We start from the raw sequence: 57,671 nt of genomic DNA, 5'->3' as shown, positions 1-57,671 counted from the left end.
ACTTCGCCATCCTCTCATCCGGAACAAGCTCCACTACAGTAAAAGGATTCTCCTCTGTAGAGCTTTTTATAAGATTCTCAATACCATTAAAAGACGCATTTTTTGCGTCTGCTTCATGATTATGTATAAACATCATAGAAACGGCTGCAACCGTTAAAGATGTAGCCGTTAATATACCTATTAAAGCTTTAGTCCTTTTCTTCATAAAGCTCCTTTCTTAAAACAATACCTTTACTATATATGTCGGACAAATCCCCGTCCTATTTAACTACATTTTCATTTCTTGGAGTTATTGTCTCTTCCTTTACGTAGGACTGGGAGTTATTTTTCAGCTTCATCTTTACCCTTATCTTATTCTTGCCCTCGGCTTTTATGACATCCGCACTAAATGCAGTTACATTTTCAGCCATAAGGACATTTTCCTTTAGCTCAAAGCTCCTGCTCATCGTATCAATTACGCTTTTCTTATAATAGATTTTTTTCTCAGCAGGCACATAGCTTATCTCATATTTTTCATTTTCATTGATTACTTCAAGGGTACTGTCTGTGTATCTCACTTCCTTTTCTGCCGATATCACTATATCAGATATCTGATTCATCACAAGCTGTGCTTCCTTTTGCAAGTCAGTAGTAGTTATAACAGATGAATAAGACCTGCTGCCAGCTAAGAGAAAAGATATGATAGAGCCGCTCACCACCATGATGATGGCAAGAGCAATGATAACCTCTATCAGAGAAAATCCTTTGTTACTTATGCGCTTTCTCATATCTACATCTCCTTCCTAAATGCAAGCCCTGATTCATTTAGTATCAGGCTTTCTTTATTCAACAATGATTTTTCCGGTTGCAGCATATATCTTGATTTTTTTCTCTGCATTTCCTTTTCTAAGTATTATGCACTGGATACCGTTAGGGCTGGTATCCTTGATGGCACCTGTGTTTCTGTTAAAATTAAAAACCATGCCAGCAGCCCCCGCAGGGTTCTCAGCACTTCCTGAGATATCGGTAGAATAAGACATTTCTACATTGTCATCACTTACATCTTCAATAAATGTCTTCTCAGTAATCTTCTCAGTAATCGAGTCATTTCTTGACACTATCTTGGTCACTATCTTTGCCTTTATCGCCTGGTCAGTATCCTTGTATATGGTGAGTGTAACCTCGTCTTTGCCAAGGTTTGCAAGCCTCACCTTGTCTAATAAGGAGGACACGCTGTCTGCACAGGCCTTTACTCTTCTGCCATCAAACAAGCCTGACGAAGTAGCCATAAATCCTGTAAGAACTCCAAGTATGGCAATAATCACTATAGCTTCCAGTAAAGAATATCCCTTGTTATTCAATATCGTCTCCTCCTTAACTATTTTTTCTTCCAATTACTGTAGGACACAAGCTTACTTAAATCAACACTTCCGTCAGCAAAAAGGTCATTGCCGCTCACAGTGCTTCCTGAAGCTGCAAACGCTTCTCCGTCCTTAAATACCTTGTAAAAATAATCACTTCCGCCTGCGGTAAGCGGTTCACTAATAAGGTTTTTAATTATACCGCTGTCATCTGACTTTATTTCTCCCGCAGAATTTACTTTGACCTTGCCGTTTGCTATGATGGTTCCTGTAAAATTTCGTTTTACGGTTACATCACCATTTGCCACTATGAGCCTTACATCACCTGAGGAAGAGTTGTAATCATAATTACCTGACGTAATCACTGCCTTCACGCCGTTTACCGATACTTCTTTTTTTACAACTCCTGCCAAGTAGCCTCTAAGCACAGCTTCATTGATTATGTTCTTAAATACTTCATTTTCCTTTTGTCCTGCCTTTACCTTTGTAGTAAGGTTGGTGCACAGAGCCCTGAAGGTCTTGATAAATTTGCCTGTGCCATCTATTGTACTTGTTTTACCCGGCAAGACTACGAGGTCATTGTCATACAAGGTGTAGTTACCCACTGTCTTGATATTCGCTTCGGCGGCACTCTTTATAGTGCCTGTATAGAAGTCTGTATGCTTCTTAAGCTCCTCTGCCCTGTTTTTGTCTGCCGCATAGAAGTCACTAAAGTACCTGGCTGCCTTATCCTGTGGAAGATTCACATAGAAGTATACAAGGCCGTCACTTGATATGCCTGTGATAGGCTGTACAAATATCTTGATGTAATTAGCGTCAAGGTCTGACTTTGTTACACCATAGTCTTCAAATGTCTTACCTGTCTTGTATGCTCTTGCCTTGGTATCTACAAGAACATAGTTCTTGCCACTTGAATCCCTCTCATTTAGGAGCCTCTTGTATTCATCATAGCTAAGTGGATTGTGGCCAAACTTTGACTCTTTATTTGAGTCTGTCCCTATCCACTCGCCAGGCATAAGGTAGGCTATCTGATTGCCCTTTACCGCAATGGACTCACCCATCTTGATATCCACATTGTTGTTTGCATTCCCCTGTGAGTAACGATCACGAAGCTTTTCATTTCCTGTAGCTATATAAGAGTAGCCCGCAAGAGCAACTTCCTTTGCACCGCTCATGTCTATAGAGCTGTCTTTGCCGTTTATGATAATGGCCGACGAGCTGCCTGCCACATTTTTATCATTGCCATAGCCCTTGTATGTGCCGGATATCTTCGCACTGGACCTCACTCCGCTTAGAGTAAGGTCATCAGCTACATATGAGGCACCCGTAAGTTCTGCCCTGCCGCCGTCTAGCAGAATACCACCTGCCCATATCTTCTGATTAGGAGAAGCTTTAAGACTTGCATTATTAGCTACATAAACCGTTCCATTGGCTATAAGGGTCTTGTCATAAAGTCCCACATTGGTAGAAGACTTGGCTACAAAAGCCTGTTTGTTAAGAGCATCACTAAAGCCTGCATATACACTGCCTTTTATATCTACATGTCCTGCTATAACCTCTACTCCCTTATCGCCTATGATAGCGTATTCAAACAAATCCAGGTCCGAAGTGCCGTAGGCCACATCAGGCTTTGGTACAGCTACCGTGATGTCCGTAACTATCTCAGATACCTGTTCGTCTTCACTTACATATCTTACTTTAATACCCTTAAGTACAAGCTTATCATCTTCATCCTTTACTATACCTTCATTCCTGCTGAAGCCTCCATTCATAGCGGATACAACAGCATAAGGATATGTAGGGCTGTTTAAGAGGCTCTGATCTACGAGGTTACTAATAGACTTAATATTATACTCGCCTGCCGTACCTCTATCAATACTTCTCTTAAAAGTATCCTTAAAGTTCCTCTTGAAGTCTTCTGCCCTGCGGGCCTTCTCAGATACAGTGGATGATACCGCACCCACAGGCGTCTGACTGCTGTTATTGTACTTGGCAAAGTTCTCCAGGTCCTTGGTCACTGCTTCCTTGTATGCAGCCTCCGCCTTTTCTTTTACTCCCGCCTTTACCTGCTCGAGCACTCCCTCTGCGGAGTAGAAGCTTTCCTTTATCTCGGCATCAGTGGTCTTCATCTGGACATTGCGCAGTGATACCCAGAGCGCAATGGCAGCCATCACGCCTATCCCTGCTACCACCAGGATAACCATAAGTATAGAAGAACCTCTATTGTCGTTTCTCTTCATCAATTGGACATACCTCCTGTCAATGTCATTAGTGGCTCTGCACCTGCAATGCCATTTTCATCCACATTGGAGTTAAATACCTTAACCTCTATATCATATAACCTTGCGAAGCTGTTTACCTCATCAGCAGACTTGCTTTCAACAAGAGACATATTCACATCAATTTTATCAGTAGTATAAGGCTGGGAACCACGATAATACCTGCATCTAAAGTTAGTGTCTGCAACATTGGTAAATACCTTAACAGGGCTCTTTTCTGCAAAGTTAATATTTCCATCCCTTACATCTAAGATTATCATCTTATTTCCTAAGTTTCCTGTATCCTGCTTTACAATGTAGAGCTTGAACTTTTTATTTAATGGATTGTCTATAACTATCTTCTCATCTCCTGTCGAGTTATTCCAAGGCGCTAAGAATAAATATATGCTTCTTAGCTCATCCTTAGGGGAGTCACTTTCTTCAGTTCTTAAGTCACTAAGTCCTGTGACAGGGGAAGCACTCCCGTTTACATAATAATTAAATTCAGTCTTAACTGTGACAATTTCCGTACCTGTAACAGTTATATGTATTTCCCTTCTTAGGGTGCTTGCACTCACATTATGCTTGACACTAGAGCTTAGTAAGGGATCGTTTAACATCTTTGTGGCAGCATCTCCCGCACTAAGTGTAGCATCAATCAGTATATCCTTGTCTGTACTTACAGGTGTGATTTTGTCTATATTATCTGCGGTAATGGAAGGCTTTGATACTGTTATAAGAGCATTAGTAGTAAAGCCTTCTCCCTCAATGTTCTTTAAGTAAAAATAATACTTACCGCCTGCCTTAGGGTAAAAATCATAATCCCTGCCTGTGTGGCTTTGTCTTAGGCTTTTATGCGCCGCCACTACGTACTTGTGTGTAGAAGGGTTATAGTCAAGCTCTTCAAAGCCTGTATTGCCAAATATGGTAGGAGAGGTGATATTAGGCGAGCCTAACTTAATAATATCCGCCAAATTGTAGCCCTTTAGCTCCTCCATTATATTCTTGCCTGTCTCTATAGCTAAGAGCTTGTTCCTGGAGAGGGCATTCATCTTGGAAGAAGTTACGAATGCATTTAATAAAGGGAGAGTAATAATTGCAAGTATAGCGATTGCAATTATAATCTCTATAAGAGAAAAACCTTTGTCAGAGCATATTTTTTTATGATTTTTCATATTCTGCAGCCTCACTTCCTCTCCTTTTATGTATGTTATATCCAATCAGAGTTTGCGTATGTTAATAGCCATACCGCAAACTCTGACAATTTCGTTTTAGTGCTTTATTCGTCTGCTCCATCGCTATTTGCCTTAGATGTGTCTACAGTTCCGAATATGTTCTTAGTGCCGTGCCTGATAGTCTTGGTGATAATCTCTTCATAAGGTCTGTCGCTTCCTGCAAGGAAATATGAATCGTATACTATATTGCCGTCCAGATTCCCTGTCTTGTTATCAAAGGTAAGCGATACCGAGTTGATGCTCTTTTTGTCGGTAGACTTAGCTATCTTGTCAAGGAATTTCTTTAGGCTGTCGTATCCGCCCTTGTAGTTGATGTTGGTAGACATATCATAGAGCTTATACTTATTTGCCGCAGCAGGTGCCACCCCAGTCTCATCAGCCGCAGGAGCTTCTGTAGCAGAGGCTTCCTCAGGGGCTGCCTCAGGGGCTTCCTCTGTAGCCACTTCCTGTGGTGGAGCTTGCGTGGTCTCTGCTTCAGGCGTATCGGAGCCCTTCATCTCTACAGGGGTATTGACAGTAATGAGCGGAACCTCTACCTTAAGCTCTTTCTCAAGTCCTACTATATCCATTATCTCATTCTCAACCTGTAAGAAGGATGGGAACTTTGCTACCAAAGCCAAGGTATCTGCTTCATAGTTGGTAGTCTCAGCCTTTATCTCAGACTCCCTTGCGACCTTTGCCTCAAGCTCTGCAAGCTTTGCGGTAAGGCCTACATTCTCAGTATTTAGCTTCTCTGCGTCTTCCGTATAACTTCTTATAGGAAAATAATACACGAGGGCAAATATAAGAATGCCAACAAATACTATTAATATCTTCTTATCTCTTTCTGATATCGACATCTCTTATTCCCCCTTTCCACTTTCTGTAGCTGATGAAGTGCCACCGGAAGCCTCTGTGTCTGAAGTCTTCTTGTCTGTGGCAGTGTTATCCATACCTTCTGCTTCTGTTACAGCGCCTTCACTCGCAGTAGTATCACTACCTTCTGTACCTGTTACAGCACCTTCGCTTGCAGCATTATCTGTGCTTTCTACTCCGGTAACTTCGCCATCTTCTGCTTTAACTGCGTCTTCAGCAGCCTTTCCTGCGTCTGTATTTATATATATGACATCCAGCGAGAAGTTAACCTCTACCCTGTCATCCTTGCCCTTTGTCTCTGAAATCGTAGATACATTGGTTACAATTACATTGTTTATCTCTCTCATACGCTTGATGATATCTGCTACAGCTTCTTTGTTGCTGACGGTTATATTAAGAGATATCCTGTCAGGCAAAGCATTGAAGGAGAGCACACGTATCTCTGAAGGCATCCTTCTCTCAAGCTCCTCTATAAGGGACTTTAAGCCGTTGTTATTAGACTCTGTAAGCTTAACCGCAGAGCTCATCCAGTCGTAGTCAGCCTTGGCGATGAGGTTAGCCTTTTCAACCTCTTCTATGTAAGAGTAGGCTGTTATCTGTGTATTAAGCGAAGCATTCTTCTCCTTTGCTGAATTGTAATCAAAGTATGCCAGTATAAACCAGGCCGCAGCTCCAATTACAAAGACAGCACTGATAACTGAAGGGATAACCAATGCACCTATGCTTGTAGTGGCTTCACCCCCACCTGACTTAGAGGAGGCCTCAAGTCTTCTTTTATTGATAGCAGGAAGGAGTCCTCCCTTAAGGGTCACACCGATACAGGAGTAATATGCTGCAAGGTGCTTTTCTACCTCCTCTTCATTTTTCACTATGTGGAAGGTCCTAAGCGGAGGCATCTTCTCAGTATGAATGCCAAACTCAGAAGTAAGGAACTCCATAAAGCCCTTTATCTCGGCACCAATACCGATTACATCTATCTTCTCTATCTTGATTCCCTGAATCCTTGAGAGATAATAGTCGAGGATTCTGGCTACACTGCCTGATAGCATCCTAAGGCTTTCGGTGACATCCTCCTTTAGCTTATACTCAGCATTTGAAGCAATTACCTCGTAGTCTTCATATACGCCGTCTCCGTTTGCATCCACTGCCTCATCAAAGAGGAGGTTGTTATCATATAGCACCTCAAGTCCACTGGCAAAGTCAGGACGGCCATACATTCCATTCTCACACACTATGGATACAGCCTCAGATACACCGTAGCTTATATGACGCTGGAGTTCAATTCTATCACCATCCATTATGGTAAGTATAGAGGAACGTCCGTCTATTTTAAGTAATGCCCTGATTCCTTCTGCACTTTCACCTTGCATAAGAAGCTTGGAGGCATTGCCGGTATAGCCCATACCGTATAGGCTAAGTCCTATGTCCCTTGCCAGGCACTCATAGAACTCTATGATGTCGCGGGGAATAGCCAGGACGTTTAGCCTGTACTTCTTTGTCTCCCCCTCTGTGAATTTCTCTATAATCTCATGTACGAGTACATATTGGGAGAGGTCTACCGGAAAGTATTCTGAGGCATTAGCTGAAATAAGGTCATCTATCCTGCTCTCCTTTACTGCAGGAATGATAACCTCTCTGGTAGCCATACGGCTTGAATTGATGACAAAGACAACCTTCTTGGTGGTTATCTTCCTTCTCTTCAATTCTGCCTGCAATACGCTTGCAAACTCTTCTGAGTCATTCTGCTCGAACATATTGTTAGGCGTAGAAAACAAAAATGAGTTGTATATCTTTGTTTCCCTTCCTCCGCAGGATACCTCAAGAACCCTAACAAGGCTTCGTCCGCATTCAATACTTAGTACTCTGTTTTCCATGTTATTCTCCAAATTAAAGTTTATTGTTTATATCAAAAACTGCTTAAATACCATTCTATAAAACCATTGCCCCAAAGCATAGCTATAAATAATCCCGCCGAGAGGTAGGGACCCATCGCAAGCATCCTCTCTGCACCTTGCACCTTCATACGTATGAGGTGAAGCATAGAGCCTAGTATACAGCCTATAAAAAATGCCAGTACAATCAACTGCCAGCCAAGCAAGAGCCCTGCTGCAGCCATAAGCTTAATGTCTCCTCCTCCTATAGCTCTGCCCTTTGTTATCATATACAGAATAAGAAGAAAACCACTTACTATAAAAAAGCCTATAAGGTAGTCAGGGAAGTTGTTAAAATCCAAGACCACCTTAAGACATCCAAGTACCAATATGAAGATATTAATACTGATTGGAATCTCATAAGTCCTCCAATCTATTACCGTAAGCACTATAAGTGCTGACGTAAATAATGCATAAATAATGGATATTACGTTCAATCCGTTTACTGCAAATACAAGTACGTATAAGAAGCCATTTAGCCCCTCAATTATAGGGTATTGAGGTGAAATATGACTTTTACAACTCCTACACCTTCCGCCCAGGAAGATGTAGGAAAACAAAGGAAGCAACTCGAACCAACTTAGCTTATGACCACAGGTCATACAATGCGAAGGTGTAGTCACCACTGTCTCACCCCTTGGTATACGATAGATGCAGACATTTAAGAAGCTGCCTATGGTGATACCGAAGAGGAAGATAAGTGCATAGATGAGGTAGGTCATAGTTTCGTAGCTCATAATGTTCCTTTCAGTAGTTAATGTATAGTTCTGATTACTCAGTCATCTTGTCCTTGTACTCACCGGTAAGCTCAGGATAAAGCTGTGAAACGGCAGAACCGCTAGCTGCCTCACCAATTTTAACAACAACTTTACCGCTCTTGACGTCATAAGTAGCATAGAACTGATTTTTGTCAGATACCTTACTAACTGGAACTTCACTTAATAAGTTGCTCTTTTTTGCCTCGTCCATTATAGCACTACCACTAACTGGAATATCTGATTTGTTCTCTTTTAATTTGTTATCAGCTATAAGAGTCTGAATTACAGTTGCAATTTCCTGTCCGTTCTTAACATCTGTTGAGTACTTTGATCTCTGTACATACTTAATGAACTGTGGTGCAAGAAGTCCGATAAGTACTGCCATAATAGCAATAACGATGATAAGCTCTACAAGGGAGAATCCCTTATTGTTTAATTTTCTCTGGTTCATGTTTTCTTTCTCCTTTTTGATTAAATTATTATATCTTAAAAACACTCCCTATAAGTGCTTTTAATTCAAAGTAAGCGAAGGCTGTCGCCCTATGGCTGTATTATAACATATCAACTTTGCTAATTCAATACTTGATTCCATATTTTACAAAGTTTAGTTATTATTTTGCTTTTTATGATATCTTATATCACGTATCAGCAACTTATTTGTTATAACGTGGGTTCTATCCTTCTTATAATAAAGATATCGGATAAATCCACAAACTTCTTAACAGTAAAAGAGGTAAAATATAAAATAATTCTTTTGCCACAGCTTAGGTACAAAGTACAAAATATAGTCAAGAGCATAAGCAAATAGCCTATATATCGTTATTTTCTATACTGTAGCAGTTCCTCATATTTCATATCTACCCTATCGTAAAAAGCGATATATATTCACACTTACGCATATCTCTTAGGTTTGTACACAAATACGAATTATAGATTGTCAAGTGCTCCGTACATGGATATCATAGGCCCCATGATAACAGATATGAGGAGGATAACGATGCCCGCAAGCACCATCATTATCATAGGCTCAAGTGCCGCCATCAGTGTCTGTGTAGCCATCTCTACCTCTTCATCATAGTAGTCGGCTAGCTTACTTAGCATACCCTCTATGTCTCCTGTTTCCTCTCCTATCCTTGTCATATAGCCTACCATAGGAGGGAAAAGCCCGCTCTTTTGTATAGGCTCTGACATAGGCACACCCTTTACTACCTCTTCCTTTGCCTTCTTAAGACATTCCTTATATAGGTAGTTTTCCATGGTGTTGGAGGTAATCTCAAGTGCCTCCACCATAGGAAGTCCTGCATATACCAGGGTTGACAGTGTTCTTGCAAAGTTTGCCGAGGCATTCTTTACATTGATGATACCAAATACAGGGAGCTTCCTGGCTATGGTACCGAAGGTTATCTGACCGGGTATCGTCTTCTTGTATACATTCACAGCCACAATGAAGGCAATGAGAAGGCCTACAAGCACGTACCACCTGGCTATGATGAAGTCACTAAGCTTCACTGCAAGCACTGTCTGTATAGGAAGGTCTGCTCCCAGCTGGTCAAACATCGACTTGTAGGTAGGTATAATCTGTACCAGCATCACTATGATGACTATAACAGATACTATCATAACTATGGTAGGATATACAGATGCCTTCTTAAGCATGGCATCTAACTTAGCCTTCTTCTCGAATCTCTCCGCCATACGCTCAAAGGCTACCTCAAGCTTACCTGAAGCCTCTCCTGCCGCCACCATGGATATCATGATGGAAGGGAATATCTTAGGGTACTTTGCCATAGACTCCGAGAGGGTCTCACCCTTTTGGATATTGGCTCTTACCTTTACTATGGTCTTTGCCATGGTCTTATTCTCTGTAGCCACAGACAACATCTCTAAAGCATCTATGATGGTTACACCTGCATTTATCATACTGATGAACTGCCTACAGAACACACTGAGGTCTCTTATCTTAATACCGCTTCCAAAGCTAAACTCTATGTCCTTGGTAAGGATATTCGCCTCTTCAATGCGGATAAGCGTCATCTCGTTTTTCTTTATCTGAGTGACCGCATCACCCTTGTTTTCAGCCTGTATGGTACCCTTCTTTTCTTTTCCTTTGTTGTCTATCGCAAGATATGTAAAATCTGCCACTTCTTACCCTCCTAAAATCTTCCGATTCTCTGCTTCATCCTCTCAAAGCTGAAAGCATGTCTAAGTGCAGTCTCTTCGTCTATTCTTCCTTTCACATACAGCTCGTATATGGCATCATCCATGGACTGCATACCGTCTTTCTTTCCAGTCTGGATGAGGGAAGGTATCTGGTAGGTCTTTCCTTCTCTGATAAGGTTCCTTATGGCGTGGGTGGCTATCATGACCTCGTAGGCAGCAAGCCTTCCCTTGCCTTCTATCCTTGGAAGAAGCTGCTGTGTGACTACTCCTTCAAGGACTCCCGCAAGCTGAACCCTTATCTGCTGCTGCTGGTGTGGAGGAAATACGTCTATCATACGCTCTATGGAGTCAGCCGCAGAGTTGGTATGAAGGGTCGAGAATACAAGGTGTCCGGTCTCAGCCGCTGTGATAGCGATGGCGATGGTCTCCAGGTCTCTCATCTCTCCTACCAGGATGACATCAGGGTCTTCTCTAAGGGCAGCCTTCAGTGCTGCTGCGTACGAGGTGGTATCTGAGCCTATCTCTCTCTGGCTTACTATACATCTCTTATGTGGGTGTAGGTACTCGATAGGGTCTTCAAGTGTGATGATGTTCTTGGCATCCCTTCCCGATATCTCTCCTATAAGGCTTGCAAGTGTGGTGGACTTACCACTTCCTGTAGCTCCTGTAACCAATACTAGCCCCCTCTTCTTGTGGGTAAGCTTCACTACCGAGTGTGGTATGGCAAGCTTTTCAGGAGTAGGTGTCTCAAAGCTAAGTATTCTAAGCGCCGCCGCATAGGTGCCTCTCTGGCTGAATACATTTACACGTACTCTAAAAAGGCCCGGAAGGGAGAAGGCAAAGTCAAGCTCTCCTGCCTCCTTTAGGTTACGTATGTCATCTTCGCTCATTACGTAGGAGATTGCTCCCCAGGTCTCTTCAGGGGTGAGGTGGTAGTCAGTCTGTGGAACCATCTCACCGTCTATTCTAAACATAAGCGGACTTCCCGGAGAGAGATGTATGTCTGATGCTCTTTTCTCCTGGGAAAGTCTAAGTATTTCTTCTATCGTCATATTACCCTCACATTTCTTTTTTTATTATACAACTTGGTTACCTAAGTCCTATATCATAGGCTGTCATATCTACTGTGTATTACAAAGCTTCATTTCCTAAGTACTATATCATAGGCTGTCATATCTTTTCTGTATTCAGGGCTTAGTTACCTAAGTCCTGTGTTAGTTCTCAAAGGTAGTTTTTATCATCTCGTGGACTGAGGTTATGCCCTTTATTACCAGCATAGTTGCACTCTGCCTTAAGGTGTGCATACCCTCACGCATTCCCATTTGCTTTAGCTCACTTACGGAGGCATTTTTTGATATCAGCTCCTTAAGAGGAGGTGTGATTTTCATTATCTCATATATACCGATACGCCCTGAGTATCCTGTGTTGTCACACCTCTCACAGCCAACCGGCTCATATATCTCGGGATTTACATCTGCCCTTATGCCCATTATCCTTCTTTCGGTATCGGTGATTAAGTGAGGCTTCTTACAGTACGGGCAGAGCCTTCTTACGAGTCTCTGTGCTATGATTCCTACCAGGGAGTCTGCAAGGAGGTAGCCCTCCACTCCCATATTGATGAGACGGTTGATGCTTCCTGCGGCTGAGTTTGTATGCAGGGTGCTTACCACGAGGTGTCCTGTGATGGAGGCCTGCACCGCTATCTGAGCTGTCTCGCCGTCTCGTATCTCTCCTATCATGATGATGTCCGGGTCCTGTCGAAGGATAGAGCGGAGGGCACTCGCAAAGGTGAGTTCTGCCTTTACATTTACCTGTACCTGATTGATGCCGTCTATGTTTGCCTCTACAGGGTCTTCTACAGTGACTATGTTTACATCCTCTTTGTTAAGCTCTGAAAGTGCGGTATAAAGTGTGGTAGACTTTCCGCTTCCCGTAGGCCCTGTAACAAGGAGGATACCGTTAGGGTTCTTAAGTATGTCGTCAAAGGCCTGAAGCTCGGAAGGGGAGAAGCCCAGTTCACTCTTGTTTCTGGTAAGGGCCTTCTTCTGGGCAAGTCGCATAACACACTTTTCTCCGTATACTGTAGGAAGTACAGACACTCGGATGTCATACTCCCTCTTGTCTACCAGGATGGTGAATCTTCCATCCTGAGGCTTTCTCTTCTCTGCGATATCCATACCGCCTATTATCTTAAGTCTTGCCATAATGGCAGGAAGGAGGTGGATGGAATAGGTGAATTTCTCATAAAGCGAGCCGTCTATACGAAAGCGTACACGTACAGAATCTTCTTTTGCTTCTATATGTATATCGCTGGCTCTCTGTCTGGCTGCCTGCTCTACCATAGAGGTTACAAGCTGTACTACAGGGGAGCTTTGTACGTCCTGGCTTGACAAATCACCTTCTGCAAGCTTAGCCGCCAGGTCCTCTCTTTCCCTAGCGTATTCCTGGGCTGCCTTTATTGTCTCTGTATCTCCATAGTATCTGTCAAGGGCTATGAGAATGTCACGGGTAGTAGCTACCGATGGTACTACGAGGAGATTGGTCACTATACTAAAGTCATCTATGGCTGACATATCCATGGGGTCTACCATGGCTACCTTTACCTGATTGATGGTATTAGGTACGAAGGCATAAGGTATCATCAGATGCTTCCTTAGTACGCTTTCATTTATGAGGCTTAGTACGTTATCGGGGATATGTACTGTCGATAGGTTCACATACTCAAAGCCTAACTGTGAAGAAAGAGCCTCAGCTATGTCCTGCTCAGTAGCAAAGCCTAAGTCAGTTATGGCCTCACCTATCTTCTTATTCTCTGCTTTCGCAGCCTTAAGAGCTTCTTCAAGCTGTTCTTCTGTAAGTATCCCCTCTTCTACCAGAATATCGCCTATTCTCTTCTTTCCCTTACGTACCAGCATTACGCCCCTCCTATAGTATCACTTTATCGTATTCTAATATCTCTTCCTCCCTGTGGTTCTCCCTGTGGTCCTCTATATAGTACATTTCCTTTTCATATCCGTATACGTCATTTTGACAAGCCCCTTAAGGAAGGCACAGACAGAATAACCCTAATATGTAGTTCGGCATCTATTCGTCTTCTATTAACTGCTTCTTTATAGAAATCTATATATAAGCCTCTTTTTCTACATTTATAAGTATACCAATATTGAATAAAAGAATATGCTGATATACCCTTAAGTTATATATAAGTATTATGATATAAGCACCAAAAGTATAAAATCAGGCGTGGCCCTGCTTGAGGGAGTGTATATTATCTTCTGACACTTGTATCATATTATCAGTATAATACCGGGTAACTGCAACCAAATTAAAGTATACGTATCTTTATAGCATATTTCGGTTACATTGAGGTTACAAATTAGTTATTTAATGTTTATTTATGTATTTTATGAAACTTATACAATTATATGGACTTTATTTTCAGATATTTCATAATATGTTATAGCCATGCTGATTCCTGCTTATTATGTGTAGGCAGGTGTTTGGTCTTGACAAATTGTTATTCTTATGTTTTAATCATCATTACAAACTGTGAAAGGAAGAAGTAAATCAGAGGTTCACTTACAGAGATTAGCCGGTTGGTGAGAGGCGAAAGAAAGAGTCTGGTTGAATACATCCCGGAGTTTCACACTGAAAGCGTTGTTTAATAGGCTGTGACGGCAGACTTCCGTTAGAGAGTCAGGGTATAGACTGTTGTACCCGTTTGAGGCAGATATATTCTGTGAATTAAGGTGGTAACACGAAGCTTACGCTCTCGTCCTTTAGGGGATGGGAGCTTTTTTTGTTTAAGGGAAAATCTTTGTGGTTTTCAGAAAACAAAAACTTTCTTGGATATGAATAGCTTTTATATGGTTAAAGGAGGATAATATGACTGTTTACGAGGAACTTAAGGCAAGGGGGCTGATAGCCCAGGTAACTAACGAGGAAGAAATCAGCAAGATGATAAATGAGGGAAAGGCTGTGTTCTATATAGGCTTTGACCCTACTGCCGACAGCCTTCATGTGGGACATTTTATGGCGCTCTGCCTGATGAAGCGCCTCCAGATGGCAGGTAATAAGCCTATAGCCCTTATGGGTGGCGGTACAGGTATGATAGGCGACCCTTCCGGCAGGAGTGATATGCGTACCATGATGACTAAGGAGACCATAGAGCATAACTGTGAGTGCTTTAAGAAGCAGATGGAGCGCTTTATAGACTTTGGCGAGGGCAAGGCTATCATGGTAAATAACGCTGACTGGCTCCTAGGCCTTAACTATATTGAGTTCCTTAGGGATATAGGCCCTCATTTCTCAGTAAACAGGATGCTTGCGGCGGAGTGCTACAAGCAGCGTATGGAGAAGGGGCTTAGCTTCCTTGAGTTTAACTACATGCTTATGCAGGGCTATGATTTCTATATGTTATACCAGAAATACGGCTGTAATATGGAGTTTGGCGGAGATGACCAGTGGAGCAATATGCTTGCAGGAACTGAGCTTATAAGAAGAAAGCTTGGTAAAGATGCACACGCTATGACTATCACTCTCCTGCTTAATTCTGAGGGCAAGAAGATGGGTAAGACTGCAAGCGGTGCTGTGTGGCTTGACCCTGAGAAGACTACGCCTTATGAGTTCTACCAGTACTGGAGAAATGTAGATGACACAGATGTACTTAAGTGCCTTAAGCTCCTTACCTTCCTTCCTATAGAGGATATCCTTGCTATGGAGTCCTGGGAGGGTGCGAAGTTAAACGAAGCGAAGGAAATCCTTGCATACGAGCTTACTAAGCTTGTGCACGGAGAAGTGGAGGCAGCGAAGGCTCAGTCTGCTGCGAAGGCCTTGTTTGCAGGTGGCGGAAGCCTTGAGAATATGCCTTCCTTTGCTATCTCTATGGAGGATGCAAGAGACGGTGTATTTGACATCATTACCCTGCTTCACAAGTCCGGCCTTGTGGCTACCCGCTCAGAGGGCAGACGTGCTGTAGAACAGGGAGGAGTGGTTGTAAATGACAACAAGGTAACTGACTTTGCCGCCACCTTCACTCCTGATGAGCTAAGGGGCGATGGACTTATAGTAAGAAAGGGTAAGAAGAAGTTCTGCAAGGTGGTACTGGAGTAGGACTTGTGATTGAGCTGCAAAAATCCCCTGACCTTGGGCCGGGGGATTTTTAGTTTATTTTATTCTTTGAGGAAGAACAAACAATTTAATGTGGTGATTAGTAGGTATATACGATGTCCTTATAATCACTGAAGCTCTTGTACATACTGTAGCTTCTCTTTGCTCTGTACATCTGTGCATCGTAGGTTGCATCTACTACGTTCCACTTGGAGTTGTCATATACATTGTTCCAAGCGTGATATACTGTGGCATTAACGGTATATCCTGTAACTACCTTTGTAGGAACCCCCACGCTTCTTAACATCGAAGCTAAGAGCACTGAATAATCGTAGCAGATACCTTTCTTATCTGTATATATCTTCTTGATGTTTGGAATGTACTGTGAGTACTTTGCTATCTCGTTGATGTTGTTGGCTTTGTCATAGTCATAAGAGTAATTCTTAACTACAAAGTCGTAGATGTACTTAATCTTCTTGCTTCCACCTTTCTTTGCTAACTCCTGAGCCTTTTTGATGGCTTCATTGGTAGTATTCCAGTCTATAATGAGGTTAGATGAAAGGAAAGCATCATTGTCACTTGAAAGTCTCTGGGTAACACTTACTGTCTGCACTACTGCGTATTTGGTACCTGAGATGTTTCTACATAGGATGAGCTTGTACTCACCATTTCCCTGTGTAAGAGGGATATTGATGTCTACATTTCCCTTAGGTATGTCATACTTGTACTGAGTGCCTCCGGTAAGCTGAACAAGAAGCTTAACCCTTGCATCATTGTCGTTGTTGTAGACAAGTTTAACTGTTCCATCGTTTGCGTTCTCTATAGTTGCGCTGTCTGCGAGTGCCTTATCGGGGTTTGCCAGAAAAGCCAGTAACAACAGGCTTAACGCAAACAAGTATTTGTAAAGTCTGTTCATACGTTTTTCTCCTTTGGTTACGTTTTAAGATTTGTTTGTAATATAATATACCATTTTGAAACCAAATGCAAGTACTTTTTTAAATTATTTTTAAAATCTGGCTTTTTAAAATAAAAAATAAGCCCAAAATGCCGGTTTCTGTTTTTGACTCCTAGCGTTTACTAGGTGGGCAACCGCACATATTCATCTGCCTTCCACCGAAATGAGGCCTGACATCAAAATATGGATATAGGAATCCCTTTTTAAGTCATGTAGGTTCAAAATATCAGAAATTATCGAACATTCCAGGCTTATCTAAAGTCATCTTGTCCTGTTACTTTGATTATACTCGAAAAAATTAGATTTTTCAAGGATAATTAATCCAAATTTTCTTATGGTTTAACAAGGTGAGTATTTACTTTTATCCTTTCGCAGTCTTCACAGTCACATTCGACTGCCGGAGAAAAGCGTTTGCCTGTAAGGTTCTTTCCTGCCTTGGTTATGATAAGCTTTCCATCCGCAAGCTTTATCTGTGTTCCTCCCATATGGTCGGTTCTTAGTATCCTGCCGCCTTCTCCTGTCATCCTGGATAGAGCATCTCTATGAGGATGTCCATAACGGTTCATAAGGCCACAGCTTATAAGATAAAGCTTTGGACTGACTTTCTTTAGGAAGTCATCTGTGGAAGAATTCTTGCTTCCGTGATGGCAAACCTTCAAGATATCACAGTCAAGGATGTCTTTTCCAGTGCTGTCAATTATCTTTTCCTCTGTAGAGCCTGCTATATCTCCTGTAAAGAGCATCGACAATCCCTTATAATCCATCCTCATCACAATGGAGGCTTCGTTCTGATCTTTAATGTCTTCTTCTCCTGTCGGATAGATACATCTAAAGCTAATATCTTTACCTACAATTTCATCTCCTTTTTTCATGTAAAAGAGCTTAATATCACGCATTTTAGCCAGCTCCTTTAGCTCTTCAAGCTCTGCACAGTTAAGCTTATCTGATGTGTAGCTTGCGGAGATAATTATTCTACCAATAGTTATTTCGGCACATTTAAGCAAATCATTTACCCCATTTACATGATCTTTATCCATGTGTGAGATAAAAATCGTATCTACCTTCCCCCAGCCTTTCGACTTTAAGAAGGGTAAAAGCCTTGTTTTACCTACGTTTTGTACTGTTGTACTACCACAGTCCGATATGTAAATATCGTTATTGCCATCATTTACTACAAAGCAGTCACCCTGTCCTATATCAAGCATATTGATGGAGAATTCTCTTGGTTTATATGCAATAATTAAAAAGGAGGTAAAGGTCATAAGCGCTGTAAATACTATTCTTTTGGATGTATTATATCCTTCAGGCAGATTGTTCTTTAGTGACCGAAGCTTATTTTCCCTTCGCTTTAGTGCTAGAAGGTAAAATACTATCACAAGTATCAGGTAGTAAAGTACTATCTGCCATTTATCAGGCTTTCCTATGATTAGTCTAAGGAAGGTAAGCCTATCACCCAGCCTGCAAAAGAGGGTGTATAAGTTTAAGATATAATGTGTGATGCCAAGGATGAAGCTTCCCAAAATCTCAGATACAAGTGCCACAAAGCCTCCTAAAAGCCCTGTGATAACAACCAGCGACATAAGAGGAATGACTATAATGTTTAGGAGGATTCCTGTAAGTGAAACCTCATAAAAGTTATTTAGTACGATGGGGAGTGTAGCTAGCAGGATGCTTATGGAAGATATGATGGAGGCAAGAAGGAGGTGTAGTCCTTTTATTATCCCTCTTTTATGGTAGATATCGACCTTAAAAATATACAACAATTCAGGCATTATATAGAATATTCCTATAACCGCAAAGAACGAAAGTAAAAAACCACTTTGATATATGACTCTATGATTCATTACAATAAGTATGAGAGCTGCAAGAGCAAGCCCACTGGGCAAGTCATAGCTTTTCCCTATGACGAAAGAAATAAACAGTACGCTCATCATAACAATAGCTCTTGAGGTAGATACTGAAAACCCGGTAAATGCTCCATATATAATCAAAATAATGCTTGATGCAATGAGTGGGAAGCTAAAGCTGATCTTTAACCTTCTTAGAAAGAGAAAAACAGCACCACCTAATAGAGAAATATGCAGACCTGAGATTGAAAGCAGATGGCTTATTGAATTTTCCTGATATAGTTCTTTTATTTCTTCGTCCAGACCTCTTTTGTCACCTAAAACCATAGCCGAAAGGCTTCCTGCATTTTTATCACCAAGAATCTTCTTATATTTGTCAGAAATTGCCAGATTTAATCTATGTAGATATATATCAGGAGAAAAGCTCCCCTCTTCTTTCACAATCCTTATATCTTTTGCATCCAGAATACCGGTATAGCCTTCATTTTTATAGTAGGCGTTAGCGTCAAACTGTCCGGGGTTTAGCTCTCCGTCAAAAGCTTCAAAGCTTCCGGTGCAGCTTATTTCCCTGCCATATAGAATCCTAGAAAGCTCGGATAAATCTATATCCACGTCATTATAAAGGTTACAGCCCGCAAACAGGTCACTTTCTTTTATTTTAAGGATGAAGGCGCTTATCTCATCAGAATCGGCTTTTACCTTCAGCCTGTAGCTTCGCTCACCAAAGGGCACATCGTAGCTTTTTATCTCCTTTATCCTTCCGGTCAGGCTTAGGGTCTTGCCAATATAGGCAAAACCCTCGTCTTTACTTAGGCTGTCATAAGCCATTATCAGGAGTATAACAAATAGTACCGCAGCTACAAGCGGTCTTTTAATTCTCAGCAATAATATCTAACTTCCTTTCAACAGGTAAATCAATAGGGATGGTCTCTCTATAAGAGCTGACAGGCTTGCCATCTATAAAGAACTGAACCTTTGTCACAGAGCTTATTTCAGAGAGTGAATTGACTACAGAATATACTATGACCTCATCAGATACTCCTTCCCTGCCCTCAAGAAATTCCTTGCTAAAGTCCACGTAGCAGATACCATCCTTAAATGTCACCTTGTTTAACTTGGTTCCGGGTGGCATAACAGGTGCAAGCTTATCATTATCAAGTGGTCCTGCCATAAGCTGTCTTATGACAAGCTCTTCTAATGAGATAGTTCCGTCAAATTCTACGTTGTGTCTGGTCTGGTAAAGCTTCTTTCCATCAGCATTGGTATAATAAAGGCTTATCTGGACTGTCTGGTAGTAAGTGGTCTCACCACCTGTATTGTCTATAAAGTCATCAGCAGACATCGCGCCTACAGGATTTAACTCGGAGTACATAAGGGGCTGATTTTCTACCCTGTACTCTACCTTTTTGACTTCCTTTATCTGGCAAAGAGTCTTTACTACAGATGCACGCCTTAGTATCTCGGATATCCCTGTAAGCTGGTGATAGCTTTCTGAGAAATCAAGCGTAAGGACGCCGTCTTTAAGGCTTTTGCTCTTTAAGTCTACCGAATCCGGTATCGGTTTTTTAAGAGCAGTTCCATCAGGGACATTGTTAAGCTGCTTTAAAAGTTCGCCTATTAACTTATTAGTCTCTTCTTCCTTTGCCACATAGTCCTCTGATACCAGTTTGTCTTCTGAACTGCTGACATAGTATATCTTATATGAGTTTTCTGCTTCTTTAATATTGTCATTTGCACTGCTGCCACAGCCTGTAAGTGCAAGCGAGAGGCAAAAAAGGCAGAACAAGAGCTTAAAAGGCTTACAATCTGGCAAGTCTAAATCCACCACCTTTCTTCTTGGCTGTATGCGGCTTTGGAGGGATGTAGCTTAGAGGGATTCTTACGGTAAATGTAGTTCCATCATCTTCCTTGCTATATAGGCGAATCTCTCCGTGGTGCATCATCACTACATTTTTAGTTATGGAAAGACCAAGGCCTGTTCCGCCGGTTCCCCTGCTTCTCGCCTTATCGACTCTGTAAAACCTCTCAAATATCTGATCCTGAAACTCCTCAGGTATGCCTATTCCTGAATCAACCACCTTTACAAAGAAGAATTTGTGGTCAGCATTTAGCGATACCCTAACCCATCCATCCTCTTTGTTGTATTTTATAGCATTTTCTATGAGGTTAGACAGTGCAAGTGAAAGCTTGACCTCATCTACCTCTGCTGTTACAGCTCTAAAGCTCTCAAATATCAGCTCCACGTGGTTTTTAACTGCGATGGGGCGAAGCCTCTTAAGTATCTGCTCAAGAAGCTCGTTAAGGTCTGTAGGCTTCACATTGATAGTACCTGTTTTACGGTCAAACTTGACCAGGGAGAGAAGGTCATTTATTATCTTGTCTTCTCTCTCTATCTCATTGTTGATATCCGTAAGAAATTCTCTGTACATCTCAACACTTGCATCCGGCTGGCTAAGCAGCGAGTCTGCAAGCACCTTCATAGATGTCATAGGAGTCTTAAGCTCATGGGATACGTTAGATACAAACTCCTGTCTGCCTCCCTCAAGCTTTTTAGCCTTTATTAACATCTTGTTAAATGAGCTTGATACAGCTTCAAGCTCTGTGTAGCTGTATACAGAATCAATCTCTTCTATGTTGCCATCAGTTATCTTGTCTATTTCTGAGGAGAGCTTACCTAGAGCCTTAGATACACTAAATGCATATCCAAATGCAATTATCATTACTATAGCACCTAGAATCACAAGTATAGTACTTGCGGTATACGACAGCTTATCTCCTATAGACATAGGTGCCTTAAGAGAGAAACTAAACACCAGTATGCCGATAACAGATTTGTCGTTTGTATTGGTGATTGGGAGGATGAGCTCTACATAGTTTTTGTCGCTGTTTCGATATATGCTTTCCTTGCCGCCAAGACTGGCAATCGCATCTTCTGATATAAGTGTTTTATCCTTTTCAAGACCGAAGGTGTCAAAAAGCACCCTCAGATTCTTGTCTATAACGAGAGTTCGTCCATCATACATACTGGAAAAGTACTTGATTTCAGATTCATACTCGGTAATTGAGTCCTTCGTCACAGAGCCCGGTACACTTAGGTTATTGGCAATCGTAGTTCCGTACTCCCTTATAGTTGACACTCTGTAGTCATAGGCATTCTTATCGTAGGATGCCATAAGTATCCTTGAGTATATGATAAGAGAACACAGAGTAACGAAAAACACTACCATAAAGCCCTGAAACTTTAAGCTCCTTACAAACTGGATAAGCGGTTTAATTCTTGAAATAATAACCCACCCCCCACTTTGTATGGATATATCTAGGCTCACCCGGTGTCTCTTCTATCTTCTCACGAAGTCTCCTTATATGCACATCAACGGTCCTTACATCCCCCGGATAGTCTGAACCCCAGATGATGTCAAGGAGCTTTTCTCTTGAGTAGACCTTGTTTTCATCCTTTACAAGAAGTTCAAGGAGATCAAATTCCTTGGCTGTAAGGTTGATTTCGTTATCTTTGATATAGACTCTCCGCCCTTCAAAGTCTATGGACAAATCCCCATATACAGACTTGCCTGATGCTTCCTTGACTACCTTACTTTTTTCATTTCTTCTAAGGATTGCCTTGATTCTGGCTTTTACCTCCAGTATGTTAAACGGCTTGGTCATATAGTCATCAGCGCCGTATTCAAGCCCCATTATCTTGTCTATGTCATCTCCCTTGGCAGTAAGCATAATGATAGGCACATCTGAGAACTCCCTTATCTGCTGGCATACTTCAAAGCCGCTCATCTTGGGGAGCATAAGGTCTAAGAGTATCATATCATAAGAATTAGCCTTCACGTACTCTAAGGCTTCTTCTCCATCATAGGCGGCATCTACCTCCATACCATCCTGCTCTAAGCCGAATCTAATCCCCTTTACAATAAGCTTTTCATCATCTACAACAAGAATCTTCCTTGCCATATACTGCCATCCTTTCCATAATGCCAATTAAAATGCCAATTAAATGCATAATTTAAATACCGGTTAAATACGTATTTTAATGTTTGTTTAATAAGCATCCACGATGTCACTCAAATGCATATTTTATCTTTAATTTTATCAAAAAACTTCTGTTTAATGCCCTTAATCTTCATAATATCTTTAATGTCCCTAAATCCGCCCTTTGCCTGCCTATAGGTGATAATGAGCTCTGCCTTGGCTTCTCCCACGCCATTTAGCTTCATAAGCTCTTCTTTGGTGGCAAGGTTGATATTGATAAGTGCATCTCCTCCCTCACCAAAGTTCACCCCCTGTGAAGAAAGACCTGTACGCACTCCTTCCACTCCTATGGATGCGAGGACTCTGTCCGCACCGTTAGTCTCTTTCTTTAGCTCTGCCTTTGTTGGCACATAGACCTGTACTCCGTCTTTTAGTGCCTCTGCCTGATTGATGCCATAGCTTGCAGCCTTCTTCGTGCATCCGCCTGCTGCCCTGATTGCATCTACTACCCTTGCATCAGGTGAGAGTTCGTAGACTCCTTCTCTTCTCACGGCACCACAGACGTGGACAAAGATTTTACCAGTCACTACATTTGGACTTTCTTCACCCGTAGGTTGTATGTCTACGCTCTTACCCTGGCCGTTCTTAGCAAACTCCTCTTTTTTATTATCTACATCTGTCAAGTCCGCAGTCTTATCATAACCAGACTCAGAGTAGTTTGCTGAGCCTTGCGATATGTCTTCTACTACCTTAAGACCTGTCTCTTTCCCTTCATTTTTCCCGGAAAACACAAAAACAGCCCCGGCTATCCCAATAAAAAGCAGAACCACAAGTACTTGCAGCCTACTTTTCATTCTTCCTCCTTTTTAGCCAAAAGTAGGCAGAAACAAAGCCATTCCCTGTTTCTGCCCAACAAAAGTAAAGATTACCTCTCAGGCAATCCCAAAAATCAAATAACAAACATCTATATTGTACCTTAAATCACTTTGAAATACAAGTATCCTCCCTGCTTTTTCGAGATTTTTTTGTGAGATTATTTTCTTACTTTTACAGGACTATTTCACTTGCAACCCATCTTGTATTTTGGTATATTTGAATGAGATTAAAGCTAAAAGGAGAACACATTGTTAACATTCATAGTAATAGGGCTAAATGTGGTAATATACATAGTACTTAATATGTTTTTACTTCAAAATGGAATAGACGTGATATCTCACCTGGATAATTCCTGGATGGCCGTTAAGTTTCACGGAGAATACTACAGGATCTTTACTTCTACGTTTCTTCATGCTGATTTGGACCATCTTCTAAACAACATGTTTATACTTTTCATAATAGGCAAAAGGTATGAGGACAGCGAGGGGAGGGTCCGCTTTGCTTTGGTGTATTTTCTAGGCGGAATCCTTGCAAGCATAGCTTCTTTGTCTTATAATATGTATATGGGAAATGAAATCGTCTCCCTTGGGGCTTCAGGTGCGATATTCGCCCTTATCGGGGCTTCTGTAGCATCCGTAGTAAAATACAGGGATAAGCTTAAAACGATAACAAAAAGACAAATGATACTGTTTGCTTTGTTCTCTCTGTATGCCGGCTTTAGAAGTACAAGCACAGACAACATAGCCCATCTGGGTGGATTTGTTGCAGGCTTTTTAATCGGTCTTCTCATAACAGGACAATCAGACAGTCAGGAAGGTATTTGGCATGAATATTAACATTTATTATGGCGGGCGGGGACTCATAGAAGACCCGACCATCTACGTATGTGACAAGATAACTGAGGTGCTTAACGAGCTTAGGGTACAGGTTAAGAGATATAACCTCTATGAAGAGAAAAACAGCATAAGCATGCTTCCAAAGACTCTTAAGGAGGCAGATGGCATTATCCTTGCTTCAAGCCTTGAATGGTTTGGAATAGGCGGTTATATGCTGCAATTCCTTGATGCGTGCTGGCTTTACGCAGACAAGTCAAAGATAGCCGGTACTTACATGATGCCTGTGGTCACTTCCACAGCTTTTGGAGAAGACGAATCTTATCTAAGCCTTATAAGAGCCTGGAAAATCCTTGGAGGTAAGACCTGTCAGGGCATTAGCTCCTACGTGGAAGACCATACAGAGTTTGAGTTAAACGGTCAGTATACAAGAAGGATAGAGAGGCTGGCTGAAGACCTTTATAGGGCAATCAATCAAAACCTAACCGTATTTCCTTCAAGTGAGTTAACTATAAGGAGCAACACAGTGGTAGGAAGCAATCTTCCTCTCACTCCTCAAGAGAGTGAGCAGCTCTCTGTCTATGTATCGGATGACAACTATGTGAAGAAGCAGAAGGAGGACATAGAGGAGCTTTCTCAGATGTTTAGGGAAATGCTTGGCAATGAAGGCACTGACCAGGGAGACAAGATAAAGCAGTTTAGAAACCACTTCAGGCCTCAGAAGGACTTTAAGGCTACCTACAAGATAGAACTGTCTGACCAGTCACGCTCTATAATAGTGGAGGTTAACTCAAACGAGCTAAAATGCTACTATGGAGAGCTTGACAATACAGATGTTTCTTCAAGGACGACCACCGAAGTCCTTGACAATATAATAGCCGGAAAGATTACCTTCCAGAGGGCATTTATGTCCGGAGACCTGGCTGCCAAGGGTAATTTTAAGACACTTAGGATGTTTGATACTATATTCCAGTTTCAGAAAGAACAATAAGGATTGAAAGGGTGATACTATGAAGGATGAAAATTGTATTTTTTGTAAGCTTGCTAACGGAGACATACCTACTGCTACTGTATATGAGGATGAGTATCTAAGGGCAATAATGGATGCTGCCCCTGCCAACAAAGGGCATATCATTATCTTACCTAAGTCACACGCTGCGGATATCTGCGAGCTTAATGACGAATATGTAAGCAGGGCTTTTGTACTGGCAAAGAAACTGGCTGTGACACTTAAGAAGCTCACAGGCTGTGACGGTGTGAATATCCTTCAAAATAATGGCGAAGCCGCAGGACAGACTGTATTTCACTTCCACGTACACGTAATACCACGCTTCAAGGATGATGATTGCACTATAGTTTGGAAACCTACTTCCTACGAGGACGGTGAGGCATCAGAGGTTGCTAAGAAGATTGCTGAATTATTATAGCTGTTAGTTGTAGCAAGATGGCATTAGTTCGACATACTGCTGTTAGACTGATGACTACAGCTTATGCAAGTTTCTTTGATTATAATAAAACAGTTGCTATGGTGCTTAGAATAAGATATTCCAAGGCTTTCCATAGCAACTGTTTTTCATGTAGAAGTGTATTTATAGCGGTTTATCTGATGTCTGATTTAGTCAGTTTATTTTTAGGATTAACCATTCAGTTATTTTATGCTTATTTAGTCAGTTTATTATCAGTCTGATTTAGTCAGTTTCTTGATAAGCTCCATTATGATGTTTATCGCATCCTTTTGAGGGCTGTTTTTCATATTATCTATGTATTCCTGTCTGTTCTCATAGGTTCTAAGTATGATATCAAGCAGTCCTTCCTCTGTGATATCCTCTTCATATAGGACCTCTGAAAAGCCCTGTTTCTTAAAGGAATCCGCATTAAGTATCTGGTCTCCCCTGCTTGCCTTAGCAGACAGCGGTATGAGTACATTGGGTATCCTCAGGGCTAAAAGCTCACAGATAGCGTTGGCTCCTGCTCTTGAAAGTGCGATGTCTGTTATCTTAAATATATCCTTCATCTCTTCACTTACGTATTCAAATTGCACGTAGCCCTTTACATCCTTATACTCCTCTTTAGCCTTACCCTTGCCACATAGGTGAACTACATCAAATCTTTCGGTGAGCTTAGGAAGGATATTCCTAACTGCTTCATTTACCGCAGAGGCGCCAAGGCTTCCACCTACTACCAGGAGTACAGGCTTATCTCCGCTAAAGCCACAAAACCTTAGTCCCTTTTCTCTGTCTCCCTCAAAGAGCTCCTCTCTTATAGGAGTACCTGATAATATACCTTTATTCTTAGGGAGCTTTTCTAAGGCTTCAGGGAAGTTCGCAAGTACATAGTCTGCCTTAGGTATGCATAGTTTGTTCGCAAGCCCCGGTGACATGTCTGATTCGTGGATGATAGTAGGTATCTTACAGGTCTTTGCTGCAAATACCACAGGTACGGTGACAAAGCCTCCTTTAGAAAAGACCACATCAGGCTTTAGCCTCTTTAGTATCTTAAGGGATTCGCCAAAGCCTTTAAGCACCCTTAACGGGTCCGTAAGGTTCTTGACACTTTTGTATCTTCTTAGCTTCCCTGAGGAAATACCTATGTAGTTGATGCCAAGGCTCTCAATCATAGACCTTTCCATACCGTCATAGGTGCCTATATAGTGTATCTCGTAACCTTCTTTTTTAAGTGCCGGGATAAGTGCTATATTGGGGGTTACGTGTCCGGCAGTTCCCCCTCCTGTAAGTACTATCTTCTTCATCTCATACCTCCAAAGCCTGATTCTATAATCTGCGTACAACAGCTTTCAACTCTATATTAAGAATTGCATATCCGGGCTTCAATGTTTTACTTGTATCACTGTTTTGGGTTGACTATTTGAATCAAGTATATAGCTTTAAGGTATAAAATACAAGCTAGACAAGGTATTTAAATTCATATCTCTTTCTTGATATAACTATGGAATCCCCTTTATTTACCCTCATTCTTCCAAAAGGCATCAGCCTAATCCCGTTTAAGAAGGTGCCGTTGGTGGAGTTAAGATCCGTAAGCCACAGCTCTTCCTCTTCCCTGTCTATCCTTGCATGAAACCTGCTTACTGTACTGTCCTCTATAGTATGGTGGGTTTTATCTCCTGACTTTCCTATAAAGAATGGGAATTCTGTAAGCAGTATATTATCCTCGTTTGTATCTTCGGGCTTTAGACAGTATATGCCGTTACTTATCATAGCTCCGGTAAGAAGGGTGGTAGCCTCACCTACATTATCTGATGCTTCTGTCTTTGGCTGTTTAACCTCCCTCACATTATAAGAGAGCTCATTTTCTCCCACAGCCTGTAGTTCAACAAGCTTTTCAGGTTTACTTCCTATATCGGCATTAAGATAATCCCAGACCTTTTTAAGCTTTGACTTGACAAACAATGTCTTATCTGATTTTTCTTCCTTCTGTTTTTTCTTAAATAGCGAAGGTTTTACTTTAGGTGTCTCTTCTATGTCTGCCTTCTGTGTTCTTGCCTTCTTACTCTCTGCTTCTGCCCTGTATCTTCTTGCCATACTGTCTGCACCTTCTATCTCTTGCCTGCAAGACTTATCTCCAGTCCCCGCTTCAAAGCCCTTTAAGCTCTTGGTAATGTTTCTTTCATTTTCAAGCCTAATTAGCTCCCTGGCCCGCATATCAAGGCTCATATGTGGGGCAGAGAGTATCTCTTCAGCCTTTTCCCTTATCCTTTGGAGGCTTCCACCTGTACTTACGCCCTGCATACCTTCACTTTCTTTTGCAGCCTGATATAGTGAGTATATCATCTTTACTGCACTGTCATCCTTATAGTCAACCCTGTCAAGAAGTCTCTCAAACAGCCTTGTGAACGTAGCGTTCCCACTCTCAATACCATATATCCAGTAGAATTCGTCTTTTTTGCCAAAGCTCTCATAGATGTAGGCTTCATCAGTAATTAGTCTGTCAAAAGGCAGGAGGAATTCTTCCAGGCTCTTTGCAGCTTTTATAATAGAGCGTAAAAAGGCTTCTATCCTGTCTGCTGTCAGCTTATTCATCTCAAAGCTCTGGTTTATAGGTATAAGTCCATTCATATTGTAACAAAAATAATTCTCAAGGTTCAGGCTCTTAAAGCTAACCGGAACAAACGCAGGGATATCATTATGAGCAAACATTCCTACGATGTAGTCGACTTCTCCAACAGGCTCTGACTTAAGATAATTCCTTCCCCCGTCTTGTACATAGCTAAAATTCTCCATCTTACCAAACTACCTCCATAAAATACCATAATTAAGCAAACACCAATATCTTGATTATTCATCACTTAGGCTTTCCAGTGCCCCAATTCTTCTAACAAACTCTCCGGGTACATATTCTTTATACTCTTCCTTAAAGCTTCCATCTGTTAAATCCCTGTCCAGATATTCAGACACAAACGGAAGTATCTTAAACTCCACATCTGCATTTACCTGCCATTTTCCACCGGACTTATAGCTTTTCAGGTCTTCATAAGTTAAATAAAACAAGGTTTCCCTGCCTTTCTCAGAGAAAGTCCACTCTCCCTCTGTATTTTCCGCTGTATACCTGATAAGCTCACTTCTTACTTCACTTCTTAGAACCACTATGTCGTGTTCGTAATATGCAAAAAAAATGATAGCAAACATAGCTATAATGACAGTCGGAAATATAATTGCTGCCTCTATTACCAGACTTCCTTTAAGCTTCATACAGCCTCCTTTAGAAATAGCTTGGCTATGATATATATGACGCAGATAAATGGGATGAGTGGAAAGCTTCTATTCCTTTGCCTAAATCCATATCTTGCTACGATAAATGCCAAAAATAATAAATCTGACAGAAAAAATACCATAAGCATGTATATGACTCCGCTTTCCATTGCAATAAGTGATAAGACTATGGCATCAGCCATACCAAATGCCTGCTTTGTTATCAGGCTTAAGCCTATTAGTATAGCAGCAGCCGCTATGGCAGTGATATCCACTCCATTGTTATATACCGAGGTAACAAGCCAAATAAGCGTTATCGGCAGGATGATAAAAATATGTATCTCTTTTTTCACTGCATCTATGACGCCAAGTAAACTTAGTAAAACTATATTAATCATGTACACTCCCACATCTTGTGCAGGGCCTGTAGCCTGCTGCCTCTGCATCTACCTTCTTCATCGTATTTACACTTCTTTTGATACCGGTACAGTTTTTATCCTTATGTATCCTGTTTCCTTCATCAGTTATATAGACTATCCCAGTCAGGTCCCCCTTTGCACAGTATTCACAGGGGTAGTATTTTGCCCCACCCTTGTTTCTAAGGCTCTTTACTAAGGTATAATCTACCTCCCTTATGGATAGACTTATATGGCTGCACATATTGCTTGTATGATATACCTCTCCTGTCTTTGTGACAAATACTATCCTATTATCTTCTGCATTATCTGCCTCTGCCTCACTGTAATACCTCCCCGTAAAGGGCCTTGCTACAGCAAGCCTCTCAAAATAAGCTCCGTTTAGCAGCTCTCCCTTTGCTATTTCTATAAGCTTAGGGCTATTGCCATCTTCTTCCTCGGTTACGTAGGCAAGCTTTGCCATCTCTCTTGCTTTATCTGCCGCTCTTGCACTTAACTCTGCCTGAGTCTGAAGGAAACTTGTCCAAAATATGATTAGGCTTATGGCAAGTACAAATAGCGGCATGGAAAGCGCTGCCTCTATAGTGAGGCTTCCCTTTAACTGTTTCACATTATTACCTCATCTTAATTCATCTCTTCTGCTCCAGACTGCTCATATACTTATACAATATAATCGAATATTTTACCTGGTGTTTGTTTGTTTATTTGATTCTACTTTTTATTGGGATTTAAATTTTATTTTAAAAAAAGATAATGTGTTTCACCAAAAAAAGGTAAAGCAAAATATTCTAATGTGGTTTAGGCGACTATTCCTGATCCACCAACAACAGCTCCTTTCTTTATTACTATATATGAGCACTCTGCAGCAGCCTTTACTCTCTGCAAAGGCTTTGCGATAACTGTAAGCCTGCTTCCCAGTTATCTGTTTTTCTTTGAACTATGCCATCGAGGAAGGCAAGCCTGAATATTCTTGGCATAGTTTTTACGCTCACTTCACCGTTCACTCCGGCATACATGCTGTCAGCTCTGAAGCCTTGATAATATCTTAGCTTGATGTTCTGCTCTATTAGCTTTACCATTCTGATAGGGAGTTTACCTGAGGCAATTACAAGAAATGAATCTAGGAAGCTTTGGTATTTTAGTTTTACTCCTTCTGATTTACCGGGCAAAAGAGGGATATCATCTCCCTTTAACAGGCTTTTTACCTCTTTTCTTGCCTCGTCCATCGACCAGCCCATGACAATGCCGTACTTAATTATCTCTATGGCAGCAGGAAGCGCCAGCACACTTGCAATGGCAGCCGCAATAGCCTCTGCTTCCGCCATCTTATCCTTCCTTGTAAGGAAATATCCATACCAGACTATAGTCCTAAGTCCAAATATTCTGTTGGCTACAGAGCTTAGATTGGCTTCATCGCTTTCTTTGCCTGCTATAAGGTACTCTAATCCATATCTAAGAGCCTCTTTTTTGTCTTCTTCCTTTACCTTTGATAGGAAGTTCTTAAAATGTGCCTTAGCATAGAGAATCAAAAGCCCCTTTTCTACCAAGTCGGTCTTTTCTTCTTTTTCGGTCTGTACTTCACCCCAAGCTGTAGAGCTAATCTTTCTCTTTGAGATCTTCTTATCTCCTGATATAAAGAAGCTCAATGTTCCCCTGGCACTTCCATCTCCTGTGGCATCATCCAGGTTTTTCTGACTTTCCTTGTACTTTTTCTTAGCGTCTGCCACTTCCTTTTCAGTGTACTTTGGGGTATCATCCTGTACTTCTGACTTTTGTACTTCTATCTTCTTTGCCATAGCCTTAGGCTTTTCGACCATCTTTGTATGTATCTGATTGGATGATTCTGACCTTTTGGCCTCTTCTACACCAAGTAAGCCTGACTTAGACTGAGCGTGTACCTCTGTGCCTATGATTTCCTTTATATTTTCTGCACCTTTTTTAATATCATTTGCCTTCTCCTCAAGCTTTTTCTTCTCTCTTTCAAGCTCGATTAACTTCTTCTCTGCTTCTACTTTGATTTTGAGACCTTTTCTTAGGGTGTCTGTACCGTCTTCCGCCGTTTTAATGAGATTTGCATTGTTAATTAGCTTCTTATCTACTCCTGCGGCAGCACCATACTTCATATAGGCTGCTGCCTGCTTTGCAAAAAAGTAACAGTTATTCTCTGTCATGTTTTCCTTAAAGCTAAGGCTTGTAAAACTAGCTGTAGTCCCCAGATAATCTCCTTTTCCACCGGGCATCATCTTATCCATATAAGAATTGGCAAGCTTAACTGCCCCCTCCTCTCCATTAAGTAAAGAGGCGTCTACAAAAAATATATGGTAATCATTCCATAGCTCTCTTTGATACTCAGCAAGGATATTCTGCTCAGCGAGGTAAGAGTTATCTAAGGCTATCTCGCCTGCCACTGTTACCCTCGCAGACTCAAGCAGGCTTCCTATTAAGGCTGTCACAAAAAGGAGAGCTAAAGATAAAAATATGGTTATACTTCCCTTAACCTTCATTCTCCCCTCCTAAGTCTTAGTGTAATGGTGCTGTTATCTGCCTCTGGCTTCCCCTTATTTTCAGAAAGATTTCATCAATCATTTCTTTTAAGTTCTTCCTGAATATAATTATGAGTCCAAGTACAATAACAAGTATCAGGATAATCTCAATTACAGCTATACCTCTATTGTCATCCTTCGCTTCTTCCCATCTCTCTTTTGCAAGCATTTTCTTTACTTCCATGCTGTAAAATAAGTCATTTGCCTTTGTCTTCATCATATCAATAATCTTCATATCTTCTCCTTTCACACTGCCAGTAAGGCAGGTACCATAATAATCAACATAATCAGTACAAGCTGAAGCATCATAGGCATAAGCAGCTTGGTGTCAGCCACCTCTCCCATGACCTTAGCTTTATTTCTTCTTTCAAACATAGCTGCTTCGGACTCTGCTTCAAGTCTTGATAAAAGCTGTCCTTGACCTAGCTTTAGGCTTTGGTTAATCACAGATACAAACTTAGAGAACTGTGTACCGCCTATCCTTTTTCCAAAGTTTTCATAGGCTTCTCTTTCAGTCTTGCCGTTTCCAACTTCCCAAAGTGTAAGCCTTATCTCCTCTGTCAGGCTTTTATTGGATGCAAAGCCTGTTTCAAGCTTTCTCCATATAGCAGGTATATTAAGTCCTGCTCCAAGCAGTATCACAAACCGTCCCACAAACTCTGTATAGCCATTTTTTAGTTCCTCCTCTCTGTCTTTAATCTTTCTTTTATTGTTTTCGTTAAAAACTACAAAAAGACAAATGATAGTTGCAAGTGCAAAGCCTACGAGATTTCCCGTTATTTCTTCCTTAGGGAAATATGCCCTCACTCTTTTTCCCTCCACTTCTGCCGGCAGGGTAATGGTCTCATTTTCTCCGTCAGCAAAGGCAGAGTCTAGCTTTTCTTTGACTGCAAGCTTGACCTTCTCCTCCTCTGTAAGCGTCCTTGGATATACGGTTATTACAAGGCTTCTGCTTATCTCCCTTTCCCCATAAGCTGCTGTTAGCTTAAGAGTTACCGACTGCTTTTCTTTAATCAGGTCAAAGTTTAGGTCGCCGTTATCAAGCAATATACCTCCCTCGTCCGTACTAAAACTAATGTCCACAGGGTTATTCGCAAGCCTCACCGGGATGTTTAATCCTGTAAGCACCCTCTCTTTTCCTTCTCCCTCTCTGTACATATTGGCTTCAAGAGTGTCCAAAGTATTATGTAGATATTCATCTATTTTTACTTCTTCAAGCTTTTTAACGCCTATCTGCCCCTCGTAGGTAAGCTCTTTATCAGGTTTAATTCCATCTACTTCAACACCAAAGCTTATGTTTTCTGCTTCTTCATACGGCTTTGGCCTGGTGATAGTGGTGAGTTCTACTCTTGTCAGCCCGCTGTCATAGACAATCCCTGCTATAATGCCAAGAAGGGATATTACCGCCACTATTATAATGATTAGTCTTTGTTTTTTATCAAATGATTTGTATATACTCATCTCACACCTTAATATCAGTTATTTTATCAAACCACAGGCAACATGCGCCGTAGCACACAAGCACCACACTCATTATGATTCTTCCAAGCGCCCCATCATACAGGCTCTTCATCATGTCAGACATTGAGAAGTTTAGATATAATAAAATAGCAGGAAGTATTGCTGTCATAAACTTACTTTCAAGCTTTTTACCGCTTATTAAGGCAGTTATCTCTCTTTCCATCTCATTTTTATCCACTATACACCTAATGGTATGCTCCATAACCTTTATAAGATTGCCACCTGCCCTTTTAGAAATCTTGCAGACTTCGGCAAATTGATTGATATCTTCTATTCCACTTCTTTTTCCAAAGTCATATAAAATATCTTCTATGGGAATGTTCATTTTGAGACTGCTTTCCATAGATATCAGTTCTTTTATTATCATAGAATCTCTGTTATATAGACTGTATAGTCTCTCCCTCGCTGACAATACCGCCCTTTCAAGAGAGGAGCCTGCCTTTAGCGATGTCATTATTACCTGTAAGAATTCTACAAACTGAGAAGACAATTCGTTTTTTCTCTTTTCTATAAGCCTTTTTCTATTCACTTTTTCAAAAACTATCCCAAAGGGAAGAATGATTAAAGCACCCATTATAGATTGGTAAAAAAGCAAGCCGAAACTTACAGAAACAGCAAGCCAGATGGCTATAAGCTTAAGCCATTCAAGCTTAGACCTTTTATATACCAAATAATTCATCTTTGTTAAACCCTGCCATTTCAAACTTAGACATTCTTTTTGGAGAACCACACCTTATAAGCCCCTTATCAGCTTCGTATTCAAATATCTGATTAAGTGCAATATCCCCTTTGTCATCTTTATATATTTCGCTTATTTCAAGGACTTTACGCCTGCCGTCTTTGAGCCTTCCAAGGTAGACTATGTAGTCTATGGCAGAGACTATCTGTCTCTTTGCTGCGTCTAATGGGATGTTGGCTCCTGTAAGTACAAGTGTTTCAAGCCTGGAGATGGTATCCTCTGCTGAGTTTGCATGTATGGTTGACTCTCCGTAGTGCCCTGTGTTAAAGGCATTAAGCAGCATAATTGCGGCCTTTCCGTCTCTTACCTCTCCTACAAGGATTCTATCAGGTCTCATTCTAAGCGAGGACTTGATAAGGTCTCCTATCCCTATTTCTCCCCTTCCCTCGACATTGGCATTTCTGGTTTCCATCTGCACCAGGTTAGGTATGCCAAAGAGCTGAAGCTCTGCAGAGTCTTCTATTATGATTACTCTTTCCTCCCTCGGAATATAATCCGCCAGTGCATTAAGAAAGGAGGTCTTGCCTGAGGAAGTGCCACCGCTAACTATGATGTTACAGCCTGTTTCCACAAGTATTCTAATGAAGTCAGCAGCCTCTTTTGATAAGGTCTCGTATTCAAGCAGCCTTTTCATCGTCATAGGCACCTTAGGGAATTTTCTTATGGTAACTACTGCCCCACCAAGTGCAACAGGTGGCAACACCACGTTTACCCTTGAACCATCTTGAAGCCTTGCATCCACTATAGGTTCAGCCTCATTTACAGTACGGTTTACCTTTGCTACTATCTGCTGTATTATATCCTCAAGTTCTTCTTCAGAAGCTATCTTTCCATCGAATTTTTGAATATGTCCGTCTCTTTCAATAAATATATTATCAGGCCCATTTACCATAATTTCAGATATACTCTCATCATCTATCAGCTGCTGAAGTACCCCCAGTCTTCTAACAGAATTAAATATCTCTATACATAGATTCTTCTTTTCAGTAATGCTTAGATATTCTTCTGTACTTAGATTTAATACTCTTTCTTCAATTTCATTTAAGACCTCTTCATCGGTTAGTTCCCTTGAGAAATCCAGTCTTTCAAGCAATTCTTCTTTTATTCTATATCCAAGTGTCTGTTCCAAATTCTACTATTTCAACCCTTCTTTCTACATCCTTCATACCCATAAGCCTTAGCTTTGATATGAAATTCTCCGCACTTTCTCTGTCTCCTCCTTTAGTAGTTACAACTATTTCCATAAGACTTGCCGCCTTCATAAGTTCAAATGACGCAAGTGAGATGATTCCAAGATTTATAAGAATGAAGTCATATTCATTTAGCTTATTAAGAAGATTTAACAGCTCCTTTGCATCCTCTCTTGTTAGTTCTGCCAGGTCAAAGGGGCTTGATACCGGAAGTATCCTGCCTGATATATCCTCTCTTTCCACCAGTGATTTGAACTTCCACTTTAGCTTGTCTCCACCCTGCTTAAGAAAGTAAATCAGCTCTGATAGTCCTCTGCCTGCTCCCATTCTACCGGCATTGCTGCCATTAAACGGCTCCATATCTATGTAAAGTACTGAACCTTTGTTTTTAAGGTCATTTAATAGGAGGTTAGCATATTCTCCCCGCTCAATACTGCTTTTCGTCGAAAATACAATGCGTATATTATTGTCATCAAGCAATGCTTCATCTTCACTCATAATTATTGAGCTAAGTTCACCTACTATTGCTTTTGCTGACTGATACTTAAATATCCAAGGTCCGTTTTTGTCGTCTTCTCTAGTAGTAACCAGGCTGATTATCCGGTCTTTATCTACCTTCCCTTCTATCCTATGTACGTCAAAGCCTTCACAAACTACAACAAAACCCGGTTCTGCACTTTCTATATGCTTAACAAACTTATCCGCATCTGAAAAGGCAACAGTCACAAGCCCAAGCTCCATATTTTTGTTGAGATAGTCTGAAAGCGCCTCTACATAAGCTTCTTCCTTATCATAAATAGTAAGAATTCCCCCTTGCAATAAAACATCACCTCGCTTTAACTGATTTTTGGGTACACTAAAAGAACCTATTTTACAATAGAATGATTAAATGCTATTAAGTTTCACCGTTTGGTTATTTTTTGAATAAAATAATTCATATATTGCTTTAGAAACACCTAACAACTTCTTAATCTATTACTCTAGATAATATATGTTAACCCTAAGGGGACTGAGTTAACAGTCACCCTTATGTTTCTTTATTATTTCCTGATATCTTCTGGCTGAAGCATTCATTTCAGTATCTTCCGGTTCTTTTTCCACTGCTGAATGTTCCATCTCTTCAAGCTCTTCATTTAATAACGCTAAGTCTTCTGCACTGAAAAAGTTATCCATATGAATTCTCTCCTCCTTTTTCTTTATGCAATTAGTATATACGTTTGTCACAATTATTGCAATATGTAACTTTGTTGAAATTCATTTTTGATTTTTGTGAAAGTCGTACAAGTTAATTGGTAAAAATATCCTGATTTTACCAGTACCAAAATAAACCTACTCTTCTTCCTTATCAAGCATCTGAGAAAGTGTTCTCCAACCCAGCACTGCACACTTAACTCTTGCAGGCATGTGGGATATATCCCTAAGTGCTATGGCTTCATCAAGCTCTTCAAGGACTTCATCCTCTTTAACTTCGCCCTTTATCATGCCCATAAAAAGCTCACCAAGTCTTAGTGCCTCTTCCTTATCCTTACCTATGATAAGATCAAGCATCATGTCCGCTGATGCCTGTGATATGGCACAGCCTGTACCTGTGTAGCCTCCGTCAACTACTACATCTCCATCAAGCTGAAGCTTAAGTGTAATATCATCACCACAGCTAGGGTTCACGCCTCTAAGCTCAATGGTTGGATGCTCTATCTCGTGCTTATTGTTTGGATGCATATTATGCTCCGTAAGTATTTCGTTATATATGCTTCTAAGCTCCATAACCAAGCCACCCCCTTACCTTTGTCAAACTATCTAAAAATCTGTCAACCTCTTCCTCTGTGTTGTAAAAATACAGGCTTGCCCTTAGGGTCGAATTAAAGCCTAAGAACTTCATCAGAGGCTGGGCACAATGGTGTCCTGCCCTCACACAGATACCTGCTTCATTTAATATAGAAGCAGTGTCGTGTGGATGTACATCATCGATTGTAAAGGTGACAATTCCGTGGTGCTCATCCGCTTTGTCTGAGCCTGCAATATTGATATAAGGAAGAGCCCTCATCGCTTCAATAAGCCTCTTTGTAAGCCTAAGCTCTGTCTCTTCTATACAGTCAAAACCTACCTTGTCAAGATAATCCATAGCAGCGTGAAGTCCTGCTGCCCCGCCTACATTCACTGTACCTGCCTCAAACTTATGTGGAACTTCTGCGTAGGTGGCTGAGTCGAGCTCCACGTACTCTATCATCTCTCCTCCTGTAAGGAATGGAGGCATCTTGTTAAGCAGCTTCTTCTTGCCATAAAGTACACCAATTCCCATAGGTGCAAGCATCTTGTGGCCTGAAAATACATAAAAGTCTGCATCAAGCTCTCTTACATTCACCCTTGTATGAGGAACTGCCTGTGCTCCGTCTAAAACCACAACCGCTCCTACTTCGTGGGCTGCCTTTATTACCTTTTCCACAGGATTCTTTCTTCCAAGCACATTTGAAATATGTGCAAGGCTTACCAGTGCAGTCTTTGGCGTAATCTTTGCCGCTATTTCTTCATCTGATATAAAGCCCGTCTCATCCGGAGTTAGAAAAACCAGGTTAGCACCTGTCCTTCTTGCCGTCTCCTGCCAAGGAAGGAGGTTGCTATGATGCTCCATAACAGTGAGCACAATATCTTCTCCTTCTTTTATAAAGGCTTCTCCGTAGCTTCTTGCTATAAGATTAAGGCTTTCGGTTGCATTTCTTGTAAATACAATTTCAGAAGAAGATGATGCACCAATAAACCGAGCGGTTCTTTCCCTTGCATTCTCATAAACTGTCGTAGCCTTGACAGAAAGGTCATATACACCACGGAGAGGATTGGCATTCTCACTCTCATAGTATCTTACCATTCTTTCTAGTACCATATCCGGCTTTTGGGTTGTAGCAGCATTGTCAAAATAAACTAAATCAGGATATTCCCTGAAAAACTTAAAGTCCTTCCTAAAATCACTGCTCATCGTTAAAAACCTCACTTACATACTTTATAACTTTGCCCTCAGTTTCGTCATCACCGATTTGCTCGGTAACTGCATTAATATAAGCCTCAGTCATAAGCTGTTTTGCAGCCTTTTCGTCTATGCCTCTGCTCTTTATGTAAAATAATAGCTTCTCATCTATTCTGCCTATGGTAGCACCATGGTCACCTTCTACATCTTCCTCGTGACAGAGGATAAGAGGAACTGACTTATTGATAATACTTGGGCTAAAGAGGAGGGTATCTTCTTTTTCAAAGCCACTTGCACCCTTTGCTCCTTCCTTAAAATCAATGGTTCCACGATACACCTTGGTGGAATTGTCAAGAAGCACACCGCTTGCATCCATGTTTGAGGAGACCTTTTTTCCCCATTCGTTGGTGACAAAGTTCATGTCAAGGAGGCTGTCTCCTTTACAAAGATAGCCAGTTGCACTCCTATACTCACTCTTTCTTCCCACAAGCTCCGTTCTAACTCCCACGTATGAGCGCTTTCCTCCAAGCTCAAGCTGTACGAGTTCAGCCTTTGCATCATTTTCAAGGTGAAAGCCCAAATCATCAAAATGGTCCGTACTCTCTGAGAGGAGGTTCACCCTTACAAGCTTAATACTTGCATTTTCGCAGACATAAACTCTGGTCTGAAGTCCAAGAAGATTCTCTTTATTTTCAGATTCAAATACTTCAATAAGTGTAAGCTCTGAGCCTTCACTAACATAGATAATATGGCTGTTTAAGGAGTTCTCCTCTCCTGCCCTGTAGGTTATCTTAACAGGTTTATCTACCTTTACTCCCTTTTTGGTGGTAATCACTTTAAGAGGGATGCCCGCCGCTTTGATAGCATTTCTTACTATATCTGTAGATGGCGCATCCTTTACTTCCCTGTCTCTTCTATTCTCATCTTCAAGGCTGTCTCCTCCTGCCTTTGAATCAAGGTTAAGAGCCTCCATACCCGTCTTTACAAAGTCTGCCTTAGCTACTATCTCTTCAAAAAGAGCACCGCTTTCAAGTATGTCTACTCCATCCTGAAGTCTAAGGTCTATATCATTGTTCTTATTTATCTCATAGTTAAAATCTATATCCGCATAGCTGTTCTTCATCTTGCCATAGGTTATGGCAGGAAGATAGTTTACAGCTCCCTTTAATTCAAACTTCATTACATACCTCCCTTCATTTCAAGCTGAATGAGGTTATTCATTTCAACTGCATATTCAAGCGGAAGCTCCTTGGATACAGGATTGGCAAAGCCACTAACTATCATAGCTCTTGCCTCTTCCTCGCTTATTCCCCTTGACATAAGGTAAAATACTGCATCATCACTGATTCTTCCTATCTTAGCCTCGTGTCCGATGTCTGCATCGTCGGTTCTTATATCCATAGCTGGTATAGTATCGGAACGGCTGTCACTGTCAAGCATAAGCGACTGACAGGATACAAAAGCCTTGCTGCGCTTTGCACTTTCACGAACTGTAACCATACTTCTGTAGGTGTTGGTTCCGCCTCCCTTAGATACTGACTTTGTATTGATAATGGAAGAGGTATCCTCTCCTATGTGTACCATCTTCGCGCCTGTATCAAGGTTCTGTCCCTTGCCTGAGAAGGTTATTCCTGTAAACTCACTTCTTGAGCCATTTCCCTTTAAGATGCTCATAGGATAGAGGTAGGACACGTGTGAGCCAAATGAACCTGAAACCCACTCAATCACGCCGTTTTCTTCAACTATGGCACGTTTTGTATTGAGGTTGTACATGTTCTTTGACCAGTTCTCTATGGTAGAATATCTAAGTCTTGCATTTTTCTTGACAAAGAGCTCTACACAGCCTGCGTGGAGGTTCGCTACATTGTACTTAGGGGCAGAACATCCCTCTATGAAATGAAGGTCTGCTCCCTCATCAACTATGATTAAAGTATGCTCAAACTGTCCTGCTCCTGCGGCATTAAGCCTGAAGTAAGACTGTAAAGGTATGTCCACCTTAACTCCCTTTGGTACATATACAAAGGAGCCTCCTGACCAAACTGCACCGTGAAGGGCCGCAAACTTGTGGTCTGAAGGTGGTACAAGCTTCATAAAATACTCGTGTATCATGTCGCCGTATTCGCCATGCATGGCTGATTCAAGGTCCGTGTATATAACACCGAGGGCTGCCACTTCTTCACGAACATTGTGGTATACAAGCTCAGAGTCATACTGAGCACCTACTCCTGCAAGTGAAAGCCTCTCTGCCTCAGGTATGCCGAGCTTTTCAAAGGTATCCTTGATATCCTCAGGTACTTCTTCCCATTTTCCCTTCATATCTCCCTTATGGCGTACATAGGTCATAATTGTATCCATATCAAGTCCCTCAATTGAAGGCCCCCAAGCAGGAGTCGTGAGGGTATTGTATATGTCTAAGGACTTGAGCCTGAAATCACGCATCCACTCAGGATCATTCTTTTCTTTTGATATCTGAAGTACGATGTCCTTTGTTAAACCCTTGTCAAGTTTTAAGAAGTCCTCTTCATTTTCGTCATATCTAAAGTCGTAAAACGAACTATCTATATCATCTATTACAGTTTTTTCATTCTTATCTAATTCAGCCATTTTTACTCCCCTAATTTCTCAAAGCGGGCAAAGCCGTTATTGTTTATCTCTTCTACAAGGGCAGCATCGCCTGTTTCCACAAGCTTGCCCTTTACAAGTATATGTGTATAATCTACCTTTAAGGCTTCTAAGATTCTGGTGCTGTGAGTAATGATTAAAAGAGCACCGTCTCTGTTCTTCTGATAAGCCTCAATACCACGGCTAACTGTCCTAACCGCATCCACATCAAGTCCTGAGTCTGTCTCATCAAGGATGGCAAGCTTAGGACGAAGCATAAGCATCTGCAAAATCTCAGATTTTTTCTTCTCACCACCTGAGAAACCTACATTAAGATCCCTTGTAAGGTAGGACTCATCCATCTGTAAGATTTCCATAGCTTCTTTTAAGTCCTTCTTAAACTGCATAATCTTGAGCGGTTTGCCTGTAATCTGTCTGATTGCATTTCTAAGAAAGCTCTCAAGAGAGATGCCTGCTACCTCATAAGGGCTCTGAAATGAAAGGAAGAGTCCCTTCTTTGCCCTAACGTCGGTTCCATCTTCTATGATGCTCTCTCCTTCAAGCTCTATATCTCCGCTCTTTATCTCGTATGCAGGGTTGCCCATAAGGGTGAAACCAAGGGTTGACTTTCCTGCTCCGTTAGGTCCCATAAGTACATGGGTTTCACCTTTTCCTATAGTAAAGTCGATATTCTTAAGGATTTCCGTATCATCTATAGCTACAGATAAATTGTTAACTTTTAATAATTCTGACATAATGCCTCCTAATATATAATCAACGATTTTAATTCCTACCATTTTAGTACGAATTCGATTTTTATATTATAACCGTTGTTGGATAAAGTTTCAATAAGTTAGAAACGACTAATATGTGCATTTTTTAAGTTTTTTAATTTTGTTTGTAATTACATGCAAAAGAGAACCCCGTATAAGGATTCTCTTTAAGTAAGTTGTTCTTCTAAACAGACTTCCGGTATTTACTTGGTTACAGCCATTGCCGAGATGGTGTCAGTCAGGGCTTTTGAAAAATTAACACCAAGCCTTACTCCCAAATCATTGGCCCATTTAGGAATATTTAAGGTCTTTTTAACAAGAGTCGTATCTCTTATGTACTTTTCGACATCTACCATTACCAGCGTAACAAATCCATCATCGCAGCTTAGTTCTTTGATGCCACTTGGTTTAGGAATGGTTTCACCTTTTTCAAGCATATCAGCAAGTGTCATTCCAAGTACTTCTTCTGCCATACTAATTCCGTAGGCAATATCATCTTCATCAATGCCTGTATAAACTCCGTCTATATCAGGACATTCTATGAAATAACCACCATCTTCTTCCTTATGAAATATAAATGGAAAAGCCATATTTAGATTTTTATCAGCCATATCACAACCTCCCATATAAACCTGCATCTTTTAGTATTCATACTACGTGTCTATACGTGTGTCAACAACATTTTATACACTTCTCTCTTAGGCATCCCCCTATCGACTGCCACTGCCTTCATGGCATCTTTTTTATCCATTCCCTTGTCCATATAAAGCTTCATATGCTCGTTTATGTCCATTTCTTTGTAGGAGGCCTCTTTTTCCTTCCTTATCTCCTCTATTTTCTTTCCCTCTATAACTAACACAAATTCACCACGAGGCTCATTTTCCTCATAAAAATTCAGAGCATCTTCAAAGTTTGTTAAAAATACATTTTCGTGAAGTTTAGTAAGTTCCTTTACAGCAGTCATCCTTCTGTTGCCAAGAGCAGAAAAAAGCTCAGCTATAGTCTTTTTAAGTCTATGAGGAGCCTCATAGATGATGATAGTCCTGGTCTCTGTCTTTAGTTCCTCTAAGATAGCTGCCTTTTCCTTTTTATCGTTTGGCAAAAAGGCTTCAAAAGCAAAGCGCCTTGTAGAAAGCCCGGAAAGAGTAAGGGCAGTTATACAGGCAGCGGCACCGGGCAGGGACGTAACCTCTATTCCTGCCTCGTAGCACTGTTTGACTAGCTCCTCTCCCGGGTCTGATATACCGGGAGTACCCGCATCTGTTATAAGGGCTACGTTTTCCCCTTCTAACATCCTATTTACAAGGACTTTAGCCTTGTCGTACTTGTTGAACTCGTGGTAGCTGGTAAGAGGAGTCTTTATCTCAAAATGATTAAGAAGCTTGATAGAATTCCTCGTATCCTCGGCAGCTATCACATCTGCCTCCTTCAAGGTTCTTATAACCCTAAATGTAATATCTTCAAGATTGCCAATCGGTGTGGCACATAGATATAACTTTCCGGCCATGTTCATCCTTTCTAGTACCTGTAATCCCTCATCATTTCTTCGGTATATTTCTTATTTTCATCATATACAATAAGTGGCTTCTCTATTGTAAGTCTTGGATTGCCGTATTTTACAGCCTCTATAAGTACCATATTGGGCTCTTTGTCAATCTGCGGATGTACAAGCCTCATCCTCTTTGGTTCAAGCCTGTACTTTCTAAGATTTTCAAATATTTCAGGCAGTCTAAAAGGCCTATGCACCATGAAAAATCTTCCGTTAGCCTTAAGCAAATAGGAAGCAGCCTTAACCACATCTTCTAAGTTGCATAGAATCTCGTGTCTTGCAATCTGCTTAGGCGCATCAGGGTTGGCTATTCCGTGCTCACTTATCACGTAGGGCGGGTTTGAGGTAACCACATCAAAGCTATTCCTCTTAAATAAGTCCTCTACAGCCTTGATATCGCCTTCCACTATGTCTATATTGCTAATCTCATTACCTTTTACGCTCCGCCTTGCCATATCTGCACTTTCTGCCTGTATCTCAAGGCCTGTAAAGTGCTCTCCCTCTGTCTTTGCCCACAGAAGAAGAGGGAGGATGGCTGTACCTGTACCCAGATCTATAACCCTACTTCCCTTTTTGGCATAAGCAAAGCCTGATAAAAGTACTGCATCCATACCAAAGCAGAACTTATCAGGCGATTGTATAATATGAAGTCCGCTTATCTCAAGGTCATCCAGTCTTTCTCTGTCCTTAAGTTCAAATTCCATTATTCATCCTTCTTAGTCCAAACGTGTCTTACTTTCAGCCCTTTCCAGTGCTTCAAGAGCCTTTATCTCAGAGGATTCGACTTCTTTGTCACGTTTTCTCTTTTTAGGCTTAAATGTAAGCTCGCTAGCCTTATATTCTCTTATTTCCTTGTCTCCGTTTTCATTTTCAACTATAAGCTTCACAAGCTGCTTAAGCGCACTTACGGAGCTAACCTCACCCTTAATTCCTTCCGCAGTAGTCACAATGTCTCCTACATCAGGAAGAGTGGAGTTAAGATATTCATAGGCTGCTTCTTCATTTTTAAGACAGCACATAAGCCTTCCACAGACTCCTGATATTTTGCTTGGATTGAGTGAGAAGTTCTGGTCCTTTGCCATCTTTATAGATACAGGTATGAACTCAGATAGGAAGGTACTGCAGCAAAGAGGTCTGCCACATATACCTATTCCACCCTTCATCTTGGCTTCATCTCTTACACCAATCTGTCTAAGCTCTATCCTGGTCTTAAATACATATGCCAGGTCCTTTACCAGCTCTCTGAAGTCTATTCTTCCATCAGCAGTAAAATAAAACATAACTTTGTTATTATCAAAGGTATATTCGCAGGCTATTAGCTTCATTGCAAGCTCATGTTTTTTTATCTTTTCAAGGCAGATATCAAAGGCTTCCTTCTCTTTATCCTTGTTTTTTCTGTCTATCTCTTCATCTTCAGGCGTAGCTATTCTGATTACTTCCTTAAGAGGCTGAACTATTTTGTCCTCCTCTATCTCTTTTCTTCCAAGAGCAACAAGTCCGTATTCTATGCCTCTTGCAGTCTCAACAATTACATGCATTCCTGCCTTTATATCAAGATTTTCAGGGTCAAAAAAGTATATCTTTCCTGCCCTTTTAAATCTAACTCCTATTACTGTAACCATATCTCTCCATTCTATCCAAATTTATTAAACGTCCTGTAAGGCTTTGCAACTGAAAGCCTTACAAAATGACGCACCGCTATTTATCCTTCATATACATAAACATAATCTCAAGAGCGGTATCAAACCTTACATTTGCATCTAAGCGCTTTTTGGTCTTCTCCATGCTTTCTATGGCTCTTTCTATCGAGTTATATTCACGCTTTGCTATCTGTTCATTTAAGTACTTATATTCTTCTCTAAACAACACCCTGTTCGCATCTCCTGTAGCCTTTAGTACAAGCAAGTCCCTAAACCAAAGTATCATAAGGTCTATACAATCTTTTATTTCCTTCTTATAGCCTTCAAGGTGCATTATTCCAGCTATCTCATCAGCTATGCTGTCCTTGTCAAGATTCCTTAGTATCCTTACAACTACGCCTTTCATCTCAAGGAAGTCTTCGCTGCTTGCATATCTTACCGCCCTGCCTACATTGCCCGCAGAGAACTTAGCTGCGGTCTCAGCTACATAGTCAACTATACTGTAATTATCTATTAGATACTGTTTTATCTTTGCTGTATCAATAGGCTTCACATCAAGGGTCACACATCTGGACCTGATTGTAGGTAAAAGTCTCTCTTTATTGGCTGAGAGCAGAATAATTATAACATATTCAGGCGGCTCCTCTATAGTCTTAAGCAGAGCATTTTGAGCCTGCTCATTCATCTTCTCAGCCTCTTTAACTATGTATACCTTGTATTTGCCATAAGGGAAGATATCGCTTGTTCCCACAAGCTTGGTACGTATCTCTTCTACACTTATGACTGTAGGTTTGTCGGGCTCTATGTAGATAATGTCAGGGCTGTTGCCATTTTCTACCTGTTTGCGGACAATCTGCCTCTCCTCCTCAGTTTCCTTCCCGGCACATAGAATCAGCTTGGCAAACTCCTTTGCTATAAAGAGCTTTCCCATACCTTTTTCACCTTCAAAGATATAGGCATGTGAAAATTCTTCCTTAGAAGCCGCCGTATTCAAGTATTCTACAAGGCTTTCCCTTCCCAAAATATTTGTATTCATATCCGCCTCCCATCTAGGTAAAGATGTCAAGCAAAAGTCCCTGAATTTCGTCAATCTTTCCAAGTATGCTTATTGCATCCTTTTCATCTTTTACAAGTTCCTCCGCAAGTTCATCAAGCTCTTTGTCTATTACCCTTATTATACCATATACTCTGTGTCTTCCACGTCTGTCAAGGTAATTCTCCCTTGAAAATTCATGGCTTCTTGAGAGGACTTCATTTAAGAATTCTTTGATAAGCCCTCTATAATGCTTCATGTCCCTTATATCCATGTGTTTTTTTAGCTTTTTACCCTCCATGGTGATAGAGCTCATTACAGCATTTAATCTCTCTGCCAAAGAATTATCTTCTATATTCTTTATAAGAGTGAACTTAAATTGTCCGTCATCCTGTTTGACTGTTTTTTCCACCTCGGGAGCCTTAGGCAGGGTAAGGGGATTAATCTTTATATCCATATCAGTTTTCCTTTATAAAAGCAGTTATTTCCTTAGTGCAGATATTCAAATTATTATTTTGAAATCTGTATTTTTTATCAATACCGGAGCTTATGAGATTCTCCTCACTAAAGTCAGCATTATCGGATAGGAATCTTCTACAAATCTCGGCTACATTGGGCTGTTTCTGCTTTTCTTCACGCCTTATGGCTCTTTTTATAAGTTCAACGTCAGAAACCTCTATGTAAACAGGTCTTACTTTATCCTCTCCAAAATAGCTTTTTATCTGATTATAACCTGCAAGAGTATTGATGCATATGTAGTCAGCCTGTGAGAGGTCCATACTGCCGTCATTCACCGTAAAGTAGTACCAAGGGCCGTCTATAGTGTTAAAGCAGCGCTCTTCTATAACCTTTCCTTCTTTTCTAAGCACTTTAAGTTCGGCCTCAGTCACAAAGTTGTACTCTAATCCGTTTACTTCTCTTATGCGCATAGGCCTTGTGGTGTAGATAACAAACTTTCTTAAACCAAGCCTCACGTCTTTCAAGAGCTTTCGATATATGCTATCCTTGCCTGTCGCACTCTTGCCCATCAGCACATACAAATATCCCATTTCCGTCTATTCCTCCATACACCTCTATACCGGCAAGCCTTGCAGCCTTTATATGATGAATAACATCCTCTCCAATCACCTCACCAGGCACCAAAAGAGGAATCCCCGGCGGATAGAAATATACATAATCTGCTGAAATAAAGCCTTGTGACGTATCAAGTGATACCTTGTACTTACCACAGGTGTCAGCTTTTTTCACAGCCTCGTAAGGAATATATTTTCTTTCAGGCAAAGTTTTCCATCTTCTGTCCATTAAAGTATAATCAAAATTTGCTTTATTATCAAGTGTAAAGAATGTTTCATCCCTGTCAAGCTCCGTAAGTGCCTTTAATAATCTATAAAACCCGTCATCAGTATCGAAAATACTCGTCATGGCAATCACATAGTCCTTCGACTTCATTTCCATAACAAGATGATGTTCATCGTATAGATATCGGTAAAGTTTAGAGCCAATATTATCCCCCGCAGTTATAACTATCTTACCAAAGTCATAGTTAAAGGCATTTACCGGTGAATAAATCCTTATATTCTTAAGCGAGGCTGCATTTTTTCTAAAACTAATTAGTCTTTGCTTATAGGCTTCAAATAATTCTTTCCCATAGTCTTTGATAAGATTTAGTGAGTTTTCCATGCCTGCAAGAAAAATGTAGGAAGGACTTGAGGTTTCAAGCAGGTTAAACTGTCTTCGTATTTTATCTATAATCTTCTCTTTTTCAGTACAAATGTGAAGTATAGCAGTCTGAGTATAGGACGGCAGGGTTTTATGAAAGCTTTGGACTACAAAGTCTGCCCCAAGGCTTACGGCAGATGCAGGAAAGTAGTCATCAAATCCAAAGTGAGCTCCGTGAGCCTCATCCACAAGGAGAAAAGCACCATATCTGTGGCAGATATCTGCTATATCCGCTATGTCAGATACAACTCCTTCATAGGTTGGAGAAGTAATTACAACAAGCTTAATCCCTGAATTATTCGGATTTTCAGCATTTCCCTCTTTGTCTAAATCTTCAAGGCGAAAGGCAGATGTTCTTAAGGCCTCCTCCACTTCCTTAGGGCTTATGCTTTGATATATACCAAGGCTGTCTGTCTCTCCTTCAAGGTAGTAGGGAACAAGTCCATAGAGTTCAATTCCGTGATAGACTGACTTATGACAGTTTCTTGCCATAAGCACTGCTTCTCCCCTATGTATAAGGCCAAGCACAGCTAGTATGGCTCCTGTACTTCCATTTACAGAGTATATACTCTCCCTTGCTCCGTAAAGCCCTGAAGCCAGCCTCTCTGCCTCCTTTATTATCCCTTCCGGGTTATGAAGATTGTCGAAGTTATCTATTTCCGTGATGTCGATATCATAGGGAGTAAGGCATTCATCCCAAAGTCCGTATCTTTTTATAAGCTTAGTATTTCTCTTATGCCCCGGCATATGAAAGGGGTAAAAGTCACTTCCGCTATGATTTTTAAGTTCATTATATATACTCATATTGTCTTCCTACGTACGAGAGACCGAAGGGTAAGCCTTTCGGTCTCTTGTATACTCTGCGTTTACTATATAGTTATGAAACCTTTTCCAAATTCCTTAGCTCCACGTCTTTTCTCGCCAGATAAAGTGCATCGGAGGCTGCAAAATCATCAAATACACCCCATCCATAGCTCCTATCTTTGTTTTCTTTCTCGACTCTTACAGGCTTAGAAGCGGCAAAAGGAGAAGAAGCAGAAGGTTTATTTACGACAGCTTCCTTTGCAGGCTTAGGCTTTTTAGCTTCATTTTGAGCCTTTTTATTCTCATAAGACTTAGTAAACTCGTTAATTACATCAACCGTAGCATCTCTGTTTACTACAGGCTCATTTACCATCTGGCTTGTCTGATAGGTGCTGATTTCCTTAAATGCCTTGGCTGATTTTTGACTGTTTCCCTGTGTGGCTGTATAGTAAGTGTTATCATTCTTAGGTGTAACATTAGCTCCACTCTGATTTCCGATATTCTTGTTTGCATTATTTTTATTTGCGTATTTTACCAGTGCAACTATAATAAACACAAGTATTATTATCAGTTTCATATTATTCTTCCTCCATCTTAATAAGCTAGTTTATTTAACCAAATACCCTTTTTTACCATAACAAAGCCAATCACGCATTTGATAAGGCTTACAAGCTGTACACAAAGGAATACCACAACAATGTAAAGTGGTGTAAAATGTACCAATACATAGGCTACAGGCACAGATACTACACACATAAATACACTGTCAAACAAAAACGTAATAAGAGTCTTGCCTCCCGAACGTATCGTGAAATAACAGCAGGTTTCAAATGCATATATAGGCATACAGGCCGCTGCAACTCTGATAAATGATGTAGCAAGCTCCTTAATCTCGTCAGTAGTATTGTATATCATTGGGAAAAAAGGTGCAAGTAACAATAAGAGGGTCGAGGTACCTATACAGATGATTTCGGTGAAAAATATCAGCTTGACTGAATATTCCTTTGCTTCTTCCATCTCTCCTGCACCTAGTCTCCTGCCTAATATTATGGAGATTGCATTACCCATTGCGATTATGCCTACATTGAAAAGGTTGGATATAATCTGTGATATATTAAGAGCTCCAACCACGGCAAGCCCCCTGACTGAATAGTTCTGAAGCAGGGCCGCTACTCCCATCGACCAAAGGGTCTCATTAAGAATAAGAGGCATACCCTTTGCTAACATGTCTTTCGCCAAGGAAAGCGGTATCTTAAAGCTCTTAAATGCACCAATAATAAATGGCTGGCGCTTACTGTGGGTATGTGTCCATACGACCACATACGCCATTTCCACATATCTTGCTATGATAGTAGCAATGGCTGCACCTGCCACTCCAAGAGCAGGAGCTCCTAGCTTGCCATAGATAAGTACATAGTTTAATGAGAGATTGACGATGACAGAGACAACTCCTGCCTTCATAGGTACTATAGTCTCCTCAGAACACCTTAGTGTGTCGCCGTATGCTTGAGATATGGCAAAAGGAGGAAGTCCTATAAGCATAACGCCAAGATACACCTTTGCATTGTGAAGAGTTCCTGCAATGGCCTCCTCTGCACCGCTTTCACCGTGTAGATAAAGCCTTATTAGTTCCTCTCCAAAGCCCAGGAAAATGGCTATGCTTAGAACTGTAATTATAGCTACTACTATTATCTTGTAACGGAAGGTATATCTGATTCCCTCCGTATTCCTTGCCCCGTGAAACTGTGCTGTGAATATCCCGGCTCCCGCTACTCCTCCAAAGATACAAAGATTAAATACCATAATAAGCTGGTTGACTATGGCTACTCCGCTCATTTCATTGGTTCCGACACGCCCAACCATTATGTTGTCTATCATGCTGACAAAGTTGGTTATACCGTTTTGAACCATGATAGGCACCGCTATAGCCAGTATCATAGTATAAAAACCTCGGCTGCCTATGAATTTTTTCTTCAAACTTATATTATTCATCTTTTCCCTGCTGTCCCATAAATTCTTCCATAGTTGCAGAATTCTCACTGCTTATTCCATCTCTTTTTACAACCTTAAGTACTGTCATAAGTATAATCTTAATATCAAGCATAAGGCTTAGATTGTCCACATATTCTACATCATATCTAAACTTTTCTTCCCAGCTTATGGCATTCCTTCCATTTACCTGGGCAAGTCCTGTAAGTCCGGGCCTTACCTCGTGCCTTCTTGCCTGAGTCTTGCTGTACCTGGTAAGATATCTAACAAGAAGCGGGCGTGGGCCTACTATTGCCATGTCACCCTTAAGTATGTTGATTAGTTCAGGAAGTTCATCAAAAGAGGTATTTCTAAGAAATTTTCCGTAATAAGTAAGCCTCTTCTCATCGGGAAGCAGCTCTCCTCTCTCATCCCTTTTGTTGTTCATACTCCTAAATTTGACCAACTTAAATATCTTGCCGTCTTTTCCCGGCCTCTCTTGTGTAAAAAAAGGATTGCCTCCCATTAGAAAGGCTCCTGTGATGGTTAGAAAAACAAGTATGGGAAATAGGAGAACAATAGCCATTAGGGATAAGATAAAGTCCAACATCCTCTTAAAGAAATTCCTATACATGCCTTTCCTCCAAATATTTATATTCTGCCCGGTTCTTAATCTGTGAAATGCAAAAGTTTGGCTCACATATTTCCCATCTAGTCTACTTACATCTGTAAGCGATAATCATAACTGTACCCTTACCCTGATATTTAGTTATCTCGTATCTGTCAGGAAAGGCTTCTAAGAGCTTAGGAAGCTTTATAAATCCGAAGGTACGCACATCAAAGTCAGGACGTACACGCTTTATAAACTGCCCTGCAGAGCTTACATTTACATAGCCCTCATCATCCTGATACTTATCCCAGGCTATCTTTAAGAGATTGTGTATCTTCTCGATATCATCATCTTCTCCGGTCTCATAGTACTCTTCCTCATCATCATCTTCTTTAGAAATAGGGAGTTTAAGTTCATTTGTCCTTCCCAGGTTCTCAAGGAAAATAAACTCATCACAACTGTTTCTAAAGGCCTCCGGTGTCTTCTTCTCACCCACTCCTATAACGTATACTCCGGATTCGTGGAGATTGATAGCAAGAGGTGTATAGTCGCTGTCACTTGCAACTATAACAAAACCATCATATATGCCCTTATGTAAGAGATTCATCGTATCTATTACAAGAGCCATATCTGTAGCGTTTTTACCATTGACATAGTCAAACTGCTGCTCTGGCTTTATAGCAAGTCTCTTAAGCTCTTTTTCCCAGTTCTTAAGTATGTCTTTGCGCCAGTTGCCATAAGCTCTCTTCACCACTATTCTTCCATGTGTTGATATTTCCCCAATTACATCTTCAAGCTTACCTATCTGTGTGTTGTCAGCATCAATAAGCATAACTATTCTCTGTAAGTTCTCCATAAGCCGTCTCCTTTATATATCTTTCAGTATGCCTTCAAAATATAGCTCTTCATAGTTTCCTGCCTGACTAAGCATTACAGCCCTGCTGGTAAGCTCCATTGCCTCTTTTACAGATGTTTCAAAGCCTCTATCCTTAAGAAGTCCGTCAAGTAAAAGTGCAGCGTAGACATCACCTGCTCCACTATAATTCCTGCTAACTTTGTCAGTCTCGTATGTATAGATATCACCACAGTCATCTATAGCCATTACCATCAGCTTATTATCCTTTGCCTCAATACCTGTAATTATGACCTTTTTACGGTAGGTCCCATAGATTCTAAGTAATATCTCCACGATATCGGTTCTATCATAAGGTCCTTCGTGGTAAGGCTTCTCCGCCAACATAAATGCTTCGGTTATATTGGGAGTAAGATAATCACAATGCTTAATTAACTCTTTCATGGCTACAGGATAGTCCTCAGGAAGCTTGCTATATAACTTTCCATTCTCAGCCATAGCAGGATCTAATATTACAATCTTAGGCTTTTTCATTTCCAAAAACTTGGTAAGAAGCTCAAGCTGCCTTTTTCCAAATGAATAGCCAATTAGAACTGCATCATAGCTTATATCCATAGTCTCCCAGGAGTCTATTATCCCCTTCATTCCTCCTGAAAAATCCAAAAAAGCAATATCTGTGCTAATGCCTGTATGCGCTGAAAATATGGCCGTAGGAAGCAGGTTTACTTCAAAGCCTGCCACTGAAAGTATGGGAAGGGCTACAGTTGTAGAGCACTTTCCATAACAAGAAATATCTTCAGCGAGTAAAACTCTTTTCTGTCTCATATCATCCCCCAAGACTGTACGTTATATGTAATACCTATATCTAAGCTTAGATATAAGCGTCATCTATTCATTTAGTCTAACACAAAAGCCTCAATTTTACAATTGTAAACCCTGACATTATCCCCTTACATCTGGTGTCTGACCACCTTATACTCGTCACCTGACCTGTAGTAAGGACAGTCCCTAAATTTACTCGACATTACCTTATAAAAATCGTCCTCGTCCATATCCTGGACACAGATGTAGGCTTCTTCATCTTCATCATAAACGTAGTTATTACAGTCCTCGCAGGCATAACCCATAGAATATTTCCCTCCTATCTTAAAAAGTGGTGCAGACAGAAAGCCGCACCACTTGATTATAAGTCTATGTCATTATTGTTTTATTTCTCAAGCTTCTTCTTAACAAAGAGATACCATAATGTACCTGTAATACAGATAGATGAATAGGCACCGCAGATAAGTCCCACGATAATAGGAAGTGAGAACTCTCTTACTGAGCTAACACCCATAATAAAGAGTACAACAACCATGATAAGTGTGGTAACTGTGGTATTGATACTTCTTGAGAATGTCTGTGTAATGGATTTGTCAACTACCAGAGCAACTGTATCACCACGTCTCTTCTCGGCAAGATTCTCTCTGATACGGTCGAAGATAATGATGGTTGCATTGATAGAGTAACCAACTATGGTGAGCATGCAGGCAATGAAGGTATTACCTACGTTCATTCTTGTAAGAGCGTAAAGTGTAGCTACCACAAGAACATCGTGTATAAGAGCTAATACGGCACTTGCACCAAAGGCAACGTTTCTAAATCTGATAATGATGTAAATAAGCATACAGATTGTAGCCGCAATAACTGCCATAAGAGCTGAAGTCTTCATCTCACCACTTACTGCACCAGAGATGTTCTCGTTGTTGATATCATCCTTAGATACCTTGTATTTATCAACAAAGGCCTCACGAAGCTTTGTTCTCTCCTCTTCAGTAAGTGACTTGGTCTTGATAACTACGGCATCCTCACCAACTATCTGTGTTACGTCCGCATTTGATGAAGGAATAACCCCGTTTACAAAGTTTCTGATTTCATCATTTCCCGGAACCTTACCATTATTAAATACAACTTCTGTAGATGTACCGCCTGAGAACTCAAGGGCATAGTCAAACGCTCCTTTGCCTGAGGCTGCATTTACCGCCATAGTAGCAATACCAATACCGATAACTACAAGTGAAAGAACATATGCCTTAGGAGCAAACTTAAGGAATGGCATGTTCTCCTTATCAACCTTAGTTCCATAACTCTTCTCTGAATCAAATCCCATATCATAGAATGAATAAAGCAGGAATTTGGTTATGAAAAGAGCGGTAAACATGGAAATGATAATACCGAGAGCAAGTGTGTATGCAAAGCCTTTGATTGTACCTGTACCAAAGATACCAAGCACTATGGCTGCAATAATTGTAGTTACATTACCGTCAATGATGGCTGAAAGAGCCTTATTAAAACCATTTCCGATAGCAGTACGAACTGACTTGCCAAGACCAATCTCTTCCTTGATACGGGTAAATATAATAACGTTTGCATCTACCGCCATACCGATGGACAGCACGATACCCGCAATACCCGGAAGGGTAAGTGTAATCTGTAATAGCTGTAAGAGTACAAGCTCGATTACCACATAGGCGATGAGGGCTAAGCTTGAAGCAAGTCCCGGAATCTTATACATGACTATCATAAAGAGGAATACTATGATAAAACCAATAAGACCGGCTAAAAGTGAGGTTTCAAGTGCTGTGTCACCAAGCTTGGCACCTACCACGCTTGAACGAACTTCTTTAAGCTCAAGAGGAAGGGCACCTACTCTAATGATAGAAGCAAGTCTCTCAGCTTCTTCCATAGAGTCCTGACCGGATATCTGAGCCTTACCGTCTGAAATTACATTCTGTACAACAGGGGCAGATATTACATTGCCATCGTATACAATAGCTATCTGCTTGCCGAGATTGTCCTGTGTAGCCTTGGCAAACTTATTTGCTCCCTTGGCATTTAGTTCAAGCTCAACTATGTACTGAACACCTACTCCTGCATCACCCTTTATAGACTGAGCCTTAGCTGTAGATACATCAGCACCGTCTACGGATATTTTCTTCTCTTTTGCAAGCTCTTCAATGGACTTATTTAACTTATAAGTTCCATCTGTCTGTCTTGTAATATTACCTTCAACAGGAATAAACTGGATAGAGCCGGCTGAACCGAGCTGTTTAAGTACAGCATCTGCATCTTTAACATCCGGAATATCAACTACTACTCTGTTTAAGCCTTCCTGATAAACCTCAGACTCTGTACTAAAGATCTCTGCACGGAGTCTCATTTTTTCAATGGTATCAGCCATTTCCGTAGCTGTAGGCTTAGACTTTACTGTCTCATAAGTAATACTAACTCCACCTGCAAGGTCAAGTCCTCTCTTAATTCCCCTTGCACTGCCCACCTTATTGCCAAATGCACCGAGTGCAACAGCCGCCAAAAGCGCTATCACCACGATATAGCTAAATAGCTTGACTATGCCGCGTTTCTTGCTATTCATTGTAAATTCACCTTTCTTTTTTATTTCTTTATTTTTCAGGAGAAACTCTCCCAGAAATCAATATAATTTCACTAATTCTGACAGACTTCCTCTTTGTCTGTCTCCTCAGCCACCTTAATCATGATGGCACATTCGATACGCTTTCTCTGGAGCTCACAGCCTATCTCATACACATCATCAATGTTGCCGCTAAACTTATATGAGTTAGCCGCACAGCCTCCACTACAGTAGTATCTTGCAAAGCAGTCTCTACACTTAGGCTTTTCATATACGTTCTGGTGCTTAAAGCCTTCCTGAAGCTCAGTCGCTGTGATGCCGTCATATACATTGCCTATAACGAAGCCTTCCTCACCTACAAACTGATGGCAAGGATAGATGTCGCCCCAAGGTGTGATAGCAACGTACTCTGTACCTGAGCCACAGCCTGAAAGACGCTTAGCTACACAAGGTCCTCCGGCAAGGTCTATCATAAAGTGGAAGAAGGTAAAGCAGTTTCCTTCTCTTCTTCTCTTGATGTATTCTTTTGCAAGCATATCATACTGTTCTTTAAGATAAGGAATATCCTCTTCTTTTATCGCATAAGGCTCAGTAGGCAGTGAAACCACTGGCTCAAGCGATATTTCCTTAAAGCCTTCATCTGCAAGATGAAGTACGTCAGCCGCAAAATCAAGGTTCTTGGCTGTATAAGTACCTCTTACGTAGTATTCTTTATTACCGCGCTTTGCCGCAAAGGACTTAAGCTTAGGAAGAATAATATCGTAGCTGCTTCTGTTTCCTCCTCTGGTAGGCCTCATATAGTCGTGTACACACTTACGGCCGTCTATACTGAGGACAACATTGGTCATCTCTTTGTTGCAGAAATCGATAATCTCATCATTTAAGAGGACTCCGTTGGTAGTAAGTGTGAAACGGAAGTTCTTATCGTGAATCTTCTCAAGCTCTCGTCCATAGGCAACGAGCTTCTTGACTGTATCCCAGTTCATAAGAGGCTCACCGCCGAAGAAGTCTACTTCGAGATTCTTTCTGTGTCCTGAGTTCTTGATGAGGAAGTCAAAGGCTGCCTTTCCTACCTCATAGCTCATCATTCCTCTGTCACCCTGATATTCTCCTTCTCCCGCGAAGCAGTAACGACAGGCAAGGTTACAGTCATGGGCTATGTTTAGGCAGAGTGCCTTTACCACTGTATTTCTATGTTTGAAATCCTTAACGTACTTCTCGTATATATCCTCTGTAAAAAGCTGTCCATCCTCCTGTAATTCTTTAATCTCTGATATAATCTCATTAAAGTCTTCTTCTGTTACAGGTACTTCCTTATATCTCTCAAGTATGATGCCCTTTATCTCAGAAAGAGCATCATCCTCACTCTCTCTTCCTTCTATTACTTTTTCATTGTATAAGGCTATACAATCATAAGCAGCCTCATCTACTACGTGTACTGAGCCACTGTTTACATCTAGAACTATGTTATATCCGTTACTTTGAAACTGGTGAATCAAGTGTTTGGTTCCTTTCTACGAAAGATAAGCAGCGACTAAAGCCGCTGCTTAAACTTTGACTTTTTAGTAAATGCAGGAATTGGTATTACCTAGCCTCACAGCTCTGGTTACCAACAGTACATGAAGTCTTGCAAGCTGACTGGCAAGAAGTCTTGCACTCTCCGCAGCCACCCTTCTTCATAGATTCCTTAAGATTCCTTGTAGTTAAGCTTTTAATATGTTTCATATCCTGCTCTCCTTACTTTAATTATTTCTCTTTGCACAATGCTATGTTATTATACCACATTGTTATGAACTTTTAAAGACTGTAAAATTGATTTTTAGAGGAAACTACAAGTAAATTTCATCCCTGATTTTTTTACAAATAATATATAACTGAAAGAACAGTACATGGTGGTATAATTTTGTTTTTTGTGCAAGCTAATCTTTCACAAAAAAAAGACAGAAGCCAAGCCTCTGCCTTATACCTGCAATTTATTTATCTCTCCAGATAATTCTTCCCTTAGTCAAGTCATAAGGGGACATTTCAAGAGTTACCTTGTCACCCGGTAAGATACGAATGAAGTTCATTCTGAGCTTACCGCTGATGTGTGCAAGTACCTTATGTCCATTTTCAAGTTCAACCTGAAACATTGCATTTGGGAGCTTCTCTATAACTGTTCCCTCTATCTCAAGTACATCTGCTTTAGACATTTGTCTCCTTTCCGGTGTCTGCCACCATTTTCTTGTAGAGCCTTATTGCAAGAGCAATATTCTCATTTCTTTGTTATCTTTTATCTACATTGTTAAGTACATTTGTATACTCTATATGAGCAGGCTTGTTATGAAAATCCATAGCTTACCTTGGCAAGGTTAATATCTCCGGTTCACCGTCAGTTATTAAAATTGTATTCTCATAATGAGCTGAAAACGAGTAATCCGCAGTATAAACTGTCCAGTCATCCTCTCCCCATTCTACCTCGTATCCTCCCATATTTACCATGGGCTCGATGGCAAAGGTCATG

Annotated in this window: 58 protein-coding genes, 1 other RNA gene and 1 other annotated feature (2 of these 60 running past the window's edge); of the genes, 4 read left to right on the top strand and 55 right to left on the bottom strand. The window is 40.9% G+C overall.

Features of this window, described 5'->3' with window-relative positions:
* The 12 genes from JJN12_RS04710 to JJN12_RS04655 form a co-directional block, all read right to left on the bottom strand.
* Positions 1-205 carry the start of a DUF5057 domain-containing protein gene (locus tag JJN12_RS04710; RefSeq protein ID WP_208428594.1) on the bottom strand. 5,027 nt of this gene lie to the left of the window's left edge, so 205 of the gene's 5,232 nt are visible here — the first part of the coding sequence; its start codon is at positions 203-205; the stop codon falls past the left edge of the window.
* A gap of 55 nt (positions 206-260) precedes the next feature.
* Positions 261-767 carry a PilW family protein gene (locus tag JJN12_RS04705; RefSeq protein WP_208428593.1) on the bottom strand — a complete coding sequence of 169 codons (507 nt, stop codon included), beginning with the start codon at positions 765-767 and terminating at the stop codon, positions 261-263.
* A 54-nt stretch (positions 768-821) separates the two neighbouring features.
* Complete coding sequence (locus JJN12_RS04700; RefSeq protein ID WP_208428592.1) at positions 822-1,340, bottom strand: pilus assembly FimT family protein; 519 nt, start codon at positions 1,338-1,340, stop codon at positions 822-824.
* 17 nt (positions 1,341-1,357) lie between these two features.
* Positions 1,358-3,583 carry a hypothetical protein gene (locus JJN12_RS04695; protein WP_208428591.1) on the bottom strand — a complete coding sequence of 742 codons (2,226 nt, stop codon included), beginning with the start codon at positions 3,581-3,583 and terminating at the stop codon, positions 1,358-1,360.
* Positions 3,580-4,773 (bottom strand): prepilin-type N-terminal cleavage/methylation domain-containing protein, encoded by a 1,194-nt coding sequence (locus JJN12_RS04690; RefSeq protein WP_208428590.1) that lies wholly within the window; start codon positions 4,771-4,773, stop codon positions 3,580-3,582. The genes JJN12_RS04695 and JJN12_RS04690 overlap by 4 nt, the downstream gene beginning before the upstream one ends.
* A gap of 104 nt (positions 4,774-4,877) precedes the next feature.
* Positions 4,878-5,672 carry a hypothetical protein gene (locus JJN12_RS04685; RefSeq protein WP_208428589.1) on the bottom strand — a complete coding sequence of 265 codons (795 nt, stop codon included), beginning with the start codon at positions 5,670-5,672 and terminating at the stop codon, positions 4,878-4,880.
* A gap of 3 nt (positions 5,673-5,675) precedes the next feature.
* Entirely contained in the window at positions 5,676-7,562 is a 1,887-nt protein-coding gene (locus JJN12_RS04680) for a type IV pilus biogenesis protein PilM (RefSeq protein ID WP_208428588.1), read from the bottom strand.
* Between the two features lie 32 nt (positions 7,563-7,594).
* Positions 7,595-8,356 carry a prepilin peptidase gene (locus JJN12_RS04675; protein WP_208428587.1) on the bottom strand — a complete coding sequence of 254 codons (762 nt, stop codon included), beginning with the start codon at positions 8,354-8,356 and terminating at the stop codon, positions 7,595-7,597.
* 34 nt (positions 8,357-8,390) lie between these two features.
* Positions 8,391-8,828, bottom strand: coding sequence for a type II secretion system protein (locus JJN12_RS04670; RefSeq protein ID WP_208428586.1), 438 nt, complete (start codon positions 8,826-8,828; stop codon positions 8,391-8,393).
* A gap of 476 nt (positions 8,829-9,304) precedes the next feature.
* Positions 9,305-10,519 carry a type II secretion system F family protein gene (locus JJN12_RS04665; protein WP_208428585.1) on the bottom strand — a complete coding sequence of 405 codons (1,215 nt, stop codon included), beginning with the start codon at positions 10,517-10,519 and terminating at the stop codon, positions 9,305-9,307.
* Between the two features lie 11 nt (positions 10,520-10,530).
* On the bottom strand, positions 10,531-11,589 hold the full coding sequence (locus JJN12_RS04660) for a type IV pilus twitching motility protein PilT (RefSeq protein ID WP_208428584.1): 1,059 nt from the start codon (positions 11,587-11,589) through the stop codon (positions 10,531-10,533).
* A 162-nt stretch (positions 11,590-11,751) separates the two neighbouring features.
* The gene (locus tag JJN12_RS04655; protein WP_208428583.1) at positions 11,752-13,452 is read right to left on the bottom strand and encodes a GspE/PulE family protein; all 1,701 of its coding nucleotides are present in this window, start codon (positions 13,450-13,452) and stop codon (positions 11,752-11,754) included.
* Between the two features lie 625 nt (positions 13,453-14,077).
* Positions 14,078-14,320, top strand: a binding site (T-box leader).
* Positions 14,321-14,422: 102 nt separating this feature from the next.
* On the opposite strand from JJN12_RS04655, the gene tyrS reads away from it, so the two are divergent.
* Entirely contained in the window at positions 14,423-15,649 is a 1,227-nt protein-coding gene (tyrS, locus tag JJN12_RS04650; RefSeq protein ID WP_208428582.1) for a tyrosine--tRNA ligase, read from the top strand.
* A gap of 97 nt (positions 15,650-15,746) precedes the next feature.
* Here the strand turns inward: tyrS and JJN12_RS04645 are convergent, their stop codons facing one another.
* From JJN12_RS04645 to JJN12_RS04615, 7 genes are all read right to left on the bottom strand, one after another.
* Entirely contained in the window at positions 15,747-16,562 is an 816-nt protein-coding gene (locus JJN12_RS04645; RefSeq protein ID WP_208428581.1) for a transglutaminase domain-containing protein, read from the bottom strand.
* Between the two features lie 116 nt (positions 16,563-16,678).
* A non-coding RNA gene (gene ssrS / locus JJN12_RS04640) (6S RNA) lies at positions 16,679-16,856 on the bottom strand.
* 77 nt (positions 16,857-16,933) lie between these two features.
* Complete coding sequence (locus JJN12_RS04635; protein ID WP_208428580.1) at positions 16,934-19,333, bottom strand: DNA internalization-related competence protein ComEC/Rec2; 2,400 nt, start codon at positions 19,331-19,333, stop codon at positions 16,934-16,936.
* Positions 19,320-20,261: a GerMN domain-containing protein gene (locus tag JJN12_RS04630; RefSeq protein ID WP_208428579.1), complete on the bottom strand. Its 942-nt coding sequence runs from the start codon at positions 20,259-20,261 to the stop codon at positions 19,320-19,322. The genes JJN12_RS04635 and JJN12_RS04630 overlap by 14 nt, the downstream gene beginning before the upstream one ends.
* A complete protein-coding gene (locus JJN12_RS14455; protein ID WP_328706788.1) occupies positions 20,248-21,774 on the bottom strand; it encodes a sensor histidine kinase in 1,527 nt (508 codons plus the stop codon). Before JJN12_RS14455 ends, JJN12_RS04630 begins: the two co-directional genes overlap by 14 nt.
* Positions 21,719-22,408, bottom strand: coding sequence for a response regulator transcription factor (locus JJN12_RS04620; RefSeq protein WP_208428578.1), 690 nt, complete (start codon positions 22,406-22,408; stop codon positions 21,719-21,721). The genes JJN12_RS14455 and JJN12_RS04620 overlap by 56 nt, the downstream gene beginning before the upstream one ends.
* 110 nt (positions 22,409-22,518) lie before the next feature.
* Complete coding sequence (locus JJN12_RS04615; protein ID WP_208428577.1) at positions 22,519-23,280, bottom strand: ComEA family DNA-binding protein; 762 nt, start codon at positions 23,278-23,280, stop codon at positions 22,519-22,521.
* Positions 23,281-23,550: 270 nt separating this feature from the next.
* On the opposite strand from JJN12_RS04615, the gene JJN12_RS04610 reads away from it, so the two are divergent.
* The 3 genes from JJN12_RS04610 to JJN12_RS04600 are packed head-to-tail and all read left to right on the top strand — an operon-like array spanning position 23,551 to position 25,562.
* A complete protein-coding gene (locus tag JJN12_RS04610) occupies positions 23,551-24,138 on the top strand; it encodes a rhomboid family intramembrane serine protease (RefSeq protein ID WP_208428576.1) in 588 nt (195 codons plus the stop codon).
* Positions 24,128-25,126, top strand: a complete 999-nt coding sequence (locus JJN12_RS04605) for an SCP2 sterol-binding domain-containing protein (RefSeq protein ID WP_208428575.1) — start codon at positions 24,128-24,130, stop codon at positions 25,124-25,126. The genes JJN12_RS04610 and JJN12_RS04605 overlap by 11 nt, the downstream gene beginning before the upstream one ends.
* A 19-nt stretch (positions 25,127-25,145) precedes the next feature.
* Positions 25,146-25,562, top strand: coding sequence for an HIT family protein (locus tag JJN12_RS04600; RefSeq protein ID WP_208428574.1), 417 nt, complete (start codon positions 25,146-25,148; stop codon positions 25,560-25,562).
* Positions 25,563-25,813: 251 nt separating this feature from the next.
* Here the strand turns inward: JJN12_RS04600 and JJN12_RS04595 are convergent, their stop codons facing one another.
* The 36 genes from JJN12_RS04595 to map all read right to left on the bottom strand — a co-directional run.
* Positions 25,814-26,884 (bottom strand): undecaprenyldiphospho-muramoylpentapeptide beta-N-acetylglucosaminyltransferase, encoded by a 1,071-nt coding sequence (locus JJN12_RS04595; protein WP_208428573.1) that lies wholly within the window; start codon positions 26,882-26,884, stop codon positions 25,814-25,816.
* Positions 26,885-27,038: 154 nt separating this feature from the next.
* Positions 27,039-28,373, bottom strand: coding sequence for a DUF6382 domain-containing protein (locus JJN12_RS04590; protein ID WP_208428572.1), 1,335 nt, complete (start codon positions 28,371-28,373; stop codon positions 27,039-27,041).
* Between the two features lie 54 nt (positions 28,374-28,427).
* Positions 28,428-28,841, bottom strand: a complete 414-nt coding sequence (locus JJN12_RS04585) for a TadE family protein (RefSeq protein WP_208428571.1) — start codon at positions 28,839-28,841, stop codon at positions 28,428-28,430.
* Positions 28,838-29,239, bottom strand: a complete 402-nt coding sequence (locus tag JJN12_RS04580; RefSeq protein WP_208428570.1) for a hypothetical protein — start codon at positions 29,237-29,239, stop codon at positions 28,838-28,840. The genes JJN12_RS04585 and JJN12_RS04580 overlap by 4 nt, the downstream gene beginning before the upstream one ends.
* Positions 29,232-29,867: a TadE family protein gene (locus JJN12_RS04575; protein WP_208428569.1), complete on the bottom strand. Its 636-nt coding sequence runs from the start codon at positions 29,865-29,867 to the stop codon at positions 29,232-29,234. Before JJN12_RS04575 ends, JJN12_RS04580 begins: the two co-directional genes overlap by 8 nt.
* Positions 29,868-30,129: 262 nt before the next feature.
* Positions 30,130-31,761, bottom strand: a complete 1,632-nt coding sequence (locus tag JJN12_RS04570; protein WP_208428568.1) for a DUF5702 domain-containing protein — start codon at positions 31,759-31,761, stop codon at positions 30,130-30,132.
* A gap of 16 nt (positions 31,762-31,777) precedes the next feature.
* Positions 31,778-32,035: a Flp1 family type IVb pilin gene (locus tag JJN12_RS04565; RefSeq protein ID WP_236013696.1), complete on the bottom strand. Its 258-nt coding sequence runs from the start codon at positions 32,033-32,035 to the stop codon at positions 31,778-31,780.
* An 11-nt stretch (positions 32,036-32,046) separates the two neighbouring features.
* The gene (locus JJN12_RS04560; RefSeq protein ID WP_208428567.1) at positions 32,047-33,261 is read right to left on the bottom strand and encodes a type II secretion system F family protein; all 1,215 of its coding nucleotides are present in this window, start codon (positions 33,259-33,261) and stop codon (positions 32,047-32,049) included.
* 1 nt (position 33,262) lies between these two features.
* A complete protein-coding gene (locus JJN12_RS04555) occupies positions 33,263-34,000 on the bottom strand; it encodes a type II secretion system F family protein (RefSeq protein WP_208428566.1) in 738 nt (245 codons plus the stop codon).
* On the bottom strand, positions 33,981-35,189 hold the full coding sequence (locus JJN12_RS04550) for a CpaF family protein (protein ID WP_208428565.1): 1,209 nt from the start codon (positions 35,187-35,189) through the stop codon (positions 33,981-33,983). Before JJN12_RS04550 ends, JJN12_RS04555 begins: the two co-directional genes overlap by 20 nt.
* Complete coding sequence (locus JJN12_RS04545; RefSeq protein WP_208428564.1) at positions 35,167-36,069, bottom strand: hypothetical protein; 903 nt, start codon at positions 36,067-36,069, stop codon at positions 35,167-35,169. The genes JJN12_RS04550 and JJN12_RS04545 overlap by 23 nt, the downstream gene beginning before the upstream one ends.
* A 195-nt stretch (positions 36,070-36,264) precedes the next feature.
* Positions 36,265-36,423: a hypothetical protein gene (locus JJN12_RS04540; RefSeq protein ID WP_208428563.1), complete on the bottom strand. Its 159-nt coding sequence runs from the start codon at positions 36,421-36,423 to the stop codon at positions 36,265-36,267.
* A gap of 156 nt (positions 36,424-36,579) precedes the next feature.
* Entirely contained in the window at positions 36,580-37,014 is a 435-nt protein-coding gene (gene sufU, locus JJN12_RS04535) for a Fe-S cluster assembly sulfur transfer protein SufU (RefSeq protein WP_208428562.1), read from the bottom strand.
* Positions 37,004-38,221 carry an aminotransferase class V-fold PLP-dependent enzyme gene (locus JJN12_RS04530; RefSeq protein ID WP_208428561.1) on the bottom strand — a complete coding sequence of 406 codons (1,218 nt, stop codon included), beginning with the start codon at positions 38,219-38,221 and terminating at the stop codon, positions 37,004-37,006. Before JJN12_RS04530 ends, sufU begins: the two co-directional genes overlap by 11 nt.
* Positions 38,211-39,389, bottom strand: coding sequence for a SufB/SufD family protein (locus JJN12_RS04525; protein ID WP_208428560.1), 1,179 nt, complete (start codon positions 39,387-39,389; stop codon positions 38,211-38,213). Before JJN12_RS04525 ends, JJN12_RS04530 begins: the two co-directional genes overlap by 11 nt.
* Positions 39,389-40,813 carry a Fe-S cluster assembly protein SufB gene (gene sufB / locus JJN12_RS04520; protein ID WP_208428559.1) on the bottom strand — a complete coding sequence of 475 codons (1,425 nt, stop codon included), beginning with the start codon at positions 40,811-40,813 and terminating at the stop codon, positions 39,389-39,391. Before sufB ends, JJN12_RS04525 begins: the two co-directional genes overlap by 1 nt.
* Before the next feature lie 2 nt (positions 40,814-40,815).
* Positions 40,816-41,565: a Fe-S cluster assembly ATPase SufC gene (gene sufC, locus JJN12_RS04515; protein ID WP_208428558.1), complete on the bottom strand. Its 750-nt coding sequence runs from the start codon at positions 41,563-41,565 to the stop codon at positions 40,816-40,818.
* Between the two features lie 221 nt (positions 41,566-41,786).
* Positions 41,787-42,194: a type II toxin-antitoxin system HicB family antitoxin gene (locus JJN12_RS04510; RefSeq protein WP_208428557.1), complete on the bottom strand. Its 408-nt coding sequence runs from the start codon at positions 42,192-42,194 to the stop codon at positions 41,787-41,789.
* A gap of 50 nt (positions 42,195-42,244) precedes the next feature.
* Positions 42,245-43,090, bottom strand: a complete 846-nt coding sequence (rsmI, locus tag JJN12_RS04505; protein ID WP_208428556.1) for a 16S rRNA (cytidine(1402)-2'-O)-methyltransferase — start codon at positions 43,088-43,090, stop codon at positions 42,245-42,247.
* A gap of 11 nt (positions 43,091-43,101) precedes the next feature.
* Complete coding sequence (locus JJN12_RS04500) at positions 43,102-43,836, bottom strand: tRNA1(Val) (adenine(37)-N6)-methyltransferase (RefSeq protein ID WP_208428555.1); 735 nt, start codon at positions 43,834-43,836, stop codon at positions 43,102-43,104.
* Between the two features lie 12 nt (positions 43,837-43,848).
* Positions 43,849-44,754 (bottom strand): PSP1 domain-containing protein, encoded by a 906-nt coding sequence (locus JJN12_RS04495; protein WP_208428554.1) that lies wholly within the window; start codon positions 44,752-44,754, stop codon positions 43,849-43,851.
* Positions 44,755-44,830: 76 nt separating this feature from the next.
* Positions 44,831-45,808 (bottom strand): DNA polymerase III subunit, encoded by a 978-nt coding sequence (locus JJN12_RS04490; protein ID WP_208428553.1) that lies wholly within the window; start codon positions 45,806-45,808, stop codon positions 44,831-44,833.
* Between the two features lie 13 nt (positions 45,809-45,821).
* Entirely contained in the window at positions 45,822-46,262 is a 441-nt protein-coding gene (locus JJN12_RS04485; RefSeq protein WP_208428552.1) for a YaaR family protein, read from the bottom strand.
* A 1-nt stretch (position 46,263) separates the two neighbouring features.
* Positions 46,264-46,854 carry a guanylate kinase gene (locus tag JJN12_RS04480; protein ID WP_208428551.1) on the bottom strand — a complete coding sequence of 197 codons (591 nt, stop codon included), beginning with the start codon at positions 46,852-46,854 and terminating at the stop codon, positions 46,264-46,266.
* On the bottom strand, positions 46,805-48,328 hold the full coding sequence (locus tag JJN12_RS04475) for an aminotransferase class I/II-fold pyridoxal phosphate-dependent enzyme (RefSeq protein WP_208428550.1): 1,524 nt from the start codon (positions 48,326-48,328) through the stop codon (positions 46,805-46,807). Before JJN12_RS04475 ends, JJN12_RS04480 begins: the two co-directional genes overlap by 50 nt.
* Positions 48,329-48,401: 73 nt before the next feature.
* Positions 48,402-48,905: a hypothetical protein gene (locus JJN12_RS04470; RefSeq protein ID WP_208428549.1), complete on the bottom strand. Its 504-nt coding sequence runs from the start codon at positions 48,903-48,905 to the stop codon at positions 48,402-48,404.
* A 17-nt stretch (positions 48,906-48,922) separates the two neighbouring features.
* On the bottom strand, positions 48,923-50,320 hold the full coding sequence (locus JJN12_RS04465; RefSeq protein ID WP_236013695.1) for an MATE family efflux transporter: 1,398 nt from the start codon (positions 50,318-50,320) through the stop codon (positions 48,923-48,925).
* The gene (locus JJN12_RS04460; RefSeq protein ID WP_208428548.1) at positions 50,313-50,930 is read right to left on the bottom strand and encodes a sugar transferase; all 618 of its coding nucleotides are present in this window, start codon (positions 50,928-50,930) and stop codon (positions 50,313-50,315) included. Before JJN12_RS04460 ends, JJN12_RS04465 begins: the two co-directional genes overlap by 8 nt.
* 82 nt (positions 50,931-51,012) lie before the next feature.
* A complete protein-coding gene (locus tag JJN12_RS04455) occupies positions 51,013-51,762 on the bottom strand; it encodes an NYN domain-containing protein (protein ID WP_208428547.1) in 750 nt (249 codons plus the stop codon).
* A gap of 12 nt (positions 51,763-51,774) precedes the next feature.
* Entirely contained in the window at positions 51,775-52,584 is an 810-nt protein-coding gene (locus JJN12_RS04450; protein WP_208428546.1) for a PfkB family carbohydrate kinase, read from the bottom strand.
* Positions 52,585-52,709: 125 nt separating this feature from the next.
* Positions 52,710-52,886 carry a DUF6472 family protein gene (locus JJN12_RS04445; protein ID WP_208428545.1) on the bottom strand — a complete coding sequence of 59 codons (177 nt, stop codon included), beginning with the start codon at positions 52,884-52,886 and terminating at the stop codon, positions 52,710-52,712.
* A gap of 80 nt (positions 52,887-52,966) precedes the next feature.
* Positions 52,967-55,171: a protein translocase subunit SecD gene (secD, locus tag JJN12_RS04440; protein WP_208428544.1), complete on the bottom strand. Its 2,205-nt coding sequence runs from the start codon at positions 55,169-55,171 to the stop codon at positions 52,967-52,969.
* A gap of 71 nt (positions 55,172-55,242) precedes the next feature.
* Positions 55,243-56,667: a thioether cross-link-forming SCIFF peptide maturase gene (scfB, locus tag JJN12_RS04435; RefSeq protein WP_208428543.1), complete on the bottom strand. Its 1,425-nt coding sequence runs from the start codon at positions 56,665-56,667 to the stop codon at positions 55,243-55,245.
* An 85-nt stretch (positions 56,668-56,752) separates the two neighbouring features.
* Positions 56,753-56,893 carry a six-cysteine ranthipeptide SCIFF gene (gene scfA, locus JJN12_RS04430; RefSeq protein WP_023353408.1) on the bottom strand — a complete coding sequence of 47 codons (141 nt, stop codon included), beginning with the start codon at positions 56,891-56,893 and terminating at the stop codon, positions 56,753-56,755.
* A gap of 248 nt (positions 56,894-57,141) precedes the next feature.
* The gene (gene infA / locus JJN12_RS04425; RefSeq protein ID WP_023353541.1) at positions 57,142-57,360 is read right to left on the bottom strand and encodes a translation initiation factor IF-1; all 219 of its coding nucleotides are present in this window, start codon (positions 57,358-57,360) and stop codon (positions 57,142-57,144) included.
* Positions 57,361-57,505: 145 nt separating this feature from the next.
* A protein-coding gene (gene map / locus JJN12_RS04420; RefSeq protein WP_208428542.1) for a type I methionyl aminopeptidase crosses the window boundary here: on the bottom strand, positions 57,506-57,671 show its end. 590 nt of this gene lie beyond the right edge of the window; the window shows 166 of its 756 coding nt (coding positions 591-756); its start codon lies off the right edge, out of view — the gene reads right to left on this strand; it ends in the stop codon at positions 57,506-57,508.

The organism is Catonella massiliensis, from assembly GCF_016651435.1.
GTDB classification, from domain to species: domain Bacteria; phylum Bacillota; class Clostridia; order Lachnospirales; family Lachnospiraceae; genus Catonella; species Catonella massiliensis.
Note: the sequence above shows the minus strand (reverse complement) of the source record. Positions and strands in the feature narration are given on the sequence as shown.

Coding starts and splice junctions, on each gene's coding strand:
- JJN12_RS04705 (WP_208428593.1), bottom strand. CDS start 767: ATGAGAAAGCGCATAAGTAACAAAGGATTTTCTCTGATAGAGGTTATC.
- JJN12_RS04690 (WP_208428590.1), bottom strand. CDS start 4,773: ATGAAAAATCATAAAAAAATATGCTCTGACAAAGGTTTTTCTCTTATA.
- JJN12_RS04685 (WP_208428589.1), bottom strand. CDS start 5,672: ATGTCGATATCAGAAAGAGATAAGAAGATATTAATAGTATTTGTTGGC.
- JJN12_RS04680 (WP_208428588.1), bottom strand. CDS start 7,562: ATGGAAAACAGAGTACTAAGTATTGAATGCGGACGAAGCCTTGTTAGG.
- JJN12_RS04675 (WP_208428587.1), bottom strand. CDS start 8,356: ATGAGCTACGAAACTATGACCTACCTCATCTATGCACTTATCTTCCTC.
- JJN12_RS04670 (WP_208428586.1), bottom strand. CDS start 8,828: ATGAACCAGAGAAAATTAAACAATAAGGGATTCTCCCTTGTAGAGCTT.
- JJN12_RS04660 (WP_208428584.1), bottom strand. CDS start 11,589: ATGACGATAGAAGAAATACTTAGACTTTCCCAGGAGAAAAGAGCATCA.
- JJN12_RS04655 (WP_208428583.1), bottom strand. CDS start 13,452: ATGCTGGTACGTAAGGGAAAGAAGAGAATAGGCGATATTCTGGTAGAA.
- tyrS (WP_208428582.1), top strand. CDS start 14,423: ATGACTGTTTACGAGGAACTTAAGGCAAGGGGGCTGATAGCCCAGGTA.
- JJN12_RS04645 (WP_208428581.1), bottom strand. CDS start 16,562: ATGAACAGACTTTACAAATACTTGTTTGCGTTAAGCCTGTTGTTACTG.
- JJN12_RS04620 (WP_208428578.1), bottom strand. CDS start 22,408: ATGGCAAGGAAGATTCTTGTTGTAGATGATGAAAAGCTTATTGTAAAG.
- JJN12_RS04615 (WP_208428577.1), bottom strand. CDS start 23,280: ATGAAAAGTAGGCTGCAAGTACTTGTGGTTCTGCTTTTTATTGGGATA.
- JJN12_RS04605 (WP_208428575.1), top strand. CDS start 24,128: ATGAATATTAACATTTATTATGGCGGGCGGGGACTCATAGAAGACCCG.
- JJN12_RS04600 (WP_208428574.1), top strand. CDS start 25,146: ATGAAGGATGAAAATTGTATTTTTTGTAAGCTTGCTAACGGAGACATA.
- JJN12_RS04595 (WP_208428573.1), bottom strand. CDS start 26,884: ATGAAGAAGATAGTACTTACAGGAGGGGGAACTGCCGGACACGTAACC.
- JJN12_RS04590 (WP_208428572.1), bottom strand. CDS start 28,373: ATGGAGAATTTTAGCTATGTACAAGACGGGGGAAGGAATTATCTTAAG.
- JJN12_RS04585 (WP_208428571.1), bottom strand. CDS start 28,841: ATGAAGCTTAAAGGAAGTCTGGTAATAGAGGCAGCAATTATATTTCCG.
- JJN12_RS04580 (WP_208428570.1), bottom strand. CDS start 29,239: ATGATTAATATAGTTTTACTAAGTTTACTTGGCGTCATAGATGCAGTG.
- JJN12_RS04570 (WP_208428568.1), bottom strand. CDS start 31,761: ATGAAGGTTAAGGGAAGTATAACCATATTTTTATCTTTAGCTCTCCTT.
- JJN12_RS04565 (WP_236013696.1), bottom strand. CDS start 32,035: ATGAAGATTATTGATATGATGAAGACAAAGGCAAATGACTTATTTTAC.
- JJN12_RS04560 (WP_208428567.1), bottom strand. CDS start 33,261: ATGAGTATATACAAATCATTTGATAAAAAACAAAGACTAATCATTATA.
- JJN12_RS04555 (WP_208428566.1), bottom strand. CDS start 34,000: ATGAATTATTTGGTATATAAAAGGTCTAAGCTTGAATGGCTTAAGCTT.
- JJN12_RS04540 (WP_208428563.1), bottom strand. CDS start 36,423: ATGGATAACTTTTTCAGTGCAGAAGACTTAGCGTTATTAAATGAAGAG.
- sufU (WP_208428562.1), bottom strand. CDS start 37,014: ATGGAGCTTAGAAGCATATATAACGAAATACTTACGGAGCATAATATG.
- JJN12_RS04530 (WP_208428561.1), bottom strand. CDS start 38,221: ATGAGCAGTGATTTTAGGAAGGACTTTAAGTTTTTCAGGGAATATCCT.
- JJN12_RS04525 (WP_208428560.1), bottom strand. CDS start 39,389: ATGAAGTTTGAATTAAAGGGAGCTGTAAACTATCTTCCTGCCATAACC.
- sufB (WP_208428559.1), bottom strand. CDS start 40,813: ATGGCTGAATTAGATAAGAATGAAAAAACTGTAATAGATGATATAGAT.
- sufC (WP_208428558.1), bottom strand. CDS start 41,565: ATGTCAGAATTATTAAAAGTTAACAATTTATCTGTAGCTATAGATGAT.
- JJN12_RS04510 (WP_208428557.1), bottom strand. CDS start 42,194: ATGGCTGATAAAAATCTAAATATGGCTTTTCCATTTATATTTCATAAG.
- rsmI (WP_208428556.1), bottom strand. CDS start 43,090: ATGGCCGGAAAGTTATATCTATGTGCCACACCGATTGGCAATCTTGAA.
- JJN12_RS04500 (WP_208428555.1), bottom strand. CDS start 43,836: ATGGAATTTGAACTTAAGGACAGAGAAAGACTGGATGACCTTGAGATA.
- JJN12_RS04495 (WP_208428554.1), bottom strand. CDS start 44,754: ATGGTTACAGTAATAGGAGTTAGATTTAAAAGGGCAGGAAAGATATAC.
- JJN12_RS04490 (WP_208428553.1), bottom strand. CDS start 45,808: ATGAATACAAATATTTTGGGAAGGGAAAGCCTTGTAGAATACTTGAAT.
- JJN12_RS04485 (WP_208428552.1), bottom strand. CDS start 46,262: ATGGATATAAAGATTAATCCCCTTACCCTGCCTAAGGCTCCCGAGGTG.
- JJN12_RS04480 (WP_208428551.1), bottom strand. CDS start 46,854: ATGGGATATTTGTATGTGCTGATGGGCAAGAGTGCGACAGGCAAGGAT.
- JJN12_RS04475 (WP_208428550.1), bottom strand. CDS start 48,328: ATGAGTATATATAATGAACTTAAAAATCATAGCGGAAGTGACTTTTAC.
- JJN12_RS04470 (WP_208428549.1), bottom strand. CDS start 48,905: ATGAAACTGATAATAATACTTGTGTTTATTATAGTTGCACTGGTAAAA.
- JJN12_RS04465 (WP_236013695.1), bottom strand. CDS start 50,320: ATGAATAATATAAGTTTGAAGAAAAAATTCATAGGCAGCCGAGGTTTT.
- JJN12_RS04460 (WP_208428548.1), bottom strand. CDS start 50,930: ATGTATAGGAATTTCTTTAAGAGGATGTTGGACTTTATCTTATCCCTA.
- JJN12_RS04455 (WP_208428547.1), bottom strand. CDS start 51,762: ATGGAGAACTTACAGAGAATAGTTATGCTTATTGATGCTGACAACACA.
- JJN12_RS04450 (WP_208428546.1), bottom strand. CDS start 52,584: ATGAGACAGAAAAGAGTTTTACTCGCTGAAGATATTTCTTGTTATGGA.
- JJN12_RS04445 (WP_208428545.1), bottom strand. CDS start 52,886: ATGGGTTATGCCTGCGAGGACTGTAATAACTACGTTTATGATGAAGAT.
- secD (WP_208428544.1), bottom strand. CDS start 55,171: ATGAATAGCAAGAAACGCGGCATAGTCAAGCTATTTAGCTATATCGTG.
- scfA (WP_023353408.1), bottom strand. CDS start 56,893: ATGAAACATATTAAAAGCTTAACTACAAGGAATCTTAAGGAATCTATG.
- infA (WP_023353541.1), bottom strand. CDS start 57,360: ATGTCTAAAGCAGATGTACTTGAGATAGAGGGAACAGTTATAGAGAAG.